Origin of the sequence: Herbaspirillum sp. RV1423, from assembly GCF_000577615.1 — a bacterium.
Taxonomy (GTDB): Bacteria; Pseudomonadota; Gammaproteobacteria; order Burkholderiales; family Burkholderiaceae_D; genus Herbaspirillum.
In genome coordinates this window covers 1-56,601 of sequence record NZ_CBXX010000019.1, presented here as the reverse complement: position 1 = coordinate 56,601, position 56,601 = coordinate 1, and the positions used below count along the sequence as shown (strand labels likewise).

Annotated in this window: 53 protein-coding genes and 1 tRNA gene (1 of these 54 only partly in view); 32 read left to right on the top strand and 22 right to left on the bottom strand. The window is 60.5% G+C overall.

Features of this window, described 5'->3' with window-relative positions; translation table 11 throughout:
- Window positions 1-700 carry the 3' portion of a hypothetical protein gene (locus tag RV1423_RS17265; RefSeq protein ID WP_034299089.1) on the top strand. 383 nt of this gene lie to the left of the window's left edge, so only the last 700 of its 1,083 coding nucleotides appear in the window; the start codon falls outside the window, past its left edge; the stop codon is at window positions 698-700.
- Window positions 701-820: 120 nt separating this feature from the next.
- Complete coding sequence (locus tag RV1423_RS17260) at window positions 821-1,501, top strand: nitroreductase (RefSeq protein WP_034299158.1); 681 nt, start codon at window positions 821-823, stop codon at window positions 1,499-1,501.
- 43 nt (window positions 1,502-1,544) lie between these two features.
- Here RV1423_RS17260 and RV1423_RS17255 read toward each other — a convergent pair whose 3' ends face one another.
- The 6 genes from RV1423_RS17255 to RV1423_RS17230 all read right to left on the bottom strand — a co-directional run bounded on the left by RV1423_RS17255 (window position 1,545) and on the right by RV1423_RS17230 (window position 7,469).
- A complete protein-coding gene (locus RV1423_RS17255) occupies window positions 1,545-2,711 on the bottom strand; it encodes an acetyl-CoA C-acyltransferase (RefSeq protein ID WP_034299086.1) in 1,167 nt (388 codons plus the stop codon).
- Window positions 2,708-4,135, bottom strand: coding sequence for an AMP-binding protein (locus RV1423_RS17250; RefSeq protein WP_155835142.1), 1,428 nt, complete (start codon window positions 4,133-4,135; stop codon window positions 2,708-2,710). The genes RV1423_RS17255 and RV1423_RS17250 overlap by 4 nt, the downstream gene beginning before the upstream one ends.
- Window positions 4,135-4,737, bottom strand: a complete 603-nt coding sequence (locus tag RV1423_RS17245) for a biotin transporter BioY (protein ID WP_034299080.1) — start codon at window positions 4,735-4,737, stop codon at window positions 4,135-4,137. The genes RV1423_RS17250 and RV1423_RS17245 overlap by 1 nt, the downstream gene beginning before the upstream one ends.
- Window positions 4,738-4,767: 30 nt before the next feature.
- Window positions 4,768-5,361 carry an energy-coupling factor transporter transmembrane protein EcfT gene (locus RV1423_RS17240; RefSeq protein WP_034299077.1) on the bottom strand — a complete coding sequence of 198 codons (594 nt, stop codon included), beginning with the start codon at window positions 5,359-5,361 and terminating at the stop codon, window positions 4,768-4,770.
- Entirely contained in the window at window positions 5,354-6,139 is a 786-nt protein-coding gene (locus tag RV1423_RS17235; protein WP_034299073.1) for an energy-coupling factor ABC transporter ATP-binding protein, read from the bottom strand. Before RV1423_RS17235 ends, RV1423_RS17240 begins: the two co-directional genes overlap by 8 nt.
- A gap of 91 nt (window positions 6,140-6,230) precedes the next feature.
- Window positions 6,231-7,469, bottom strand: coding sequence for an MFS transporter (locus RV1423_RS17230; RefSeq protein WP_034299070.1), 1,239 nt, complete (start codon window positions 7,467-7,469; stop codon window positions 6,231-6,233).
- 336 nt (window positions 7,470-7,805) lie between these two features.
- Here RV1423_RS17230 and torT point away from each other — a divergent pair, with 336 nt between their 5' ends.
- Complete coding sequence (gene torT / locus RV1423_RS17225; protein WP_081768861.1) at window positions 7,806-8,882, top strand: TMAO reductase system periplasmic protein TorT; 1,077 nt, start codon at window positions 7,806-7,808, stop codon at window positions 8,880-8,882.
- Between the two features lie 120 nt (window positions 8,883-9,002).
- Here torT and RV1423_RS17220 read toward each other — a convergent pair whose 3' ends face one another.
- From RV1423_RS17220 to RV1423_RS17200, 5 genes are all read right to left on the bottom strand, one after another.
- Complete coding sequence (locus tag RV1423_RS17220) at window positions 9,003-10,160, bottom strand: branched-chain amino acid ABC transporter substrate-binding protein (RefSeq protein ID WP_034299064.1); 1,158 nt, start codon at window positions 10,158-10,160, stop codon at window positions 9,003-9,005.
- A gap of 210 nt (window positions 10,161-10,370) precedes the next feature.
- Complete coding sequence (locus RV1423_RS17215) at window positions 10,371-11,753, bottom strand: amidase (RefSeq protein WP_034299154.1); 1,383 nt, start codon at window positions 11,751-11,753, stop codon at window positions 10,371-10,373.
- Window positions 11,754-11,781: 28 nt separating this feature from the next.
- Window positions 11,782-12,456, bottom strand: coding sequence for a DUF2848 domain-containing protein (locus tag RV1423_RS17210; protein WP_034299061.1), 675 nt, complete (start codon window positions 12,454-12,456; stop codon window positions 11,782-11,784).
- A gap of 99 nt (window positions 12,457-12,555) precedes the next feature.
- On the bottom strand, window positions 12,556-13,884 hold the full coding sequence (locus RV1423_RS17205; protein WP_034299058.1) for an MFS transporter: 1,329 nt from the start codon (window positions 13,882-13,884) through the stop codon (window positions 12,556-12,558).
- 345 nt (window positions 13,885-14,229) lie between these two features.
- Window positions 14,230-15,159 (bottom strand): LysR family transcriptional regulator, encoded by a 930-nt coding sequence (locus RV1423_RS17200; protein WP_034299055.1) that lies wholly within the window; start codon window positions 15,157-15,159, stop codon window positions 14,230-14,232.
- A 407-nt stretch (window positions 15,160-15,566) separates the two neighbouring features.
- On the opposite strand from RV1423_RS17200, the gene RV1423_RS17195 reads away from it, so the two are divergent.
- From RV1423_RS17195 to RV1423_RS17155, 9 genes are all read left to right on the top strand, one after another.
- A complete protein-coding gene (locus tag RV1423_RS17195; protein ID WP_034299052.1) occupies window positions 15,567-15,935 on the top strand; it encodes a glyoxalase in 369 nt (122 codons plus the stop codon).
- 364 nt (window positions 15,936-16,299) lie between these two features.
- The gene (locus RV1423_RS17190) at window positions 16,300-17,286 is read left to right on the top strand and encodes a MurR/RpiR family transcriptional regulator (protein WP_034299048.1); all 987 of its coding nucleotides are present in this window, start codon (window positions 16,300-16,302) and stop codon (window positions 17,284-17,286) included.
- Window positions 17,283-18,263, top strand: coding sequence for an isoaspartyl peptidase/L-asparaginase family protein (locus RV1423_RS17185; RefSeq protein ID WP_034299045.1), 981 nt, complete (start codon window positions 17,283-17,285; stop codon window positions 18,261-18,263). The genes RV1423_RS17190 and RV1423_RS17185 overlap by 4 nt, the downstream gene beginning before the upstream one ends.
- Window positions 18,264-18,278: 15 nt before the next feature.
- Window positions 18,279-20,168, top strand: coding sequence for a dipeptide ABC transporter ATP-binding protein (locus RV1423_RS17180; protein WP_081768860.1), 1,890 nt, complete (start codon window positions 18,279-18,281; stop codon window positions 20,166-20,168).
- 38 nt (window positions 20,169-20,206) lie between these two features.
- Complete coding sequence (gene gsiB / locus RV1423_RS17175; protein WP_034299042.1) at window positions 20,207-21,775, top strand: glutathione ABC transporter substrate-binding protein GsiB; 1,569 nt, start codon at window positions 20,207-20,209, stop codon at window positions 21,773-21,775.
- Window positions 21,776-22,132: 357 nt separating this feature from the next.
- Complete coding sequence (gsiC, locus tag RV1423_RS17170; RefSeq protein ID WP_034299039.1) at window positions 22,133-23,053, top strand: glutathione ABC transporter permease GsiC; 921 nt, start codon at window positions 22,133-22,135, stop codon at window positions 23,051-23,053.
- Window positions 23,054-23,061: 8 nt separating this feature from the next.
- The gene (gene gsiD, locus RV1423_RS17165) at window positions 23,062-23,967 is read left to right on the top strand and encodes a glutathione ABC transporter permease GsiD (RefSeq protein WP_034299036.1); all 906 of its coding nucleotides are present in this window, start codon (window positions 23,062-23,064) and stop codon (window positions 23,965-23,967) included.
- 5 nt (window positions 23,968-23,972) lie between these two features.
- Window positions 23,973-25,055 carry a P1 family peptidase gene (locus RV1423_RS17160; RefSeq protein ID WP_373419972.1) on the top strand — a complete coding sequence of 361 codons (1,083 nt, stop codon included), beginning with the start codon at window positions 23,973-23,975 and terminating at the stop codon, window positions 25,053-25,055.
- Window positions 25,052-25,876 (top strand): M55 family metallopeptidase, encoded by an 825-nt coding sequence (locus RV1423_RS17155; protein WP_034299030.1) that lies wholly within the window; start codon window positions 25,052-25,054, stop codon window positions 25,874-25,876. Before RV1423_RS17160 ends, RV1423_RS17155 begins: the two co-directional genes overlap by 4 nt.
- Window positions 25,877-25,952: 76 nt before the next feature.
- Here the strand turns inward: RV1423_RS17155 and RV1423_RS17150 are convergent, their stop codons facing one another.
- From RV1423_RS17150 to RV1423_RS17135, 4 genes are all read right to left on the bottom strand, one after another.
- Window positions 25,953-26,615 carry a DUF799 domain-containing protein gene (locus RV1423_RS17150; RefSeq protein WP_051516734.1) on the bottom strand — a complete coding sequence of 221 codons (663 nt, stop codon included), beginning with the start codon at window positions 26,613-26,615 and terminating at the stop codon, window positions 25,953-25,955.
- 11 nt (window positions 26,616-26,626) lie between these two features.
- On the bottom strand, window positions 26,627-26,998 hold the full coding sequence (locus RV1423_RS17145) for a DUF4810 domain-containing protein (protein WP_373419971.1): 372 nt from the start codon (window positions 26,996-26,998) through the stop codon (window positions 26,627-26,629).
- 13 nt (window positions 26,999-27,011) lie between these two features.
- Window positions 27,012-27,689 carry a CsgG/HfaB family protein gene (locus tag RV1423_RS17140; RefSeq protein WP_034299027.1) on the bottom strand — a complete coding sequence of 226 codons (678 nt, stop codon included), beginning with the start codon at window positions 27,687-27,689 and terminating at the stop codon, window positions 27,012-27,014.
- Window positions 27,690-28,107: 418 nt separating this feature from the next.
- Complete coding sequence (locus RV1423_RS17135; RefSeq protein ID WP_051516733.1) at window positions 28,108-28,521, bottom strand: hypothetical protein; 414 nt, start codon at window positions 28,519-28,521, stop codon at window positions 28,108-28,110.
- A 245-nt stretch (window positions 28,522-28,766) separates the two neighbouring features.
- Between RV1423_RS17135 and RV1423_RS17130 the strand changes: the two genes are divergently transcribed.
- The gene (locus tag RV1423_RS17130) at window positions 28,767-29,075 is read left to right on the top strand and encodes a helix-turn-helix domain-containing protein (RefSeq protein WP_034299024.1); all 309 of its coding nucleotides are present in this window, start codon (window positions 28,767-28,769) and stop codon (window positions 29,073-29,075) included.
- 377 nt (window positions 29,076-29,452) lie between these two features.
- Here the strand turns inward: RV1423_RS17130 and RV1423_RS17125 are convergent, their stop codons facing one another.
- A complete protein-coding gene (locus RV1423_RS17125) occupies window positions 29,453-29,650 on the bottom strand; it encodes a hypothetical protein (RefSeq protein WP_034299021.1) in 198 nt (65 codons plus the stop codon).
- 198 nt (window positions 29,651-29,848) lie between these two features.
- On the opposite strand from RV1423_RS17125, the gene RV1423_RS17120 reads away from it, so the two are divergent.
- Together RV1423_RS17120 and RV1423_RS17115 are read left to right on the top strand one after the other, a co-directional pair.
- The gene (locus RV1423_RS17120) at window positions 29,849-30,610 is read left to right on the top strand and encodes a hypothetical protein (RefSeq protein WP_034299018.1); all 762 of its coding nucleotides are present in this window, start codon (window positions 29,849-29,851) and stop codon (window positions 30,608-30,610) included.
- Between the two features lie 66 nt (window positions 30,611-30,676).
- A complete protein-coding gene (locus tag RV1423_RS17115; RefSeq protein ID WP_034299015.1) occupies window positions 30,677-31,189 on the top strand; it encodes a hypothetical protein in 513 nt (170 codons plus the stop codon).
- 877 nt (window positions 31,190-32,066) lie between these two features.
- Here the strand turns inward: RV1423_RS17115 and RV1423_RS17105 are convergent.
- Window positions 32,067-32,153, bottom strand: a tRNA-Leu gene (locus RV1423_RS17105).
- A gap of 139 nt (window positions 32,154-32,292) precedes the next feature.
- On the opposite strand from RV1423_RS17105, the gene RV1423_RS17100 reads away from it, so the two are divergent.
- Window positions 32,293-34,248, top strand: a complete 1,956-nt coding sequence (locus tag RV1423_RS17100) for an APC family permease (protein ID WP_034299138.1) — start codon at window positions 32,293-32,295, stop codon at window positions 34,246-34,248.
- Window positions 34,249-34,260: 12 nt separating this feature from the next.
- On the opposite strand, the gene RV1423_RS17095 is transcribed toward RV1423_RS17100, so the two are convergent.
- The 3 genes from RV1423_RS17095 to RV1423_RS17085 all read right to left on the bottom strand — a co-directional run bounded on the left by RV1423_RS17095 (window position 34,261) and on the right by RV1423_RS17085 (window position 37,179).
- Entirely contained in the window at window positions 34,261-34,659 is a 399-nt protein-coding gene (locus tag RV1423_RS17095; protein ID WP_034299009.1) for a surface-adhesin E family protein, read from the bottom strand.
- A 333-nt stretch (window positions 34,660-34,992) separates the two neighbouring features.
- The gene (locus tag RV1423_RS17090) at window positions 34,993-36,003 is read right to left on the bottom strand and encodes a DctP family TRAP transporter solute-binding subunit (protein ID WP_034299006.1); all 1,011 of its coding nucleotides are present in this window, start codon (window positions 36,001-36,003) and stop codon (window positions 34,993-34,995) included.
- 99 nt (window positions 36,004-36,102) lie between these two features.
- A complete protein-coding gene (locus RV1423_RS17085) occupies window positions 36,103-37,179 on the bottom strand; it encodes a tartrate dehydrogenase (protein WP_034299003.1) in 1,077 nt (358 codons plus the stop codon).
- Between the two features lie 96 nt (window positions 37,180-37,275).
- On the opposite strand from RV1423_RS17085, the gene RV1423_RS17080 reads away from it, so the two are divergent.
- Complete coding sequence (locus RV1423_RS17080) at window positions 37,276-38,190, top strand: LysR substrate-binding domain-containing protein (protein ID WP_034299000.1); 915 nt, start codon at window positions 37,276-37,278, stop codon at window positions 38,188-38,190.
- A gap of 15 nt (window positions 38,191-38,205) precedes the next feature.
- Here the strand turns inward: RV1423_RS17080 and RV1423_RS17075 are convergent, their stop codons facing one another.
- Entirely contained in the window at window positions 38,206-39,273 is a 1,068-nt protein-coding gene (locus tag RV1423_RS17075; RefSeq protein WP_034298997.1) for a substrate-binding domain-containing protein, read from the bottom strand.
- Window positions 39,274-39,435: 162 nt separating this feature from the next.
- On the opposite strand from RV1423_RS17075, the gene RV1423_RS17070 reads away from it, so the two are divergent.
- The 14 genes from RV1423_RS17070 (at window position 39,436) to RV1423_RS17005 (ending at window position 54,140) form a co-directional block, all read left to right on the top strand.
- A complete protein-coding gene (locus RV1423_RS17070) occupies window positions 39,436-41,079 on the top strand; it encodes an OFA family MFS transporter (protein WP_034298994.1) in 1,644 nt (547 codons plus the stop codon).
- 118 nt (window positions 41,080-41,197) lie between these two features.
- Window positions 41,198-41,458 (top strand): hypothetical protein, encoded by a 261-nt coding sequence (locus RV1423_RS29905; RefSeq protein ID WP_155835141.1) that lies wholly within the window; start codon window positions 41,198-41,200, stop codon window positions 41,456-41,458.
- Between the two features lie 14 nt (window positions 41,459-41,472).
- Window positions 41,473-41,952 (top strand): formate dehydrogenase subunit gamma, encoded by a 480-nt coding sequence (locus RV1423_RS17060; RefSeq protein WP_034298990.1) that lies wholly within the window; start codon window positions 41,473-41,475, stop codon window positions 41,950-41,952.
- Window positions 41,949-43,508 carry an NADH-quinone oxidoreductase subunit NuoF gene (locus tag RV1423_RS17055; protein ID WP_034298987.1) on the top strand — a complete coding sequence of 520 codons (1,560 nt, stop codon included), beginning with the start codon at window positions 41,949-41,951 and terminating at the stop codon, window positions 43,506-43,508. Before RV1423_RS17060 ends, RV1423_RS17055 begins: the two co-directional genes overlap by 4 nt.
- 36 nt (window positions 43,509-43,544) lie before the next feature.
- Complete coding sequence (gene fdhF, locus RV1423_RS17050) at window positions 43,545-46,424, top strand: formate dehydrogenase subunit alpha (RefSeq protein ID WP_034298984.1); 2,880 nt, start codon at window positions 43,545-43,547, stop codon at window positions 46,422-46,424.
- A 159-nt stretch (window positions 46,425-46,583) separates the two neighbouring features.
- A complete protein-coding gene (fdhD, locus tag RV1423_RS17045; RefSeq protein ID WP_034298981.1) occupies window positions 46,584-47,426 on the top strand; it encodes a formate dehydrogenase accessory sulfurtransferase FdhD in 843 nt (280 codons plus the stop codon).
- A gap of 53 nt (window positions 47,427-47,479) precedes the next feature.
- The gene (locus RV1423_RS17040; protein WP_034298978.1) at window positions 47,480-47,710 is read left to right on the top strand and encodes a formate dehydrogenase subunit delta; all 231 of its coding nucleotides are present in this window, start codon (window positions 47,480-47,482) and stop codon (window positions 47,708-47,710) included.
- 332 nt (window positions 47,711-48,042) lie between these two features.
- Window positions 48,043-49,119, top strand: a complete 1,077-nt coding sequence (locus RV1423_RS17035) for a LacI family DNA-binding transcriptional regulator (RefSeq protein ID WP_034298975.1) — start codon at window positions 48,043-48,045, stop codon at window positions 49,117-49,119.
- 183 nt (window positions 49,120-49,302) lie between these two features.
- Window positions 49,303-50,109: a transporter substrate-binding domain-containing protein gene (locus RV1423_RS17030; protein WP_034298972.1), complete on the top strand. Its 807-nt coding sequence runs from the start codon at window positions 49,303-49,305 to the stop codon at window positions 50,107-50,109.
- 259 nt (window positions 50,110-50,368) lie between these two features.
- A complete protein-coding gene (locus tag RV1423_RS17025; protein ID WP_034298969.1) occupies window positions 50,369-51,067 on the top strand; it encodes an amino acid ABC transporter permease in 699 nt (232 codons plus the stop codon).
- Window positions 51,064-51,714, top strand: a complete 651-nt coding sequence (locus RV1423_RS17020; protein WP_034298966.1) for an amino acid ABC transporter permease — start codon at window positions 51,064-51,066, stop codon at window positions 51,712-51,714. The genes RV1423_RS17025 and RV1423_RS17020 overlap by 4 nt, the downstream gene beginning before the upstream one ends.
- On the top strand, window positions 51,701-52,435 hold the full coding sequence (locus RV1423_RS17015; RefSeq protein WP_034298963.1) for an amino acid ABC transporter ATP-binding protein: 735 nt from the start codon (window positions 51,701-51,703) through the stop codon (window positions 52,433-52,435). Before RV1423_RS17020 ends, RV1423_RS17015 begins: the two co-directional genes overlap by 14 nt.
- Window positions 52,432-53,178, top strand: a complete 747-nt coding sequence (locus tag RV1423_RS17010) for a sugar phosphate isomerase/epimerase (protein ID WP_034298960.1) — start codon at window positions 52,432-52,434, stop codon at window positions 53,176-53,178. The genes RV1423_RS17015 and RV1423_RS17010 overlap by 4 nt, the downstream gene beginning before the upstream one ends.
- 29 nt (window positions 53,179-53,207) lie before the next feature.
- Window positions 53,208-54,140, top strand: a complete 933-nt coding sequence (locus tag RV1423_RS17005) for a sugar kinase (RefSeq protein ID WP_034298958.1) — start codon at window positions 53,208-53,210, stop codon at window positions 54,138-54,140.
- 31 nt (window positions 54,141-54,171) lie between these two features.
- Here RV1423_RS17005 and RV1423_RS17000 read toward each other — a convergent pair whose 3' ends face one another.
- On the bottom strand, window positions 54,172-55,704 hold the full coding sequence (locus RV1423_RS17000; RefSeq protein WP_034298955.1) for a methyl-accepting chemotaxis protein: 1,533 nt from the start codon (window positions 55,702-55,704) through the stop codon (window positions 54,172-54,174).
- 309 nt (window positions 55,705-56,013) lie between these two features.
- Between RV1423_RS17000 and RV1423_RS16995 the strand changes: the two genes are divergently transcribed.
- A partial coding sequence (locus tag RV1423_RS16995; protein WP_034299135.1) for an electron transfer flavoprotein subunit beta/FixA family protein occupies window positions 56,014-56,601 on the top strand: 588 nt, incomplete at its 3' end.

The following is a 56,601-nucleotide window of genomic DNA, read 5'->3' as shown; positions in this document are numbered from 1 at the left end:
CTATAGCAATTGCTGGCTCAAGCTTTACAAGGACGGTGAGAAAAGAGCCAAGCGAGGAGCTACTCTGGACCTGGCATCAGGGACGATCATCATGCTGCGTTCCCATTTCGGCGATCTCCAGTTCCTGCATTCCATGGCGGCGGGACAAGAGGAACGCGCGGGAGAAACGCAAGGCAAGATCCTGATGTGGGCCGAGCTGACCTGGCGAGTGGCAAGAAAAGAATTCGGTCTCGGTACAAAGCTGTCCGAAACCAATATCCCACAGGTGGAGAATTACTTCAAAGGCGGGGAGACGGTCCAGACGCTATTTACCCGGGGTAATCCGACCCATCGCGAAAATATCGACATACTGGCTTTTGGCGCGCTGCTGCATACCGTGGAGGACAGCTTTTCCAGATCGCATGTGGACAGGGATGAGGCGAACGGTCAGGAATGCGGTCCCGGCATGCCGAAACGTCCAGGGGCCATCCGGCAATTCTTGAACTACGCGTTGCAGGATTCATCGTTGCATGCCGTTGAAGACGAAGAGAATGCCTTCGATCTGCAACTGGTTCAGGTTCGTCCCAATGCCGTGGATGTCGGCCAGTCATTGAAGGCCTATCTCGACCGCGGCGCGGCATGGGAGGAAGTGAAACCGTATCTCGAATGCGTTTTCGCGGTGACCGATATGGACAAGAAAACGGGGTCCGGCGGTTTTTAGAAGAAGCCTTGCCCCAGAGCCGATTGGCGGCATAGCGGCCGAATACGCTATATTGACGACCCGTCTCCGCCAATAATGTAGTCATCCGCCGCGCCGTTGCTGCGCAGCCGACGCCAGACCATGCCTGATCAAGTTTTTCCATTTTCCGAATTGCTGACGCGCCGCAACTCGACGCGCCGTTTCCTCGATCGTCCTTTACCGGAAGGCATGCTTGCCGGGCTGCTGGCGCTGGCGCGGCGCGCGCCCAGCGGCGCCAATTTGCAACCCGGCGAATTCATTTCCCTGGAAGGCGATGCGCGCACGCGGTTGTCGGCGGCGCTGGTCGATGCTTTTCGCAACGGCAGGCAGGAGCCGGAGGATTACAGCTACTTTCCCCAACCGATGCCGCAGTCGTTGCGCCGACGCCAGGTGGCGGCGGCGAAAGAGTTGTACGGCGCCTTGCAGACCGGCCGCGACGACCGCGCCGGGCGCGACCGCCAGTTCGAGCGCAATTTCAACTTTTTCGATGCCCCGGCGGCGCTGCTGGTGACCATCGACGCGCGCATGGGCAGCGGTTGCTACATGGATCTCGGCATGTGCCTGTACGGCCTGATGCTGGCGGCAGCGGCGCAGGGACTGGGAAGTTGCGCGATCGGCGCGCTGGCGTCGTATCCGGGGCTGATCCGTTCGACGCTGGGGTTGGACGGCGAAAGCCATATCGTCTGCGGCATTGCGCTGGGATATGCCGATCCCGATGCGCCGGAAAATACGGTGAGAACAGAACGCCTGAAGCCGGAAGAATTTTTCAAGACATTGCGTTAAGCCTCACCTTGCACCCGTCGTCCTGACGAAGGTTGTGTGTGATTCAGCAGCGCTGAACGATAGCCGCTGCGCCGAGGCCGCCGGCTGCCGCGATGGCGCTCAGTCCCAACGCATCTTCCGGCGCGGCGCGATGCATGTCGGCCAGCAGTCTTGCCAGGCTGATCGCGCCCGATGCGCCGATGGGGTGGCCGCGTCCCAGTCCGCCGCCGTGGCGATTGAGCTGCGCCGGCGACAGCTTCAATTGTTCGCAGAAGGCGATTGCCTGCGCCGCGAAGGCGTCGTGCAATTCCACTCCCCACATGTCGTCGATCCTGCACGCAGTGCGCGCCAGTGCAGCCTGGGCCGCATCGATGGCGGCCAGCATCGGCGTCTCCGGCTGTGCGCCGACGCTCACGCCTGTGCGCCACGCAAAATGGGGGGGCAGGTTCAGGCGGCGTGCGGCCTCGTGCGTGGCGATCACGACGAAGGCAGCGCCGTCGGCGCTGGGTGATATGGCGATGCGGCTCACGGCATGCCGTTGCCGCGTTGCTGCGTCGACGTTGCCGTCGTCGGACATGGCGGCAATCGGCATGCGCGCCAGATGGCGTTGGTCGAGCGCGCGCGGATAGCTGTCTTCGATAGCAGCGCCGATGGCGATGATTTCGTCGTGCAGATGCGCGCGTGCGGCGACGGCGCGCGCGTGGCTCTCCACTGCCCAGGCATCTTGCCGCTCGCGCGTGATGCCGGCGGCAAGCGCATAGCGTGCGGCGGCCATCAGCATGTCCGGGTCGCGCGCCGGGTCGGGTGCGAAGGCCGGGTTGTCGTAGGGAAGGGCGGGCTGGCCCGGATCGAGCGGACGATGCTGGCGGATCGGCGCGCGGCTCCAGGCTTCGACGCCGCCAGCCACGACCACATCGGCATTGCCGGCTGCCAGCATGCCGTTGGCCAGCGTGATCGCATCGAGCCCGGCGCAGCATTGGCTGTCGACCGACAAGGCCGCAATGCGGTCGGCGAATCCGGCGGCGAGCGCCAGCATGCGCGCCGGGTTGCCGCCGGCGCCCATGGCGTTGCCGGCAATGACGGCATCGACGGCGTCGGGCGCAATGGCGAAACGCCGCAGGATGCCTTGCAGCACCGGCGCGCCGATTTCATGCGCCTGCAGCCGCGACAAGGCGCCGCCGACCGGCGCGACGGCGCAGCGGCCCCAGCCGACGATGACGGCGTCGCTCATAGCGGACGCAGCGTCGGCATGCCGTGCTCCGCCAGGAGCAGCGCCAGTTGCTTGTGATCGCTTTTACCGCTGGGCGTGAGCGGCCAGCAGCCGTCGTTGCAGACGTAGAAGCGGCGCGGGATCTTGTACGGTTCCAGGCGTTCTCGGCACCATGCGCTCAGCGCCGCGGCGCCGACCGGCGCGTTCAGTTGCAGCAGCGCCGCCACCTGCACGCCGCGCACCGCGTCCGCAATGCCTTGCACCGACGCCGCAGCGACGGCCGGATGGGCGGCGAGCACGCTTTCGACTTCTTCGGGAAACAGGTTCTTGCCTTGCGCCAGCAGCATGCGTTGCTGGCGTCCCAGCAGATGCAACCGGCCGTGCTCGTCGAGATGGCCGACGTCGCGCACCGACAGCCAGTCGCCGTCGCGCAGCAACGCCGGCTGGTCCGGTTGCTGCGCCAAGGTCACGTAGTCGCTGAACACCATGGGACTGCGCACGTAGATCAGTCCCGGGGCGCCCGGCGTCGGTGCATCGATGCGTACCTCGACATTGCTGAACGGACGGCCGACGACATGGTCGGGCAGGGCGCTGTCGCTGTCGGTCCAGGCGATGAAGCTGGTCTCCGACGCGCCGTAAAACTCGATGATGCGCGCCTGCGGAAACAGCCGGCGTAATTCCGGCGTGCGCGCGCGGTTCCAGGGGGCGCCGCCGATCATGATCAAGCGCACGCCCGGCATGGGCGGCAAGGCGCGACGTTGCGCCAGGTCCAGCATCAGGATCAATTGGCTCGGCACCGCCACCATCGCGCTGGCGCCGTCGTCGCCGCCGCAAGCCAGGGACTCCAGAGCGGCCGTCGGCGAGAAGCGCGATTGCAGGCGTATCCCGGCGCCGCTCCACAGGCCCAGCAAGGCGCCGAACAGGAAGGTCGAATGCGACAACCGGCCCGGCACCAGCATGGTTGTACCGGCGCCTTCGCCGAAGGTCTCCAGGCAGATGTCGAAACTGCTCGTCCATGAACCGTGGCTGCGGCGGAAGCCCTTGGACAAACCGCTGCTGCCGGAGGTAAAACCGATGTAAAACGGTGTGGTTGCGTTTGCCGTCGCTGGCGCCGTTTCAGCGCCGATGCCGGCGGCCACGCGCGCCAGGATTTGTGCGCGCATTGCCGGCGGCCAGTCGGGATCGCCGACGGCGGCGGTGCGGTCGGCGGCGATGATGGATAAGAAACTGAGCAACTGGGGCGTCGCATCGGGCGCATCGTCGACCCAGCAGACTGCCGGGGAACGGGATTGCTTCAGTGCGGCGGCGCGTGCGGCGACTTGCTGCGCCAGCGTCGAGAAATCGTATCGCGTGACGCCGTCATCGATCGCGACGGCATGCGGCTTCGTCGCCGCCCAGTGCGCCAGCGGCGCATGGACGGTATCGAACGGCAAGCGCGCCGGCATCAATCGCGGTCCAGGCGCCACGATGGCATGCCGCGCACCACGCTTTGCACGAGCACGGCGCAGATCGCGCATTTGACCAGATCGCCGGGGATGAACGCCAGCACCGCCAGCGACGCCTGCGTGACGCTCAGGTGCGCCGCCAGCATCAGGCCGAGGATGCCGAACGCGTACATCACCACGATGCCGCCGATCACCGACGACGCGAAAGCCGCCGCGAACAAAGCCTTGCCGCTGGCGTCCGGCATGCGGCGCGCGAATAGACGCATAAACAGACGCATGCACAGGCCGCAGACCACCGCGCCGATCAGCCAGCCCGCCAGGAAGCCGGCCGACGGCGCCACGAATACGCCGAGGCCGCCGCGGCCGCCCGACAACAAGGGCAAGCCCAGCGCCACCGCGACCAGGAACAGTCCGACCGTGTAGAACGCACGCTTCGGTCCCAGCAGGCAGCCGACCAGCATGATGCCCAGCGACTGCAATGTGATCGGCACGCCGAACGGCAGGTCGATCTTGGGAATCAGGCCGAACACCGCGATCACGGCGGCGAACAAGGCGATATAGGACAGCGAACGGGTAGGGGTCATGGTTCCGGTGGTTGTCATCAATAGGTCTCTTTACAGGAAGGAAAAAGTTCAGCCGCCCAGGCGCGCGGCCAAGGCATCGGCCACACGCTCGGCGGTCTGCAAGGCGCGTATCGCCAGCGGCGCCAGCAGGCGCAGGCCGCCGCTGCGGCCGGTGCGGGCGCGATGGGCGTCGTCCAGGCGCTGCCATTGTGCGTAAAAATTCTCGGCGAAGCGCAGCGTCAGGCCGATGCCCAGCGCAATGCGTTCGACCGGCACGCCGAAGCGGCGCAACGGCGCCAGACTATATTCCAGCACCGTCAGCAAGTCGTCGAAGCGGGTCGTGATGGTCAGCATCAGCGCCAGCATCGACGCCGCCATGATGCGCAAGGCGCTGACCAGCCCGATGGCCGGATTACCCATCAGCCAGTGGAATCCGGCGATCAGCGCGCAGGCGACCAGCAGGCCGCGCAGCATGCGCCATTGCCGCCAGCCCGCAGGGCCGAGCGAGAGGAACAGCGCCAGCACGACGGCGGCGGCGATGGCCAGGCCGCGCAAATCGCCGATCAGCACCAGCGCCGTGCCGCCGATCGACAGCGCGACCAGCTTGCTCCACGCGGGCGCGGCGTGCAGCCAGGTGTGGCGCGTGGAGTACAGGCTACGCATCGGTTGCCTGGGCCGCGTGTCGCAAGACCGCAGCAGCAGCTTGCATGGCGCCGCGTTCGCGCACGTCCTGCGCATACGCGGCGCATACGTCGCGTCCCGGACCGTCGCCGCGCAGCGCGCCATTGTCCAGCCACAGCACACGCTCAAAATCGCGCACATGATCCAGCAGATGCGTGGACAGGATGATTTGCTGGCCGGTGGCGGCGATTTGATCCGACAGCCGCAACTGGCTCAGCAAGTCCAGCGCGGAATAGGGCTCGTCGAGCAGCAGCGTGGCCGGGCTGGTGATCTGCAGCGCCATCAGGCAGACCTGCTGGCGCTGCCCCTGGCTCAGTTCGCCGATGGCGCGTCCGGCCCAGTCGGCCAGGCCGCGTTCCGTCAGAAAGTCCAGCGCCTGGCGGCGCGCCTGTTGTTTGCCGGCGCCGCTGGCGGTCAGGCTGAACGCCAATTCCTCCGCCACCGTCGGGAAAATGATCTGGTCGTCGGGATTCTGGAACATCAGCCCGACGTGCTGCGGCAGCTTGCGGCGGTCGCCGGCGTTGGCGGTGTCGCAGCCGTGCACGGTGACGCGTCCGGCCTGCGGCTGGTCCAGCCCGCAGATCAGGCGGAACAGGCTGCTCTTGCCGGCGCCGTTGTCGCCGATGAGGCCGATGCGGGATTCAGTCAGGTTCAGGCTCAATGCTTCGAGCACGGTGCGGTCGCCGCGTCTGAGCGTGACCGACTCCAGTCTGATGCCATGCGCCTCTGCGCTTTCGCGGGGCAATGTTTTCAGGTTCATGAAATGAGTTCCGGTCGGCTGTATGGCCGTAGGGTCGCCATTATATGACAGCTTGCGGAACCGTCCTGAAGCCTTGCCCGGCGGCACCGTCTTATGCAGCCAGCCGCCTCGCGATACTGCGATGCAGGCGCCAGACCAGCATCAGCGCCACCAGCGAGGTGCCGACGACGACGTAGCCGACCGTGTCGAAATGCTGCAACTGGCCGTCCGCGCCGACCGTGACGATGTGGCCGGCCACCACTGACGCGATGCCGCCGGACAATTGCTGGATCGACGCGCTGATGGCGTTGAAGGAACCGCGCTGATTCGCCGCCGGCACCGAGGATATCAGCGCCTGGAACGGGATCATGCGCGAGAAAATGCCCAGGAACAGGACGACATTGACGGCGATGATGACCGGCATGGTGATGCGGCCGAGGTGGGTATAGATCAGCACCATGACGATCGACAGCGTGGTGCCGAACAGGAACACCCGGAACTTGCCGATCTTGTCGGCGGCCTTGCCGATCAGCGGTCCGAAAGCGATGGTGCACAGGCCGGTGACCAGATAGACCGTGGGCAGGTGATGCAGGTCGATCCCCAGGTTGGACACCAGGTAGGCGCTGCTGAACGGCATCAGCATGAAGCCGCCGGTCATCAGCAACGCCGTCGTCGCGAAGGCGATCAGGTAGCGCGGTTCGGTCACCGTGTGGAACAGATGCATCCAGGCGCTGTGTTCCTGAGGGATTTTCAAATGACTGGCGACCGGCTGCATTTTCCAGGTCACGACCAGGCCGCCGGCCACGCCGAGGGCCGCCATTGCCATGAACGGCACATGCCAGTTCCAGTTGTTCGACAGGTACAGGCCGACGGGAATGCCCAGCACCTGGCTCGCCGCGAACGCGGTCTGGATGTAGCCCATCACGCGACCGCGCATCTGCAGCGGGAACAGGTCGGTCGAGATGGCCAGCACAATCGAGCCGATCACGCCGCCGAACAGGCCGGTCACGATACGCGCCGCCAGCAGGCTCTCAAAGCTCTGCGCCAGGCCGCACCACAGCGTCCCGACGATGAAGCCGGTATAGAAGAACAGCAGCAGCCTCTTGCGGTCGAAACGGTCGGCCAGGCCGGCGGTCAGCAGGCCCGACGCGCCGGCGCTGAAGGCGTAGGCGGACACCACCAGGCCGAACTGCTGCGGCGTGATGTTCAGCGCCGGCATGATCACGGCGCCCAGCGGCGACATCAGCATGAAATCCAGGATGACGGCGAATTGCAGGAATGCGAGCATTCCGACGACCAGTTTCTGGTAAGGAGAAAATCGTGAAGGGACGGCTGCGGTGACGGTGGTCATGTATTTTTTCTTTCTGGGCTGGCGGGCATGGCGGGCGCCCTGTATCGGGATGGATACAGGCAAAGACGGATCAGGAGCGGAAATATTGTATCCGGCCGAAAAACAGGGGGCCATTTTACTATCAGCGGCAGCGGGCAGCCGATAGGCGCAGACGCGACAATACGCGTTGCGCGGGCGCCGATGCGCGCAGCGATGCCGTCCAGCCGCATTCGTGGCTATTGATGAACTGACCGTTAAATAATGTACAAATAGTCGACGACATGGGATACGCTTTATTTCGTGCGTTGTCGTTTGCACAATGTACAAATTGATCAACAACATTGCCGGGAGGGACTCATGCCTTATGTCTCCATCTACAGAATGCGTCGTCTGATCATGGTTGCGGTTCTTGCCTGGGGAAGCGCGAGCGCCGCCTACGCCGATGAATGGACCATTCCTGTCAATCATGTCATCGATGGCCGCAACATGCCGGCGCAGTGGTCGCCCTTGCCGACCGGCAAGATCACCAAGCGCTGGAAACTGTGCGTCCTGTTCCCCCACCTGAAAGATCCCTACTGGATGGCCGGCGACTACGGCATTGTGCAGGAAGTGTTGCGCGACAACCTCAACATGCAGTTGTTCCATGCCGAAGGATATGAGCATCTCGATCAGCAACTGGCGCAGATGAGCGACTGCATCGATCAGCGTTACGACGCAATCATCCTCGGTGCGATCCATAGCGACAAGGTCGCGCCGCTGGTGCGCAAGGCAGTGGAGAAGGGAATCCCGGTGATCGATTTCGTCAATGGCGTGAACGAACCCCAGGTTTCCGCGCACGCGCTGGTCAGTTTTTACGATCTCGCCTTCCAGACCGCGCAATACATCGTCAAACGCTTCGACAAGGACCAGCCGAAGATCGGTTTCTTCCCCGGATTGCCGGGCTCCAATTGGTCCGATGACGCCGTGCGCGGATTCAACGACGGCCTCAAAGGCAGTAACGCCAGGATCGTCGTCACCACGCGCGTCGATACCGGATTGAGCCGCCAGCTTGCCGCCATCAACGATGCGCTCAAGGCTTATCCCGACATGAACTTCATCGTCGGCGTGGACATTGCGGCCCAGGCGGCAGCGACGGCGGTGCGCACCGCGCACAAAAGCGACAGCATCAAGATATTGGCGTTCGACATGATTCCGGGCGTGCATCAGGACATCATGAACGGCGTGAGCGAAGCCTCGCCGGCCGATTTCCCGGTCATGCAGGCGCGCATGGCGGTGGATATGGCGGTACGCTTGCTGGAGAAGCAAACCTTGCCGGCCAAGAAAGCCGGACCGGTGCCGCAAATGTTCACCAAGGAAAGCGCCGCGAAATTTTCATGGAACACCATGTTTGCGCCGCGCGATTTCAAGGAAGTCTATACCGTCAAGGCCCGCTGAGCGGCGGGCGGCGCAACAGGCGGAGACCCACTCTCCACCGCACCGCGTCCTTGCCGGCAAGAACGCATCCGGTCAATCCATGGATGGAATGACAGACCCCTCGATGCCTATTGCGGTTTGTTATCGCTCCGGCTCGCCCGAACTCTTGACGGCGAGCCACTGCGCGTCCTTGTATTGATAGACGGTGTAGAGGGCGTGCTGCAGTTTTCCCTTGCTGTCGAAACTGATGGTCCTGCTGGAGGCGCCCAGGCGGCTGTTATACAACGCGGCGCCGACATCCGCAGGCGCAATGGAATTGGCTTTCTGCACCGCGGCCGCCAGCAGGTTGACGGCGTCATAACCGAAACGCCCGTTGGCATCCAGTGCGCCGCCATGCTTGTCCTTGTAGGCCTTTTGCAGTTTTTTCCAGGCCGTGTTCTTGTCGAGCGGAATGCCGCTCTCGATCGAGAACAACGGGACCTTCACTTTTTCCTTGAGTTGCTCGGTGTTGACGGCGCCGCCGATCAGCAATACGCGGAAGTTCATGTTCTGCCGTTCCATGGCGCGCATGATGGCCACGCTCTGGGTCGCATCGCCGGTAAACAGGACGGTGTCCGGCTTGACGCGGGTGACGGTGGCCAGCACCGCATTGAAGTCCGAGGTCCTGGTGCTGACGGATTCGCGGCTGGTGATTTGCGCGCCGCGTTGCACCAGCATATCGACAAAACGATCGGCAAAATTGGTGCCGAAAGAAGTGCGGTCGTCGATGATCGCCATTTTCTCCACCCGTAGCTGATCGACGGCAATGCCCGCATAGAATTGCGCCGCTTCCCCGGGATCGCCCGCAGGGGCGAAGACGTTGCCGATGCCGGACGGCAGCGACGGCGTGCTGGAGATGGTCGGAAAAATCATCGGGATGTGCGCGTCGCTGTACAGTTTGGCCGTCGCCAATCCGGCGTCGCTGTTCCAGGGACCGATGACGCCGACGACCTGGTTGCGGATGAAGTATTGGGCAATCGGGCGGGCAAGATTGGCATCGTTCTTATCGTTCTGAATGACAAGCTCGAATTTCAGCTTCTTGCCGTTGATATGCAAGTCACGGTCGTTGGCTTCCTCGACGGCATACGCGGCGGCAACTTTCGCGGCCTGGAAAGCTTCAGTCTCGGTGGCGGAGGTGAGTCCTATCCTTGCCGTCACCATCTCCTCTTGCGCAACCGCGGTGAAAGCCCATTGTCCCAGCGCAACAAAGGCAAGGGCGCAGAACGCCAGCCTGCGGGGGCCATCGTGGATGAAAATCATATCTTCCCTCCTTGCGCCGTCGCGCCGGCACTGGCCCGCACTCCGCTTCGTCAGATGGACCGTGCGGCGCGGCTTGTTCTGCTTATGTCATTTCCTGCGATCATAAACGGCGCGGGTAAAGTTGCAAAGCGAGGGAAGGCAAAAAACACACACTGCGAGCCTGAAGGTGGCGATGATGCCGGGCTCGCAGCATGGTGAAACGCCGTGCAATTATCTCGTCGAGGCCGGCAGCTTGTCTTGCAGCGCCGCCTCCACCGCCAGCGCAATCGACAGCAGGCGACGATCGCCGCCGCCGGGCGCAGCCAGGCTCAGCCCCACCGGCGCGCCGCCGGTTTCGTGGCAAGGCAGCGATATGGCGCAGCCGTCGAGGAAATTGATCAGGGTCGGATTGCGCAGGAGCAGGCCGTTGGCGGCGTAGTAGGCGTCGTCGCTGGCCTGCAGGTCGGCGATCTTGGGCGCCACGATGGGGACAGTCGGCATCAGCAGGGCGTCGAAGCCGGCCAGTTGGCGCTCGACGTCGGCGATCCAGCGGCGGCGGCTGTGCATGACGTCGAGCAGGTCGGCGGCGCTCATGTCCTTGCCGCGCTTGATGCGCGAGACCACGCGCTGGTCGTAGCTGTGTTCGCGTTCGGCGATCAGCTTGCGATGCCAGGCCCAGGCTTCGGCGGCGGTGAAGCCGCCCTTGGCGTTGATGGAGGCCAGTTCGCTGAAGGCGTCGATCTTGCCTTCGACGATCATCGCGCCGGCTGCCGACAGACGCGACAACACGCGCTGCATGGCGGCGCCGACATGCGCGTCGATGCCGTCCAGCACGATGTTGGTCGGCAGCAGCAGGCGCAGGCCGCGCAGGGAATGCGCAACCGGGGCAATGAATTCTTCACCGGCCAGCACCGCATCCATCATGGCGCAGCACAGCACCGTCGGCGCCATCGCACCGATGGAATCGAGGTTCTCGGACAGCGGCAGCACGCCTTGCATCGGCACGCGGCGCGCGGTCGGCTTGAAGCCGGTGATGCCGCACAAGGCCGCCGGGATGCGGATCGAACCGCCGGTGTCGGAACCGACGCCGGCCACCGCCATGCCGTCGGTCACCGAGACCGCCGCGCCCGACGACGAACCGCCCGGGATGCGGCCGCCGTCGATACCGTCGGCATCGCGTTGCCACGGATTGCGCGGCGTGCCGTAATGCGGATTGATGCCCAGGCCGGAATAGGCGAACTCGGTCATGTTGGTGCGGCCGACGATCACCGCGCCGGCGGCGACCAGGCGCCTGACGACGACGGCGCTGTCGGCGGCTGCCGGATAACCGCGCAGGGCAACCGAACCGGCCAGCGTGGTTTCGCCGGCGACGTCGAACAAGTCCTTGATCGAGACCGGCAGTCCGTCGACCGGCGAACGCGCCAGGCCGGCCGTACGCAGCGTGTCGGAGGCGCGGGCGGCAGCGCGGGCGGTGTCGTCATAGAGGCGCGTGAACACGCGCGCGCCTTCGCCGTCGGCAGCGGCGGCGCGTTCGAGGGCGCGGTCGGTCAGTTCGAGCGAGGTGCTGCGACCGGCGCGCAAGTCTTCGCTGTGTTGGTGCAGGCTGGGGATCATGTTGTGATGGCGATAAATAAAGTTGGGATCAAGCCACTTCGGCCAGGATTTCGGCTTCATAAGTATGACGCAACGCGCGCTGGCGGCGCGGGTCGAACAATTCCATCGTGAACGAAGTCGAGGAGCGGATGCCGCCGATGGCGCCGACCGTGCCGCACGTCATGCCGCAGCCCGCAGGCAGGATGTCCTTGCCGCCGGTGAAGCCGGCGATCAGGTCTTGCGGCGTGCGCAGGCTGGCCAGCGTGCCTTCTTGGTACAGCATGTCCTTGCCGTCTTCCCTGATCCACGAACGGATCACCAGTTCGTCCCAGTAAGCGGCGACGTCGGCCAGTTTCCAGGCGGAGGCGGCCACGGGTTTGACGCAGGCCTGCTTGGAGAACGCCACGCTGTGCGCTTCCAGCTTGCGGTCGGTATGGTCGGAGGCGATGCTGACATACAGCTCGCCGCCGGCGTTGAAGACAAAGGTTTCGACTTCGCCCGACGATTCGCCGCCAAGCACCTGCACCGACGCCGATTGCGTCAACTGGTTGCTCGACACGCGATAGTACAGCGGCACCGCGCTCGGACGCGGGATGCCCAGCGCCGCCAGTTCTTCGATGTGATGCTCGATGGCGGCGAGGTCGCGCCCGGCCCAGCCGGCAATGATCAGGGTGTGGATGTCGACGTTCAGCGGTGCTGCGTCAGTCTGGAAGGAGAGTTTCATAAGGCCGCTTCAGGTACGTGAAAAAGGGTGCGCCGCCGGGCAGAAATGCAGAACAGACGGCGGCGCAGGGACGAACGGGGTAACAACGGGAACGCGTGATCAGGCTTGCGTCTTCTTGACGAACACGATCACCAGGAAGCTCGCGATGAATTCCAGCGCGGCGACGAAATACAGGCCGGACGACAGCGAACCGGTGCTGGTCTTCAACGCGCCGATCATGTAAGGCGCGACGAAACCGGCCAGATTGCCGATCGAGTTGATCAGCGCGATGCCGCCTGCGGCCGCGGTGCCGGCCAGGAACGCCGCCGGGATCGACCAGAATACCGGGAACGCGGCCAGGATGCCGATGGCCGCCAGGGTCAGCGCGCACAGCGCCATGACGGCGTTGCCCAGGGTCAGGCCGGTCAGGATCAGGCCGATGCTGGCGATCAGCGTGGCGATGGCGCTATGCATGCGGCGTTCGCCGGTCTTGTCGGAGTGGATGCCGTTCCAGATCATGGCCAGCGTACCGGCGATAAACGGAATGGCGGAGATCAGGCCGATCTGCAGATTTCCCTTGACGCCGATTTCCTTGATGATCGACGGCGTCCAGAACGCGATGGTGGCGTTGCCGCTGACCACGCAGAAATAGACGGCGGCGCAGAGCCAGACACGATAGTTGCCGCAGGCGTCCTTGAACGACAGGTGTTTGCCGGCGACGATGTTTTCGGCAACCAGCGCTTGCGTCACGGCGTGCTTTTCGGCATCCGACAGCCACTTGGCATTGGCCGGTTTCTCAGGCAGGTGCAGCAGCACGAAGATGCCGGCGATCAGCGATGGAATGCCTTCCAGGATGAACAGCCATTGCCAGTTGGAGAGATGGCCGACGCCTTCCATGCCGCTCATGATGAGGCCGGCGATCGGACCGCCGACAGCGCCGGCGATCGCGAACGAAGTCATGAACAGGCCGTTGACGCGGGCGCGGCGCTCGGCCGGGAACCAGTAGGTCAGGTACAGCACGACGCCGGGAAAGAAGCCGGCCTCGAACACGCCGAGCAAAAAGCGCAGGATGTAGAACGTGGCCGGCGTGGTGACATAGGCCATCGCCATCGAGGCCAGGCCCCACAGGATGGTGATGCGCGCCAGCGTCTTGCGTGCGCCGATTTTTTCGAGCAGCAGGTTGCTCGGCACTTCGAACAGGAAGTAGCCGATGAAAAAGATGCCGGCGCCGAGGCCGTAGATCGTCTCGGAAAATTGCAGGTCCTGCAGCATCTGCAGCTTGGCGAAACCGACGTTGACGCGGTCGATCCAGGCCAGCACGAACAGGAACACCAGGAAGGGAATCAGTCGCCAGGCGATCTTTTTGTAGGCGACTTCCATGTCCACGGCGGCGCCGGGCGGTGAGATGGAGTCCAGTGCTGCGGATGTCGCTGATGTTGAATGGGTCATGCTTGCCTTCTCCTGCTTTGAGATTGATTGAGCGGCCACAGTCATTCTCACAGCGCGAGAACACTCCAGGCATCAAGGAGTGTCTTTGAGGAAATCGAAGCTGGAAAATGTCTGGCGGAAATCTGTCGTTTGTTTGCGCCGGGTTTGTCGCCGACGCTACGCACGATCTTGTCTAAATTCAGTATGCGTAGCGAGAGCGGCGCTGTCCAACAAGAAAATGTTGGCGCAAATGATTGGAAAACCTTATGAGCAAAAGTGGGCCGTCCTGTGCGCCGCGTTGGTGCTGCTGCCGTGCTGCGTTGCAAGCGCCTGCAATCCTTGCCGGCATTGACCGCGGCAGGATTCCTACTGCGCCTGAGACGGCAGCCGGGCGATCTCGTGTCCCCAATTGAGTGCGAAGTCGGCGGCGGTTTCCTGGGCGATGCTGGCCACGGTTTCCGTCAGCGGGTTCTCGTTGTCCGAACGAAAACAGGCCAGCATCACCAGCGGCGGGAACTCCACGTCGACGCGCAGCGTGTGCAGGATTTCTTCGTTGAGTTCGCGCTGGATGATGGCCGGCGGCACCACGGCGACGCCGAAGCCGTCGGTCACGAGGCGGATCATGGTGGCGACCGAGGCGACGCAATTGACATGCAGCGCGCCGCGCTCGCTGCCGGAAAAGATGCGTTCGATCGCCGCGTGCGGCCCCGAATTGCGCGCGAAGCTGATGATCGGGAAGGTCGCCAGGTCGGACAGGCTCAGCGTTTCGCTGCCGATGTTGAGCTTGGGACTGCCGACCCAGCGCATCGGAAACTCGCACAGGTTGATGTTGGCGATGTGGGTGCCGATGACCGCCTCCGCTTGCAATACGATGTCGAGGTTGCCTTTGCTGAACTGTTCGCGCAGATGGATCGTGGTGTCGCTGGCGATCTCGATCTGCAGGCGCGGAAACATCTTGTGCAGGCGGCCGATGAAATCCGGAAACCAGCTATGCACGATGGACTCGATCACGCCGATGCGGATCACGCCGGCATAGGCCTGCTTGTCCGACATGTCCTCCTTCATCTCGCGCATGAGCTTGACCATGCGTTCCGCATGCACCAGCGCCTTGCTGCCGTCGGTGGTCAGCGTCACTTCGCGCGCGCCGCGATCGAACAGGCGCACGCCGAAATCCTGCTCCAGCGTGGCGATGCGGCTGGAAACGGCGGCCTGGGTGGTGTGCAGGCGCTCGGCGGTGAGCCGGAAGTTCTTCAGCTTGGCCAGCCAGACGAAGGTTTCTAGGAAGCGGATGTTCATGGACGGGATCGGTTGTCTGTAAATGTGCAAGGGACGAAGCAGACAGAGTCGTCTTGCCCGGCGGCATGTGTGGACGATTGGCGTGCCGGCCGGTTCGCCATTGTCTCAAAGCAGGCCGTATTAAGCCAGCGAGCGTTTAGCAGGTATTTCTGCAGCCGTCGGCTGAGCCCGTTTTCCCCGGCAGTCGTCCCGGCGAACGGCGGGACCCGGTGTCGTGAAGTCGTGCAGAAGGCCGATACGGCACCGGGTCCTGACTTGCGTCAGGACGACGGTCATGGAGGGGTGGCGATGTGAGAAGGATTTTTCAGTCTGGCTGAACGATATTTTCAGTCGCCGGCGGCATTTTCCGCGAAGCGCTAGAATCGCTGCTTGATATCCGTATCAGCCCAGCCAGCGAAGAGGTATTCATGCCAGTCACTGCCATCGATCATATTCAACTCGCCATGCCCGTCGGAGGCGAAGACGCCGCCCGGCGCTTCTTCGGCGATATTCTCGGCATGCCCGAGTTGCCCAAGCCCGCCGCCCTGCAGGCGCGTGGCGGTTTGTGGTTCCAATGCGGCGCGCTGCAATTGCATCTGGGCGTCGACAAAGAGTTTCAACCGGCGCTCAACGCCCATCCCGGACTGATCGTCGACAAGCTGGCGCCGATGCTGGCCGAGCTCAAGACCGGCGGTTTCCCGGTGCAGGAAGACGCGCCGATTCCCGGCTTTATCCGCATCTACACTGCCGATCCGTTCGGCAATCTGATCGAATTGCGGGAAATCGTTCCGCGCTGAAACCGACGCCGGCATGTTGCCGGCACGTTTCGTCGCGCGCAAAAAAATTTCTCCGTCATCCCGCCTTCCGCTCTCCTGAATCTGCTTCGTTGCAGCATACGGGATGGCGGCGGGCGCCATTTCATCTTCCATTGATCGACGCCGCCGCTGTTTTCCGGAGGCGGTCGCGGTATTCCGGAATTGCTTTCCTCTTTGGTGCAGCGCAGCCAAATTCCTCGCTATCGAGGTGCATTTGCGCGTGATAAAGGTGCACGGATTTTTACTTTCATTTTTGAAAGGATATTTTCTTTACTTTTGAAAATAATGAAAATATATTTACATTTTTAACGCCGTCCGCATCCTTTTCTCCTTTTCCAGCCGCCGTATGCACAATCCAAAAAACACATCCTTGCAGGGCGGCGGCGCAGTGGCGCGCGTGCTGGGCAAGCTGTATCCGAACCTGTCGAAGGCGCATCGCAAGGCCGCCGACTATGTGCTGGCGAACACGTTCCGCGCCGCCACCATGACCATCGACGAATTATCCGAGGCGGCCGGCATTTCGCTGGCGACGGCGAACCGTTTTGCGCATGCGCTGGGATTCGACGGCTACGCGCCGTTCCGCAATGCGCTGGTGGCCGATTTCGCCTCGTCGCTGGCGCCGGTGGAAAAGATGCGCCACGAAGTGCAGAAGAGCGCGACCAGCGCGGAAATCATTTCCGCCGCGCTGGCCAACGACATCCGCAATATTGAAGCCACCCTGCAAGGTCTGGTGCCCGCGCACTGCGATCAGGCGGTCGAGATGATCCTCAAAGCCGACCGCATCTTCGTGCTCGGTTTCGGCGCCAGCGCTTTCCTGGCCGGCATCATGGTGCATGCGCTGGAACCGTTTTGCCGCACCGTATTGTCCAGCGTGCACCCGGGCGGTCCGTCGCAGACCGGCAGACAGTTTTTCAAGCTCGACGAGCGCGATGTCGTGATCGCCATGGCTTATCCGCGCTATGCCGCCGACACGGTGCGGCTGGCGCGCCGGGCGGTCGAGAAGGGCGCGAAACTGATCGCTTTCACCGATCTGCCGCATTCGCCGCTGGTGCCGCTGGCCGATGTGACGATCTATGCCCAGACCGAGCGGCAATTGTCGCCGACCTCCGACGCCGCGGCGCTGGTGCTGATCCAGGCGCTGTGCGACGCGGTGGCGCATCGCGCCAAGCGCTCGGTGCAGGCGGCCTCGGAGATGACCGAATTCGTTTTGCCGTGGCTGTACCAGGCGGAACAACATGATCCTGCGCGCAAGCCGGCTCGTCCGGCAAAGAAGGCAAGCGCCAAGACAACCAGGCCGGCCAGCCCGGCAACATCAAGGAACGCCAGATCATGAGCACCCCAGTCATTGCCATCCACGGCGGCGCCGGCACCATCACGCGCAGCGCCTTGAGCGAGGCCGACGAGGCGCGCTACCTGGCCGAACTCAAGGTCATCCTGCTGGCCGCGCAAACCGTGCTGAGCGCCGGCGGCTCGGCGCTCGACGCCGTCAGCGAAGCGGTGCGCCTGCTGGAAGACTGTCCGCTGTTCAACGCCGGCAAGGGCGCCGTCTACACCCGCGCCGGCACGCATGAGCTCGACGCCGCCATCATGGATGGTTCCAACCTGAAAGCCGGCGCGGTCGCCAACGTCACCTGCGTGCGCAATCCGGTGCTGGCGGCGCGCGCCGTGATGGAAAAGAGCGCCCACGTCCTGCTGGCCGGCTGCGGCGCCGATGCGTTCGCGCGACAGCAGGGACTCGACATCGTCGATCCCACCTATTACCAGACCGAAGCGCGCCACCAGCAATGGCTGCGCGTGCGCGAGCAGAGCGGCATGATGCTCGACCATGACGCGGCGGCGTTCACGTTTAAGGAATCCTCTCACGGCACGGCGCCCATCGACCCCGACAATAAATTTGGCACCGTTGGCGCGGTGGCGCTCGACATGCACGGCAACCTGGCGGCGGCGACCTCGACCGGCGGCATCACCAACAAGCAGGTTGGCCGCGTCGGCGATACGCCGCTGATCGGCGCCGGCTGCTATGCCGCCAATGCGACTGCGGCCGTTTCGGCGACCGGCACCGGGGAAGTGTTCATACGCACCGTCGCCGCCTATGACGTCGCAGCGCGCATGGCCTATGCCGGCGCGACGCTGCAAGAGGCGGTGGAACAGGTCGTGATGGAAGTGCTGCCCGCCCATGAAGGACGTGGCGGCCTGATCGCCGTCGATGCACAGGGCAACGTGGTGTTGTCGTTCAACACCGAAGGCATGTATCGCGGTTATGCGCGCGGCGCCGAAGCGCCGGTCACGGCAATTTACAAGCAGCAGTAAAGGACGCAACAAAATATGGCCATGCAAGATCAACAACCGCAAGATGCGACCGCCAGGCGCGTACTGACCGTCGACAATCTCGGCGTCACCTTCACCGGTTCCGAACGCACGGTGGAAGCGGTGCGCGGCCTGTCGTTCCACGTCGACAAGGGCGAGACGCTGGCCATTGTCGGCGAGTCCGGTTCCGGCAAGTCGGTGTCGTCGCTGGCCATCATGCGCCTGATCGAACACAGCGGCGGCCGCATCGTGTCGGGCAGCATGCAGTTCCGGCGCTATAACGATGCCAACGGCGCGACCCTCGATCTGGTCAAGGCCGAACAGGCGACCATGCGCAGCATTCGCGGCGCCGAGATCGCGATGATCTTCCAGGAGCCGATGACTTCGCTCAATCCGGTCTTCACCGTCGGCGAGCAGATCGCTGAATCGATCCGCCTGCATCAGAACAAGAGCCGCAGCGCCGCGCGCGCCGAGGCGCTGCGCATGCTGGACATGGTGCGCATCCCGGAAGCCCGGCGCGTGCTCGACCGCCATCCCCACCAATTGTCGGGCGGCATGCGGCAGCGCGTGATGATCGCCATGGCCTTGTCCTGCAAGCCGTCGCTGCTGATCGCCGACGAGCCGACCACGGCGCTGGACGTGACGATCCAGGCGCAGATCCTGCAACTGATTCGCTCGCTGCAGGAAGAAATGCACATGGCGGTCGTCTTCATCACCCACGACATGGGCGTGGTGGCGGAAATCGCCGACCGCGTCGTCGTCATGTGCCGCGGCGAGAAGGTCGAGGAGAACGACGTGCACAGCATTTTTGCCGCGCCGGCGCATCCTTACACGCAAAGCCTGCTGGCCGCCGTGCCGCGCCTGGGCGCCATGACCGGCACCGACACGCCGTCGCGTTTCGGTATACCGGTCAGCGTCGAAGCCAGACCGGAATCGATGGCCGACGAATTGCAGGCTGCTTCCGAAATCGCGCAGCAGCGCCAGCTTATCCTCAAAGTCAGCGACCTGACCACACGCTTCGACGTCAAGAGCGGTATTTTCGGCCGCGTCAGGCAGCGCGTGCATGCGGTCGAACGCGTCAGCTTCGATCTGTATGCCGGCGAAACGCTGGCCATCGTCGGCGAGTCCGGCTGCGGCAAGTCGACCACCGGCCGTTCCTTGCTGCGCCTGGTCGAGATCAGCGGCGGCAAGGTCGAGTTTGGCGGCCGCAATCTGGCGGAATTGCCGCGTGCGCAATTGCGCGAATTGCGCCGCGACATCCAGTTCATTTTCCAGGACCCGTTCGCCTCGCTCGATCCGCGCATGACGGTCGGCTATTCCATCATGGAGCCGATGTTGGTGCATGGGATGAAGGAAGGCGCGCAAGAACGCGTCGACGCCTTGCTCACGCGCGTCGGCCTGCTGCCCGAACATGCCCAGCGCTATCCGCACGAATTCTCCGGCGGCCAGCGCCAGCGCATCTGCATCGCCCGCGCGCTGGCCTTGAATCCCAAGATCGTCATCGCCGACGAATCGGTATCGGCGCTCGACGTCTCGATCCAGGCGCAGATCGTCAACCTGATGCTGGACCTGCAAGCCGAACTGGGCATTTCCTTCATCTTCATTTCGCATGACATGGCGGTGGTGGAACGCATCAGCCATCGCGTCGCCGTGATGTACCTCGGCCAGATCGTCGAGATCGGCCCGCGCCGCGCCATTTTTGAAAATCCGCAGCATCCCTACACGCGCAAGCTCATGGCCGCCGTGCCGGTGGCGGACCCCGAGCTGCGCCATCTCAAGAAAGGTTTGCAGAATGATGAAATCCCCAGCCCCATTCGCGCCATCGGAGACGATCCGCTGGTCGAACCACTGAAGCAAGTCGGCCCCGGCCATTTTGTTGCTACACATCGCATTTCCGCTGCTTTTTAGTCGCCCCTTCAATCACTTAAAAACTCAGGAGCCTAACCATGACTACCCAATCTTCCCGTCGCGGCACAACGGCCATCCGATGGCTGGCGCTCGGCGCCATCGGCACCACACTGCAGTTCGCCGCCGTCCATGCCTGGGCCGCCAAGAGCGTCACCCTCGCGGTTGCCTCGACGTTCACCACGATGGACCCCTACGACGCCAACGACACGTTGTCGCTGGCCGTGACCAAATCGTTCTACCAGGGGCTGTTCGCGTTCGACAAGGACATGAAACTGGTCAACGTGCTGGCCGAAGGCTACCTGGTCAGCAAGGACGGCCTGGAATACACCATCCGCCTGCGCCAGGGCGTCAAGTTCCATGACGGCACCGTGTTCAAGGCCGACGCCGTCAAGGCCGTGATGGACCGCGTCACCAATCCGGACAACAAGCTGAAGCGCTACAACCTGTTCAATCGCGTCGCCCGCACCGAAGTACTGAACGACTACACCGTCAAGATCGTGCTGAAAGAGCCGTTCTCGGCCTTCATCAACGTGCTGGCGCACCCGTCGGCCGTGATCATTTCTCCGACGGCGTTGAAGCAATACGGCAACAAGGACATCGCTTTCCATCCGGTCGGTACCGGTCCGTTCAAGTTCGTCGAGTGGAAGCAGACCGATTACATGAAGGCCGAGAAATTCGCCGGCTACTGGAAGGCTGGCTATCCGAAGGTCGACGAAGTGGTGTGGAAGCCGGTGGTCGACAACAACTCGCGCGCGGCCATGATGCAGACCGGCGAAGCGCAATTCACCTTCCCGCTGCCGTATGAGCAGGCCGAACTGTTGAAGGGCAAGGGTGCCCTGGATTTGGTCTCCGGTCCGTCCATCATCCAGCGCTACATGTCGATGAACGTCAAGCAAAAGCCGTTCGACAACCCGAAGGTGCGCCAGGCCATCAACTACGCGATCAACAAGGATGCGCTGGTCAAGGTCGCTTTCAGCGGCTATGCCGTGCCGATGGACGGCGTGCTGCCGCAGGGCGTCGACTATGCCGTCAAGACCGGTCCCTGGCCGTATGACGTGAAGAAGGCCAAGGCGCTGCTGGCCGAAGCCGGTTATCCCAACGGTTTTGAAACAGAACTTTGGTCTGCCTACACCCACACCACCGCGCTGAAGATCATCCAGTTCCTGCAACAGCAACTGGCCCAGGTCGGCATCAAGGTCAAGGTGCAGGCGCTGGAAGCCGGCCAACGCGTCGAGAAGGTCGAAAGCGCGCCGAATCCTGACACGGCGCCGGTGCGTCTGTACTACAGCGGCTGGTCGTCTTCGACCGGCGAAGCCGACTGGGGCCTGCGTCCGCTGCTGGCGTCGGAAGCCTTCCCGCCGAAGTTGTACAACACTGCGTATTACAAGAGCGACAAGGTCGACAGCGATATCGCCCAGGCGCTGACCGTCACCGACCGCGCGCAGAAAGCTGCCTTGTACAAGGACGCGCAGACCGAAATCTGGAAGGACGCGCCGTGGGCCTTCTTGGTGACGGAAAAGGTCTTGTATGCACGCAGCAAGAATCTCAAGGGCGTGTACGTGATGCCTGACGCGTCGTTCAACTTCGACGAGATCGAGTTGAAGTAAGCCGCTTTGGTATCAAGTCCGTCGTTCCGACGCAAGCCGGAGTCCGTTGTCGATGTTGGACGATACGACGCTGGGTCCCGGCTTTCGCTGGGACGACGGATTGAGTGAAGGCGGCGGATATCATCATCGCCGTCGTTCCAGCGAACGCAGGAACCCAGCGGCTTACGTCGCGATCACGTAGACGGTAAGTTGCGGATGAGCAGTGAGCGAGCAGCAAACCAGTAGTGAAAAAGCACCGCCTAAGCAACAAACCGAATAAGCCAGTGCGGCAAACGGATTTTTATCGCGGAGCGAAACAAGGCCGGAATTCGGTCAAAGCCTCGCTCCCCAAGTTGTTGAATCATTGCAGGACGCGCCATGTTTTCTTATGTTTTAAAACGCCTGATGGGACTGATCCCGACCTTGCTGCTGGTGGCGGTGATGGTGTTCCTGTTCGTCCACTTGCTGCCCGGCGATCCGGCGCGGCTGGCGGCCGGTCCCGAAGCGGATGAGCAAACGGTCGCGCTTATACGCGCCGATCTCGGCCTCGATCAGCCGATCCACAAGCAATTCGTGCGCTTCTTCGTCAACGCCGCGCAGGGCGACTTCGGCACTTCGCTGCGCAGCAAGCTGCCGGTCAGCCAGGAAATCATGGAACGCTTCTGGCCGACAATGTGGCTGACCCTGACCAGCATGGTGTGGGCGGTCATCTTCGGCTTGTTCATTGGAATATTTTCCGCGGTGTGGCGTAATGAATGGCCGGACCGCGTCGGCATGACGCTGGCGGTGTCAGGCATGTCTTTCCCGCCGTTCGCGCTGGGCATGGTGCTGATGCAGGTGTTTTCGGTGCAACTGGGCTGGCTGCCGACGGTCGGCGCCGACAGTTGGCGTCATTACATCCTGCCGTCGCTGACGCTGGGCGCCGGCGTGGCGGCGATCATGGCGCGCTTCACGCGCTCGTCGTTCATCGAAATCATGAAGGAAGACTATGTCCGCACCGCGCGCGCCAAGGGGCTGAACGAGCGCATCGTGGTGGTCAAGCATTGCTTGCGCAATGCGTTGATCCCGGTGGTGACCATGATGGGGTTGCAGTTCGGCTTCCTGCTGGGCGGCTCGATCCTGGTGGAGAAAGTCTTCAATTGGCCCGGCATGGGCCGCCTGCTGATCGACGCCGTCGAGATGCGCGACTATCCGATCATCCAGGCCGAGATTCTGCTGTTCTCGCTGGAATTCATTTTCATCAATCTGGTTGTCGACGTGCTGTATGCCGTCATCAATCCGAGCATCCGTTACAAGTGAGGCAGAGCATGTCGACTTCCACTACACCTGCCGCAAATGCAGTCGCAATCGCAGCTTCCAGGTCGATTCGTACACCCTGGAGCGAATTCTGGCGCAAGTTCAAGAAGCAACCGCTGGCGCTGGCGGCCGGCGCCTTCGTGCTGTTCCTTGTGGTGATCGCGATCGTTTCGCCCTACATCACTCCATACGACGCCGAGAATTATTTCGACTACGATGCGCTCAATGCAGGGCCGTCGTTGCAGCACTGGTTCGGCGTCGATTCGCTGGGTCACGATATCTTCAGCCGCATCCTGGTCGGCACGCAGTTGTCGCTGGCGGTGGGCTTCTCGTCAGTGGCGGTGGGTTCCATCGTCGGTACTTTCCTGGGACTGGTGGCCGGTTACTACGAAGGCTGGGCCGACCGCATCATCATGCGCATCTGCGATGTATTGTTTGCTTTTCCCGGCATCCTGCTGGCCATCGCCATCGTGGCCATCCTCGGCAACGGCATGACCAACGTCATCATCGCGGTGGCGATCTTCAGCATCCCGGCGTTCGCCCGGCTGGTGCGCGGCAATACGCTGTCGCTCAAGCAACTGACCTACATCGAAGCGGTGCGCAGCATCGGCGCCAACGACATGACGATCATTTTGCGGCATATTTTTCCCGGCACGATTTCTTCGGTGGTGGTGTATTTCACGATGCGTATCGGCACTTCCATCATTACCGCCGCCAGCCTGTCCTTCCTCGGCCTGGGCGCGCAGCCGCCGACGCCGGAGTGGGGCGCCATGCTCAATGAGGCGCGTTCCGATATGATGACCGCGCCGCATATCGCGATCTTTCCCAGCCTGGCGATCTTCCTGACGGTGCTGGCTTTCAACCTGCTCGGCGACGGCCTGCGCGATGCGCTCGATCCCAAGCTGGACCAGAAATAAAAGGCATGGGCGTAATCCGAAGCAAGACCATGAGCAAGAAATATCCTCCCCATATCGGCCGGTTGCCTGCCGGCGCCGGCGACAGCATCGCCGACGTGCCCGGCGTCACGGTCGGCCATTGCACGCTGAACTATGGCGCCATCCAGACCGGAGTCACTGTAGTGCGTCCGCACGGGCGCGACCTGTTCCGGGAGAAGGTGCCGGCAGCCGCGGTAACGTTCAACGGCTTCGGCAAGAGCATCGGCCTGATGCAGGTTGAAGAGCTGGGCGTATTGGAAACGCCGATCGCCCTGACCAACACCTTTGCCGTCGGCGCCGTCGCCACCGCGCAGACGCGCGCGGCCGTACAGGACAATCCCGGCATCGGCCGCGACCTGCCCAGCATCAATCCGCTGGTGTTCGAATGCAATGACGGTTTTCTCAACGACATGCAAGCGTTTGCGGTGGAAGAGCGGCACTACCTGCACGCCTTGCAGAACGCCTCGGACCAGGTCGCCCAGGGCGCGGTCGGGGCCGGACGCGGCATGTCCTGCTTCGAGCTCAAAGGCGGCATCGGCAGCGCTTCGCGCAAGGTCGCAATCGGCAATGCCGGCTACATCGTCGGCACCCTTGTGCTGGCCAACTTCGGCAAGATGTCCGACCTGGTCATCGATGGCGAGCCCACGGGCACGACGCTGAAATGCCTGCAAAAAGGATTGGAAGATGTACCCGAGAAGGGTTCCATCATCATGCTGATCGCCACCGATGCGCCGCTCGACGCGCGCCAGTTGCGCCGGCTGGCCGGGCGTGCGGGCGTCGGGCTCGCACGCACCGGTTCGGTCTACGGCCACGGCAGCGGCGATATCGCGCTGGCGTTTTCCACGGCGCAGACGGTGCTGCATTTGCCGGATGCCGAGTTGTCGGCGATGTCTTTTTCCTGCTTGCACGACAGCCTGCTCGATCCGCTTTTCTACGCGGTTGCCGACAGCACCGAGCAAGCGATTCTCAACGCCTTGTTCGCCGCCGAAGCGGTCAAGGGCAGGGATGGCCACCAGCGCCGCTCGCTGAGCGACTTGCTGGCCTCCCTCGCCACCATGGAGCATGCATGAACATACTGATTTCCGTCGACATCGAAGGCGTTGCCGGCGTATTCCATCCTGAGCAGACCCGTCCCGGCAACAGCGAATACGAACGCGCGCGGCGCCAGATGACCGACGAAGCCAACACCGTGATCCGCGGCGCGCTGGCCGGCGGCGCCGGCAATATCGTCGTCAACGATTCCCACGGCAGCTTCCGCAACCTGTTGCCGGACCTGCTGCATCCGGCTGCGCGCATGGTGCTGGGCAAGCCGCGCGTGCTCGGCATGATGGGCGGCGTCGCCGACAACGTCGATGCGGTGATGATGGTCGGCTATCACGCGCGCTCGCAGACGCGCGGCATCCTCGCGCACACCATTAACAGTTTCGCGTTCGCGCGCGTCTGGCTCAACGGCACGGAGTCGGGCGAGGCCGGGATTTACGGCGCGCTGGCAGGCGAATATGGTGTGCCGGTGATTTTCGGCAGCGGCGACGACGTCTTTATCGAAGAAACGCAGCCGCTGTTTCCGCAGGCGCATTTCGCCGAGATCAAAAAAGCCCACGGCGCCAACAGCGGCGATTCGCTATCGCCGCAGCAGGCCTACGCCTTGCTGGAAAAGACCGCGCAAGAAGCGGTGCAGGCGGCGCGTTCGACCCAGATGCCGAAGTACCGTATTGAAGTGCCGGTCACATGCCGGTTGCAAGTCCAGACGCCGGCGCTGACCGATCTGTTCTGTCAGTTGCCGATCGTTGAACGTGTCGACGCAGTGACGCTGAAGTTCGACGCGCCGTCGGTGGAGTTTGTGGTGCGCGTGTTGAACAGCTTGTCGGCGATGTCGTTCATGCTGCGCTAGAAGGAATGCGCTCAGGACGTAAAAAAGCCGGATAAGAATCCGGCTTCGAGTTCGTCAGTCCAACCAACGGCAATACTTAATCGCTTTGGTATTTGGGCGAACGCGGTCCGTACAGTATGCCGTTTTTATGACCCGCCATCAGCAAGCGGGCGCTGGCCAGGCCAGCCATGTTGTAGCTGGCATCGGTGCTGGTGGCGATGATCTGATTGACAATAGCGGAAACCAGAATGCCCACCAGGCCGTTGGAGTTGTTCTGGCCTTCATTGCTGGAAGCTGTGGCCGAACCTTCCCACAACACTTTGCCGGTCCTCAGGTCCAGCAATTTGGCTTCGGCGGTCACCATGGTCACGCTGTTGACCACAATATAGCTGGAACCGTATTTCTGGACGTCGACGTACAGTCCGGCATCTGCCCCGAAAATCTCCCGTAACTTTGCCGGCGCCACATTGTGGATGTCGGCTGGCGTCGTCAAACCGTTCTGCTTGAAGGTTTCATCGACCAGCGTGACAGGCAGCACATAGTAGCCGGACTCCGCCAGAGGGTACGTCACCTGCGACAACATGCCGTAAGTGGCGGCGACATCCGGAGAATTGTTCAACGGCGGCAGCACGAGAATGGTGCGCGGCTTGCTTTCCTTGAAAGCGGCATAGTCGTACGGTTTTTGCTGTGTCGCGCAACCTGTTGCCAGTACGGCCAGCAGCAGCGTGACGGCGATTCCTTTAAATTTTGACAATTGCATGTGAAGGCCTTTTATTTTTTGAATTTGCGCAGGAGGAAGTCCATGTAAGGAGCCGATTCAGGGAAGAGCGTCTTCTCTGTTTCAAACTCCTGCACGACCAGATCTTCTTTGCCCGCATTGGCATACAGCAAGCCCAAATGAGCGTGATATCCCGGCGGCAGGGTTTCGCCTTTGGCGCGACTCTTTTGAGCAGTTTCTTCCAGCGCCAGGATTTGTTCTTCGTTGCTCTTGCTGCCGTCAGCCTTGAAGTATTGGTAAACCTCTTGCTGGTAACTGCCCCAGCCATAGAGCGGCGGCTGGCGCGTCGCGCAGCCCGTGAGGACCAGCAGCGGCAGCGCAAGGATCAAGGCGGAGCGAAAAGTGGAAGCGGTTGTCATGATCATTTTTCCCTTTCTCTCACTTGACCGGACGCCATGCGCCGGAATCGATGCCTGCGACCAGATTGTTGATGGCCTCGCGAATCGCCAGATCCAGCACCTTGCCGTTCAGTGTGGAATCGTAGCTTGCGGTGCTGCCGAAGCCGATGATTTCCCGATTGGACAGGCTATATTCGCCGGCGCCCTGGGATGAGTAAACGACTTGCGAAGTCGCGACATCGACGATGTTCAGGTTCACCTTGGCATAGGCGACTTGCGATTTGCCGCGGCCGAGAATACCGAAAAGCTGGCGATCGCCGACTTCCTTGCGGCCGAATTCGGTCACATCGCCGGTGACGACAAAGCTCGCGCCCTTCAGCGTTTGCGCCTGCTTGTTGATCTTGGCTTCCTGGCCGATTTCAGCCATGTTGTCGCGATCGAGGACGTCGAATCTTCCGCTTTGCTGCAGATGGGTGATCAGGATTGTCTTGGCCTGTCCGCCGAGCCGGTCGACGCCGTCGCTGAACAAGCCGCGCATGAAGCTGGAACGATTATCGAATTTGCCGACCGCAATTGCGCTGCGGGCGCCCTGATAAGCGGTGGTGCTGGCAATGGTCTGAGTTACCGGGAGAGTGCGCGACTGCTCTTCTGTCACGCAGCCGGCGAGCGCGGCAAGCACCGCCATCGTTGTCACGGCGGACGCTGTCTTTCTGAACATGTAAAACCCCTAATTTTTCTTGTTGACGAAAATACCCGGCTTGGCCGTGGCTATTGAAATATCGGCGTCAGAGACGCTTGACGGCATTTACTTGAGGACGATGCCCAAGCAATGCTGTTTGGCTTTCGGAATTTCTCCCCCCTAAAAAAAGTAGGCACGATGGTTATCGTGCCTACCGGTTTGATCTGGTGCATGACAGTTTGATTGCATGCTTATTCACGCAATACACGACATGGTATTTTTTATTCGCGGAAAAGTGTAGCGTAATTTTGCGAACTTTAAGGATTTTCTTGACGTACTTATTGGTAGGTTTGAACGCCGCGATGATGAATTGTCCATAGGCGAGAGAGAAGGGGAAATCCGGTTTATGTTGCAGGCGTTGTCACGAAGGCAAAAAGCTTGTCCCAGATATCGACGCTCATGTTGTCACCTCGTCGTCTGTAGCGGTATCGGCGAGTTGAGCGTATTGCCTTTCACCTTCGCGCCGGGCTTCATGCCTGGCCTCAGTGCGTTCATCCTTGTGATTGAGTCCCACCTCTTCGGCTTCGCAGTTGATGCAGTCGGCGATGTCATCGGCGATCTTGCATATGGCGGTAAAGGCCGCGGCAAGTGTCTCCCTGTGCGCCGGATAGTACCCCTCTGGTGTCTCCAGGCTCAAGATTGCCAGTTTTGCAATGGCCGCTATCTGGCCGAATCCCTCCTGGGATAGTGCGTCCATGAAGTTGACGGCCTTTTCCAGCTTCATGATGCGCTGAGCGGCGTCAGGTTTTGCGTTGGCTTGCGGCGTTGCGGGAAGGGATGTGTCTTGTGTAGCCGTGGTGCAGCTAGGCATGGAGGCCTCCTACGTTTGGGATTGACGTCCGCAAACCGCCTGCTGCGGTTTCCGCTATTTGGTAGCCGTAGTCCGTCAACGGCCATTAGGCCAATGGCTATGGGAATACGCATACTTTTCTCATTTGAGAGGCTTATTAGTCGACGCTTTAGGTGTGACGATATCACAAATGCTACGAAATACGTAGTATCTGAGAGAGGTATAAATTACGATTATCGTAGCTCTCTAATTTTTTGAGAACTACAATGAGCAAGGGCAATGTGACGTGGGGACGCCGCCTGAAAGAGGCGCGGCTTGCAATAGGGTTATCTCAGAAAGAGTTGGGAATTTTGGCGGAGCTGGACGAGTTTGTGGCGAGTACCAGAATTAATCGTTACGAACTCGGCGTGCATAAAGCGGACTATCAAATTTCTCAGCGCTTGGCAGAAGTCTTGAACGTTCCTACTGGATATTTTTATACAGAAGAGGACCAGCTTGCTGAACTAGTCTTAATTTATCATCGGCTAGGGAACAGAAAGAAAAATGAATTGATTAAGTTTGCAAAGAATTTATAACTGTCGGATTAAATATTTAATTTTTAGATTTTTAATCTTCTTTACGAATAAGAATATGCTTATCTCCATCGATACGGAATTTGCGGACTCTATTGGTACGGAGTTAATCAGCAATACGATGGACATTCTGGTTCCGATTTTGATGTGATAATTTGTGTTCTTCCATCGGTTAAGCCGCTCCGTATGGCGGTCATGACATACTCAGAATCAGGTGGTGCACGTAACTGAAACGTCATCGATTCAGATTACATTTAATGGCCTGATCAATTTTGGTTGAGGGGGAGTGAGATAAATCCAGAGGGAACGGTGAGATAAATCCGGGATATAGAGGGCAAAACGGGATTTACAACGAGGGATTCTGTAAAAAGGTTACAGAGTTAGGCGGGGTCAACCTGGCCGCGATATGAATCGAAGACAATGTGGCCGAGAGTCAGATCGACGACGTGCCACCAATCGACTACGTGATCCGGCAACGCGGTGGCCACTTCATCAAGGGCATCAATGAACCCGACGAAATCATCCCAGCCACCGGCCGGATAATAGTAAGGTCCAGCGAATACCGCATAGCGCTTCATCAGGATTTGTCTTCAGATTTGCCGCGACCGCCGACAGCTTTGGGGCTGCGATTTGCAGGTGTGCAGGCGCCTCAATGTCCTGGCCTTGCTTCGGCAGGAAAGTCGGCAGTCTTTGCGTCACTGGTCGATGAAGTAAGCACCGCGTTGGCACAGGCCAAAACCGAAATTTGCGAACCAAGCTGACAACGAGGAAAATGCATGAGCAGATACGCCTTATTTCAAATGTATGGGCCGTTCCGCCAGTTGCTCATTGAGCGGCACGAATTCTACGTACGTCAGGCACGTTCACGTCTACTTTCTCAGTTCGGCGACATCGATGGAGATGCGGAGCGAGCAGGCAAAGAATGGCTAGAGCGTAGCGGTCGTCATTTTGACCCAGACCGCGACGATGAAGGGGCATTCTACGAAAGAGCACACGACGAGGCGATCTCCTTCTACACAATGCTCACGGAGATGCACGAGCAAACTCGCCTGAGTGTTGTTGCGGGGATGTACCACGAATGGGACAAGCAGTTTAGAGACTGGACTGTTCGTGAGATCCATCATTGGCACCAAGGTGACAAGGTTGCTGCCAAGATATGGGCTCAGACCAATGACAACCTCGCAGATCTGTTCGTAGGCTTGAGGTGGGATTATCGAAAAGAGCCCTACTACGAAGTGATCGATACCTGCCGCTTGGTTGTGAATGTCTACAAACATGGCAAGGGAAATTCACTTGATGAGCTAAACCAGCGCCATCCAGGTTATTTTTCGAGCCCATTTCCAAATTTTCACGATCTCACCCGGCGCCATATCGATTACCAGCAGTTGAAGGTCAGCGACGAAAACATAACGGTATTCGCCGAAGCAATTACCGCTTTTTGGAAAGCCGTCCCTGAAAATATCATGAATGACGTTGTCGGCGATCTGCCTAAATGGTTTGGGAAAGCTTGGCTTAAGGATCGTGAAAGTGCTGATTAGGCGGATCGGAAAACAGAATTATGGAAGCCACTCAATTTACGCTTTCTAGCGCAAAGGAGAATCGACATGAAAAAGCCAGCGACCAAAGACCTTCCTTACCCAGTCACAGAGCCAACGGCGCTGATGATAGAGATGCGAAAAAAGATCGAAGACATTGAGCCGCCTGTTAAGTGGAATATGGGGACATGGAATTTCTCTACCTGGGAACCAGATCATCTTCACTGGGTGGCTCCATCGACAATGACGCTGTATTCTGATGGAAGTATCGTAGGTACGGTTGGACATCTCGCTGTCATGCGTAGAACGGGATGGCCGCTCGATGAGGGTATAGCCTGGTGGCCATGCGTACAGATTGATCTACTAGACGATAGCGATTCCATGCTCTCTCAGATAACAGTCAGCTTTGGTAAGATTCCCTATAAGTTCAGTGTGGACAATGTGAGCCATACTTGGAACGCGCCAGGAATACCTCAACATCTCGCTAGAATCTCTAAGATCAAGGGCAGGAGAGTGTGGGAACCTGATGGAAACGATTCTCCTGTGATTATTCCTATTACTCCACCTATCCCGATACCATAATAGCCGAACGGATTATTACCCGAAAATCGAAAATAATAAGCTCTAGGAAAAATATGTTCACGCACTCGACGTATAAGGCCGCTAGGATAGTGAGAATTCCCGTCTCAATCGACAATGCAATGCCGGACGAGCTGGACCGGGTGGCGGCGGTACTGAGAGATGGCCCCGACGCACAGACGGCCACCGAGTTGAGGTCCGAAGAAGTCCAGCTCATACGCGAAGATGGGCATTGGTTTTTAGAGCCGGTCATCAAATAGGAAAAAAGATGGCGCATACGAACGCCCCAAAACGAGAACCCGAACGCGCTGGCTGACGAACTGGCAATGCGCCTAATGAAACTGCATCAGAATCTGGAAGAACGTAGGGCCACAGGCACAGACTGGTCGATTGCTCGCGCGCTAGAAGACCGTATTGGTGCTTACCAGCCGACCAGCGGTGACTTTGATCGAGCTGAGTCATTGCTGGCGAAGTACGGCTTCTGATCATCTGCAAAGAAAAAGCATGCGATGAAAAGCACACAGGTGGGGTTCCGTCAAATTCGGATCGGTCAAGATAAGGCCGACCATGAAGCTCGTGTCGCCAAGAAGGAGCGAGAAGATGCTAATCGAACAGCGGCGAAAGCGGCAAAGGTCATAACCTGCGGTGAAGGTCATAATTTACGGTGAACTCAATATGGTGAACTCAGAGCGGTGCTGCGGGTTGTTTTTGTACGCTAATTAATGACTGTCTTCCTAGGACATTCTTGGTACCCGCCAGGACATCGGGGGACAAAGTGGCAGAGTACAAGGCGGTATTTTCAGCCGTAACGGTCTGTACTTATTTTTGCCCAAGAAAGTAAAAATGCACCCCGAAAGGTGCATTTTTAAACGAAAGCTACTGGTGCCGGGAGCCGGAATCGAACCGGCACGGTGTCACCACCGCGGGATTTTGAGTCCCGTGCGTCTACCTATTCCGCCATCCCGGCAAACGCAAGACCGCGATTATGACCGATTTTGGCGGACCGGGCAATACCCTTCCATCAGATACTCGTCATGTCGCACTGCGGCGCAAACGGGTATCATCGCCGCTTGAGTGAAAATGTCGAAGTGCGCGGCACATATTGCATGTTGAAGATTCGAGAGATTTTGTTGGGCAAGGCGCTTGATCCGTTCCAGAGCGAGACGCGCCATTCGCTGGCTCTGGTGGCTTTTCTGGCGTGGGTGGGCTTGGGCGCGGACGGCTTGTCGTCGTCGGCTTATGGTCCCGAGGAGAGTTTTCGCGCGCTGGGCCCGCATACCCACCTGGGCTTGTACCTTGCGCTGGCGACGGCGGTGACGGTGTTCATCATTGCGCTGGCCTATAACCAGGTCATCGAATTGTTCCCGACCGGCGGCGGCGGTTACCGCGTCGCCACCAAGCTGGTCGGACCCTACCTCGGGCTGGTGTCGGGCGTGGCGCTGATTCTCGACTATGTGCTGACCATCGCGATTTCCGTTGCCTCCGGCGTGGATGCGCTGGCTTCGCTGCTGCCGCTGGGATTCCAGGACTATAAGCTGTGGGCCGAGGCTTTTTTCATCGCCGTGCTGATCATGCTCAACCTGCGCGGACTGAAGGAGGCGATCCGCTTCCTGCTGCCGGTTTTCCTCGGTTTTGTGGCCACTCATCTGGTGCTGATCGTGTATGGCATCTTCGTGCATGTCGACTATTTGCCGGCGCTGGTGCCGACGACCTTGTCGGATACCGGCAATCTGGCGCAGCAGATCGGCTGGACCGGCGTGGCGAGCATGCTGCTGCTGGCGTATTCGCAGGGCGGCGGCACCTACACCGGGCTGGAGGCGGTGTCCAACAATGTCAACATGCTGGCCGAGCCGCGCGTGCGCACCGGCAAGATGACCATGCTGTATATGGCTTTGTCGCTGGCGTTCACGGCGGGCGGGATCTTTTTGCTGTATCTGCTGTGGGATGCGCGCCATGTCGACGGCGAAACGCTCAACGCAACCACCTTCCGCATGATCATCGACAGCATGGGCAGCGGCAGCCAGTGGCTCAACGACATGTTGCTGGCGGTGGTGCTGGCGTTCGAGGCGGGATTGCTGTTCGTGGCCGCCAACACCGGGTTCCTGGGCGGGCCGGCGGTGCTGTCCAACATGGCGGCCGATTCCTGGGTGCCGCACAAGTTCCGTTACCTGTCGACGCGGCTGGTGACGCAGAACGGCATCCTGGTGATGGGCATCGCCGCGCTGGCGATCCTGTTCTGGACCCAGGGCAGCGTGACGCTGCTGATCGTGCTGTATTCGATCTCGGTGTTCCTGACGTTTGCGATTTCGCTGTTCGGCCTGTGCCGCTACTGGTGGCGTCATCGCCGCCAACTGGCGCACTGGAAGCGGCGTTTTGTGCTGTCGCTGCTGGGTTTCGCGATCTGCGCCTCGATCTTGTCGGTGCTGCTGGTCGAGAAGATGTTCGCCGGCGGCTGGGCCACGGCGTTCATCATTGCCGGGATGTCGGCGCTGTGCATTTATATCCGCAATCATTACCGCGCGACCAAGGACGCGATCCGCTCGGTCGACCAGATTTTCTCAAGCCAGCCGTTCGGCGCCAATATGGAAGCGATCCTGCCGGATCCCGCCAGGCAGACGGCGGTGTTCATCGTCGGCACATCGCGCGGCGGCGGCTTGCATGCCTTGCTGTGGGTGCAGCGGATGTTCCCGGATCACTTCAAGAATTTTATCTTCGTCAACGCGCGCACGGTCGATTCGCATGCCTATGGCGGAGAGGGCGCGGTGGAGCAGATGCGGGCCGAGGCCAATGCGACGCTGCGATTTTTCGTGGACTTTTGCCGCAGCCACGGCATGGCGTCGTCTTCCTATCTGGGTTTCGGCACGGATGCGGTGCAGGAGGTCACCAAGCTCTGCCATGACATCAGCAGGCGATATCCGAATGCGATTTTTTTCACCAGCAAGCTGATTTTCGAACAGGACAACTGGTTCATCCGGCTGCTGCACAACCAGGCCGCGCTGGCGATCCAGCGCCGGTTGCATTTCGACGGCTTGCAGATGGTGATCTTGCCGATGAAGGTGTGAGCGCCGCGGTTGTTACTTCGTATTGCAGATGGATTTGATCATTTGCGCGCCGGTCGAACCGGGCACGGTATCCTGCAGCCTGACCTCGGAAAAGGCCAGGTAAGGCGAGAACAGCGCGCCGCCCTGGGCATCCAGCTTGGGGTACATGCTGCGGCTGCCGAAGCCGATGCGCTTGTTTTCGCAGTCGAGGTAGGCGACCGATACTTCCGAGGAATAGTATTTTTCGTGGCCTTGCAGCACTTGCGGCTTGGTCCAGTTGAGCAGGATATTGGCTTGCAGGATGCTGCGGCCCCGTTCGATGCTGGATTTGTCGACAAAGAAGGTGCCGAAGTCATTGTCGCCGAGCAATGACCATTGCGCGGCCACAACCTGATTCGACACCAGCAACAGCGCTAGTACTGCAAATTTCATCTTGTCCCGTTCGGTGAGTGTGCGGCGTTCACGAAAACAAGAACGCCAGCATGGCGGCGTCGTCTTCCAGCATGATCAGCAGCGTCACCGACCACAGCAGCGCATAAGCGCTCCATGCGGCAGTGAATTGCGCGAGTCGAATCTTCATGGGTTTGCTGGAGGGCGTCCGGTCATTTTACGGCGCAAATCCTAACACGGCATGGGGCTGCTGTATTTCAGAAATTGCCGCGGAGGCAAAAAAAACCGGCGCTCCATAGGGAAACGCCGGTTGCGCAACGCTCGTATCGGCGTCAGCGATGCTTACTTGCTAATTACTTGCCACGTACTTACTGCTTACTTGCCGTCCGGGCCGCGGCCGATTTCCTTGTAGATCGACTGGATCAGGTCCTTGCCGATGCGGTCTTCCATTTCGCGATGGACCTTGTACTGGATAGTCTTCCATTCGTTCTTTTCTTCAGGCGTCATGGTCAGGATTTTCATCTTGCCGGTTTTCCGGATGTCTTCCAGCGCATCGTCGTTCTCTTTCTTGGCGTTGCTGTTGAAATAGTCGGTGGCGTCCTTGACGGCCTTGTCCATGACCGGCTTGACGTCGGCGGGCAGCGAATCCCAGAAGCGCTTGTAGGCGATGAACACATAGCCGTGATAGCCGTGCTCAGAGATCGTCATGAACTTCTGCACCTCGAACAGCTTGGCGGTGCTGACGATGGATGGCGGGTTTTCCTGGCCGTCGACCACGCCGGTCTGCAAGCCCTGGTAGATTTCCGACCACGGCATTACCTGCGGCAGTGCGCCGACCACGCGCGTGCGTGCATCGATCACCTTGGACGACTGGATGCGGATCTTCATGCCCTTGATATCGGAAGGCTTCAGGATTGGCTTGTTGGAGGTCCAGTCGAGAAAGCCGCTGTCCCACATCGCCAGGCCGGTCAGGCCTTTGGCGTCGAGCTTCTTCAGCAAGGCATGGCCGATCGGCCCTTGCGTCACCTTTTGCGCCTGCGCCATGTTGTCGAACAGATAGGGCAGGTCGAACACTTCGAACTCGCGTACGCCCATCGGACCGAACTTGCCGAAGGTCGGCGCCAGCATTTGCACCGAGCCCATTTGCAGGGCTTCGAGTTCTTCCTTGTCCTTGTAGAGCTGGCTGTTGGGATAGACCTCGACCTTGACGCGGCCGCCGGTGCGTTCCTCGACGATTTTCTTGAAGTATTCCGCGGTCTTGCCTTTGGATGTGTTGGCGGCGACGACGTGGCTGAATTTGATGACGATCGGTTGTTGCGCCGTTTGTGCGTGTGCGCCGAAGGCAAACAGGGCTGTGGTTGCGACGATGGTTTTCCAGTGTTGCATGGTGTCTCCTCCTCTTGGGAATGGCATCCGTTTGAATGATGCAGCCGCGCTTCTGGCGAGCGCTAGCTGCATCCGGACGTGGGACCGGCAATCAGCGCATCAGATTGCTGCGGCGATGGCTTTGCCGACCGTAGTGGTGTCGCCGGTGCCGCCGAGGTCCGGCGTTTTCGGTCCCTCCACCAGCACTTTCTCGATCGCCGCCAGAATGGCGTCGTGCGCCTGCTTGTATTGCTTCTGGCCATTGCCGAGGAAGTCCAGCATCATCGCGCCGGACCAGATGGTGGCGACCGGGTTGGCGATGTTCTTGCCGGCGATATCGGGCGCCGAGCCATGTACCGGTTCGAACAGCGACGGCAGTTTGCGGTCGGGATTGATGTTGGCCGACGGCGCGATGCCGATGGTGCCGGCGCAGGCCGGACCGAGGTCGGACAGGATGTCGCCGAACAGGTTGGGCGCGACCACGACGTCGAAGCGCTGCGGGTTCAGCACGAAATGTGCGGTCAGGATGTCGATGTGGTACTTGTCCCATTTGACGTCGCCGTAATTCTTGCCCATGGCTTCGACACGCTCGTCCCAGTACGGCATGGTGATGGCGATGCCGTTGGATTTGGTGGCGGAGGTCAGGTGTTTCTTCGGACGGCTTTGCGCGAGGTCGAAAGCATATTTGAGGATGCGGTCGACGCCGTGGCGCGTGAAGACGGATTCCTGGATCACCACTTCGCGGTCGGTGCCTTCATACATGCGGCCGCCGATGGACGAATATTCGCCCTCGGTGTTTTCGCGCACGACATAGAAATCGATGTCGCCGGGTTTGCGGCCGGCCAGCGGACAGGGAACGCCGGGCATCAGGCGCACCGGGCGCAGGTTGACGTAGAGGTCGAAGTCGCGGCGGAATTTCAGCAGCGAACCCCATAGCGAGACGTGGTCGGGCACGGTGGCGGGCCAGCCGACGGCGCCGAAGAAGATCGCTTCGAATCCCTTCAACTGATCGAACCAGTCGTCCGGCATCATCTTGCCGTGTTGGGCGTAGTAGCCGCAGTGCGCCCAGTCGAAATGGGTGTACTCGATCTCGATGCCGAATTTCTTTGCCGCCGCGTCGACGGCGCGCAAGCCTTCCGGAATCACTTCCTGGCCGATGCCGTCGCCGGCGATCACGGCGATCTTGTGTTTTGTCATGGTGTCTGCTCCTTTGTCTTGAAAACCAGATGCAAAGCATAACGGCGGGAAGCGTGGCTATAATTCACGAATCGGTTACTTCATAAAACACGAATTGTGAACAATCAAGCCATCACGGCCCCTTTGCTGGAAGATTTGCGCCTGTTCTGCGTGGTCGCGCGCAAGAACAGCTTCGCCGAATCGGCCAAGGAGCTCGGCGCGTCGCCGGCCTATGTCAGCAAACGCATCGCCTTGCTCGAAACCGCACTCGGGGTGCGCTTGTTTCATCGCACCACGCGTCGCGTGGTGATGACCGAGGACGGCGGTAACGTGCACGACTGGGCGCGCCGCATTCTTGACGACGTCGATCAGATGATGGAAACCGTGAGCAGCCCCAAGCAGGTGCCGCGCGGATTGCTCAAGATCAGCACCAGTTTCGCGCTGGGTCGTAAATACGTGTCGCCGCTGCTGTCGGCGTTTGCGCGTCTGCATCCGGCGTTGCGCATCCAGTTGGAGTTGTTCGATCGCCAGGTCGACATGATCAATGAAGGGTTCGATCTCGATATCCGTGTCGGTCCGGTGCACGAGCCGCACCTGTTCGCCAAGCGAATCATCAGCAGCCAGCGTGTGCTGTGCGCCAGTCCCGATTACCTGACTCGTCACGGCGCGCCGGAGATATTGTCCGACCTGACGCGCCATCAATGCCTGGTGATCCGCGAGCGCAACCAGTCGTTCGGCATCTGGCGCATGATGGGGCCCAAAGGGGCGGAAACCGTCAAGGTGGCCGGCGGATTGGCGTCGAACCATGGCGAAATCATCCACCAATGGGCAATCGACGGCCACGGCATCATTCTGCGTTCGATCTGGGACGTCGCCTCCAGCCTTGAGGACGGCAGTCTGGCGCGCGTGCTGCCGGACTATTCTCAGGAGGCGGATCTGTGCGCGGTGTATCCGCTGCAACTGAAGAATTCAGCCAAGGTGCGCGAGTGCGTGCGGTTCCTGCAGAAGCACCTGGACGTGTACGCGCGCTGACCCTTGGACTGCCGTTCAGGCAAACGCTTCCTGCACGCTTTGTATCTTGCCGGTGTCGGTGCCGTCGTAACCGGCCAACTCATTGACCACGCTGCGGAAAGCAGCCGATTGGAGGATGCCGATCACCGCTTGCACCAGCGGGTCGTTGAGCGAGGCGGTCGGCAGGGCGAAGAAATAGCGCTCGCGCACCAGCGGGATGAAGTCCAGCCCGAAGCGCTGCGACGCCGTCTGCACGCCGAAGCCGACATCGGCCATGCCGCTGGCGATGAAGGCGGCCACCGCTGAATGCGTGAACTCGGTATTTTCAAATCCGTTGATTTTTTTGTGCGACACGCCGCTGCCGGCCAACATCAGTTCCAGCAGCATGCGCGTGCCGGAACCGGCTTCGCGGTTGACGAAGCGCAGGTCGCTGCGCGTCAGGTCGGACAGGTCGCGGATGTTCTTCGGGTTGCCGGTGGCGACAAACAGCCCCTGGTTGCGGACCGCCAGATGGATCAGGCAATCGCTGCGCTTGTTGAGCCACTTGGCATAGGTGGCGATGGCTGGTTTCTCGAATTCTCCCAGCGGCACATGGAAGCCGGCCAGGTCGCACTCCTGGCGCGACAGCGCGGCCACGGCGTCGGTGCTGTGGCGATAGCGCACTTCCACCGGCAGCTTGGCCTGGTTGAACTGGTTGAGCAGGGCGGCGACGGCGAAGCCGTGGCTGGCGTTCAGGCGCACCGTCTTGGATTTGCCTTCGACGGTTTTGCCCAGTTCTGTTTCCAGTTCCGACGCCAGGCTGTCGAGCGTCGGCGACAATCGCGCGCTGACCATGCGGTCGGCCCACAACAGTTTGCTGGCGAACGGCGTCAGCGTCGTGCCGCGCCCCCGGCCGCTCTGGATCAGGCTATGGCCGAACAATTGTTCGGAGGTGCGCAACAGCCCCCAGGCGTGGCGGTAGGAGTGGCGCAATTGCTGAGCCGCCTTGGCGATCGAACCGCTCTGCTGGATCGCCGTCAACAGGCTCAGCAATTCGGTGGTGTCGAAAGGGGAGTCGTCGCCGTGGCCGATCTCCCAATGCGGCTTGATGCTGACTTTATACATATAAATATGAAAAAAATAGCATATTGAATATGCGGAATTTCAATGATACCTTCGAGAAAGTACGTGCAGGTAATAAAAACTATAGGCAAATTTCTGCATAAATAGCCGAATCTATTCGGCGTGCATATAATTGCCGGCCCACAACATCAATGAGGAGGAAAAATGGCCTTCGATTTCCTGGAAAAGGAACACACCATAGCCAAACCTGGCTTCAATCGCTGGCTGGTTCCGCCTGCCGCGCTCGCAATCCACCTGTGCATCGGCATGGCTTACGGTTTCTCCGTATTCTGGCTGCCGTTGTCCAGGGCGCTCGGCATCAAGGAATCGATTGCCTGCGCTCCGGATACAGGTTTTTTTGCGCAGGTTTTTTCGACCACATGCGACTGGAAGATTTCCATGCTGGGGTGGATGTATACGATGTTCTTCGTCCTGCTCGGCATTTCCGCCGCGATCTGGGGCGGCTGGCTTGAGCGCGCCGGTCCGCGCAAGGCCGGCGTCGTGTCTGCGCTGTGCTGGTGCGGCGGCTTGCTGATTTCCGCGTTCGGCGTGTATAGCCACCAGATCTGGCTGATGTGGCTGGGTTCCGGCGTCATCGGCGGCGTCGGTCTCGGCCTCGGTTACATCTCGCCGGTGTCGACCCTGATCAAATGGTTCCCGGACCGCCGCGGCATGGCGACCGGCATGGCGATCATGGGCTTCGGCGGCGGTGCGCTGGTCGGCAGTCCGCTGGCGGACAAGCTGATGAAGCATTTCGCTACGCCGACATCGGTTGGCGTGTGGGAAACCTTTGTCGTGATGGCGATCATCTATTTCGTCTTCATGATGGCGGGCGCCCTCGGCTACCGCGTTCCGCCGAGCGGCTGGAAGCCGGCCGGCTGGACGCCTCCGGCGACCACCACCAACACCATGATCACGCAACACCACGTGCATGTGAGCAAGGTATGGGGCATTCCCCAGTTCTGGCTGGTATGGCTGGTGCTGTGCCTGAACGTGTCGGCGGGCATCGGCGTGATCGGTATTGCGTCGCCGATGCTGCAGGAAGTCTTCGGCGGCCATCTGCTGGGCGTCAACGTCGGCTTCAACGACTTGTCGATTGAGCAAAAAGCGGGCATCGCAGCGATCGCGGCGGGCTTTACCGGCCTGATCAGCCTGTTCAACATCGGCGGTCGTTTCGTGTGGGCATCGTGTTCCGACTTCGTCGGCCGCAAGATGACTTACGTGATCTTCTTCGTGCTGGGTTTCGTGTTGTACGTCAGCCTGCCGTGGTCCGCGAAGGCGGGCAGCATCGCGCTGTTCGTCGGCGCAGTCTGCATCATCCTGTCGATGTACGGCGGCGGTTTTGCGACGGTGCCTGCTTACCTGGCTGACTTGTTCGGCACGCAAATGGTCGGCGCCATCCACGGCCGCCTGCTGACTGCATGGGCGACCGCCGGCATCCTCGGTCCGGTGGTGGTGAACTACATGCGTGAATACCAGTTGTCGCTGGGCATGCCGCGCGAGTCGGTCTACAACACCACGATGTACATCCTGGCAGGCATGCTGGTGCTGGGCCTGATCTGCAACCTGCTGGTCCGTCCGGTTGCCGCCAAGCATTTCATGACGCCGGAAGAACTGGCCCGCGAAAAGCAACTGGCGCACGAAAAATCGTCTTCGGACAACGTCGCTGCCCTGTCGGATGCGGAAATGTCGCTGGTAGGCCGCGGCGGCAATCCTGCACTGATCGGTGCGGCATGGCTGGCAGTCGGTATTCCGTTGATCTGGGGCATCTCGCTGACTTTGCAAAAGGCAGTGGTTTTGTTCAAGTGACCTATAGTGAATACAGGTAGCAAATAAGCAGCAAGGCTGCCGCCGATGAAAGGCGGCAGCCGGTTTCACCCGCAGTGTTCTGTACCAACCCGATGCAATATAGATAGGCAGGGAGAACATGAAGTCGCTCGATCGGTTTTCGATGAGGAAACACGCCGCCGCCCTTGTCGGCGCAGCGTCCGTGTCTTTGCCTGTTCTTGTCGCCGCCGCAGTCGCCGCTGCGCTCTGCAGTATTGATTTCCCCCCATCCATTCGCCTTGCCGTGCCGTTCGCACAGGCAGGGACAGCCGTATTCGCCGCTGCCGCCTTGATCGCGGCGGGGCGCCTGCAGCATGGAAATGCCAGCCGGCGCCATACGCAACATCGGACGCAAATTTAGCAGGAGACGAGTAAATGAACAGACAACAGCCATTCGATGTCGGCGCGGTCAGGAATGTGATCGCCGAGCGCATGCATATGCCGGGCGCCATGCTGCCGATTCTGCATGGCATCCAGGATGCCGTCGGCTTCGTGCCGGCCGATGCCGTGCCGATGGTCGCCGACGCCCTGAACGTGTCGCGCGCCGAAGTGCACGGGGTGATTTCCTTCTATCATCATTTCCGCCAGCAACCGGCCGGCAAGCATGTGGTGCAGGTATGCCGCGCCGAGGCTTGCCAGTCGGTCGGTTCCGAAGCACTCGCCAGGCATGCCGAGCAAGCACTCGGCTGCGGCTTCCATGAAACCACCGCCGACGGCCAGTTCACGCTGGAGTCGGTCTATTGCCTGGGCTTGTGCGCCTGCGGTCCGAACGTGGCGGTCGACGGCGAGCTGCACGCCCGCGTCGGCGTCGACAAGCTCGACCGGTTGCTGCAAGCCAAGCGAGGTGCAAAATGACGACTGCGAGCATCACCGTTTATGTGCCGCGCGATTCCGCGGCAATTGCTTTGGGCGCCAATGATGTGGCCGCCGCGATCTTCAGCGAAGCCGGGAAGCGCAGCGTCGACGTCCATATCGTGCGCAATGGTTCGCGCGGCATGTTCTGGCTGGAGCCGCTGGTGGAAGTGGCGACCGACAAAGGACGCGTGGCCTACGGTCCGGTGGATTTTGCCGACGTGCCGAGCCTGTTCGACGCCGGTTTCCTGCAAGGCGGCGAGCATGCGCTGTCCCAGGGACTGACCGAAGACATTCATTACCTCAGGTATCAGGAGCGCCTGACTTTCGCCCGCGTCGGCATCACCGACCCGGTGTCGCTGGACGATTATCTGGCGCATGAAGGCTATGCCGGCCTGAGGCGCGCCGTCGGCATGAGCGGCGAGGCCATCATTCAGGAAGTGCTCGATTCCGGCTTGCGCGGCCGCGGCGGCGCGGCGTTTCCGACCGGCATCAAATGGAAGACGGTGGCGACCGCGCAAGCGCCGCAGAAATATATCGTCTGCAATGCCGACGAAGGCGATTCGGGCACCTTCTCCGACCGCATGGTGATGGAAGACGACCCTTTCATGCTGATCGAAGGCATGACGATTGCCGGTCTGGCTGTCGGCGCGACCGAGGGCTACATTTACGTGCGCTCGGAATATCCGCACTCCATCGCCGCGCTGAATGAGGCGATCGCCGTCGCCAGCCGGCATGCTTACCTCGGCGACAATATCCTTGGCTCGGGCAAGAACTTCCGTCTGGAAGTGCGCATGGGCGCCGGCGCCTACATTTGCGGCGAAGAAACGGCGCTGCTGGAAAGCCTGGAAGGCAAGCGCGGCGTGGTGCGCGCCAAGCCGCCGCTGCCGGCGCTGGAGGGTTTGTTCGGCAAGCCGACGGTGATCAACAACGTGATTTCGCTGGCGACCGTGCCTATCGTGCTGGCGCGCGGCGCGGCGTTTTACAAGAACTACGGTGTCGGCCGTTCGCACGGGACATTGCCGTTCCAGTTGGCGGGCAACGTCAAACACGGCGGTCTGGTCGAGAAGGCCTTCGGCCTGACCTTGCGCCAGTTGCTGGAAGACTTCGGCGGCGGTACGGCCAGCGGCCGGGCGATCCGCGCGGTGCAGGTGGGCGGTCCGCTGGGCGCCTACCTGCCGCCGCAGCAGCTCGACACGCCGCTGGACTATGAGGCTTTCGCCGCCATCGGCGCGATGGTCGGCCACGGCGGCGTGGTGGTGTTCGACGACAGCGTCGACATGGCGCAGCAGGCGCGCTATGCGATGGAGTTCTGCGCCATCGAATCCTGCGGCAAGTGCACGCCGTGCCGCATCGGTTCGACGCGCGGCGTCGAAGTGATCGACAAGATCATCGCGAACGACAACCGGCCTCAGCAGGTGCATCTGCTGCGCGACCTGTGCGACACCATGCTCAACGGTTCGCTGTGCGCCATGGGCGGCCTGACGCCGCATCCGGTACTGTCGGCGCTCAACCATTTCCCCGAAGATTTCGGCTCGCCGACTGAAAAAGCCGCCTGATCCATCCGTCCACGCATTCAGCAAGGAGTTGTTGGCATGAACCAGCTCAACGAAACAGATTACGGCACGCCCGCGCGTGTCTCCGAACAGGAAGTCACCCTGGAAATCGACGGGGTCAGCGTCACGGTCGCGGCTGGCACTTCGGTCATGCGCGCAGCGGTGGAGGCGGGCATCAACGTGCCCAAGCTGTGCGCCACCGATAGCCTGGAACCGTTCGGTTCCTGCCGCCTGTGCCTGGTCGAGATCGAAGGCAAGGACGGTCGCAAGATGAAGGGCTATCCGGCTTCCTGCACCACGCCCTGCGAATCCGGCATGAAGGTGCAGACGCAGACGCCCAAGCTGGCCGATATCCGTCGCGGCGTCATGGAGCTGTATATCTCCGACCATCCGCTCGACTGCCTGACCTGCCCGACCAACGGCAATTGCGAATTGCAGGACATGGCCGGCACGGTCGGCCTGCGCGAAGTGCGCTACGGCTACGAAGGCGAAAGCCATCTGGAGATGAAGAAGGACGAGTCCAATCCTTATTTCACTTACGATCCGTCCAAATGCATCGTCTGCAACCGCTGCGTGCGCGCCTGCGAAGAAACGCAGGGCACCTTCGCGCTGACCATCAACGGCCGCGGTTTTGAGTCGCGCGTATCGGCCGGGCAGATGGAGAGTTTCATGGAGTCCGAATGCGTCTCTTGCGGCGCCTGCGTGCAGGCTTGCCCGACAGCGACGCTGACCGAGAAGACCGTGATCATGCTGGGCCAGGCTGAGCACAGCAAAATCACTACCTGCGCTTATTGCGGCGTAGGCTGCTCCTTCAAGGCCGAGATGAAGGGCAACGAAGTGGTGCGCATGGTGCCGTACAAGGACGGCAAGGCCAATCACGGCCACTCCTGCGTCAAGGGGCGTTTCGCCTGGGGCTATGCGACGCACAAGGACCGCATCACCACGCCAATGATCCGCAGCAAGATCACCGATCCGTGGCGTGAAGTGTCATGGGAAGAGGCGCTGACTTATGCCGCCAGTGAATTCCGTCGCATCCAGGCCAAGCACGGCAAGGATTCGATCGGCGGCATCACGTCTTCGCGCTGCACCAACGAAGAAACCTATCTGGTGCAAAAGCTGGTGCGCGCCGCCTTCGGCAACAACAATGTCGACACCTGCGCACGCGTCTGCCACTCGCCGACCGGCTATGGGCTGAAGCAGACCCTCGGCGAGTCGGCCGGCACCCAGACGTTCGATTCCGTGATGAAGTCCGACGTCGTCATGATCATCGGCGCCAACCCGGCCTCGGCGCATCCGGTGTTTGCGTCGCAAATGAAGCGCCGCCTGCGCCAGGGCGCGAAACTGATCGTGATCGATCCGCGCACGACCGAAATGGTCAAGTCGCCGCATATCCAGGCCGACTATCACCTCAAGCTGCGCCCGGGCACCAACGTCGCGGTCATCACCGCGCTGGCGCACGTGATCCTGTCCGAAGGCCTGCAAAGCGAGGAATACATCAGGGAACGCTGCGACGTGCAGTCCTACGAGCAGTGGAAAGAATTCGTGCTGCGCCCCGACAACTCGCCTGAAGCCCTGGCCGAAGTGTGCGGCGTGCCGGCGGAGGAACTGCGTGGCGCCGCACGCCTGTTCGCCACCGGCGGCAACGGCGCGATCTATTACGGCCTGGGCGTGACCGAGCATGCGCAAGGTTCGACCATGGTGATCGGCATCGCCAATCTGGCGATGGCGACCGGCAACGTCGGTCGCGAAGGCGTGGGCGTCAATCCGCTGCGCGGCCAGAACAACGTGCAGGGTTCCTGCGACATGGGCTCGTTCCCGCATGAACTGCCGGGTTACCGCCATATCTCCGATTCGACCGTGCGTTCGACCTTTGAACAGGCCTGGGGCGTGACGCTCGATCCGGAGCCGGGTTTGCGCATTCCCAACATGTTCGACGCCGCGCTCGACGGCAGCTTCAAGGGCTTGTATTGCGAAGGCGAGGACATCGTCCAGTCCGACCCCAACACCCAGCACGTTGCGGCCGCCTTGCAGGAGATGGAATGCATCGTGGTGCAGGACTTGTTCCTCAACGAGACCGCCAAGTACGCGCACGTGTTCCTGCCAGGTTCGTCCTTCCTCGAAAAGGACGGCACCTTCACCAACGCCGAGCGCCGCATCTCGCGCGTGCGCAAGGTGATGCCGTCGAAGTCGGGCAAGTCCGACTGGGAAGTCACCGTGGCGCTGGCCGAAGCGCTCGGTTACCCGATGCCGTACAATCATCCGTCGGAAGTCATGGATGAGATTGCGGCGCTGACGCCGACTTTCCACGGCGTGAGTTACGACAAACTGGAACGCCTCGGCAGCATCCAGTGGCCGTGCAACGAGGCCGCCCCGGAAGGCACGCCGATCATGCACATCGGCAGTTTCGTGCGCGGCAAGGGCAAGTTCCTCAATACGCAGTACTTTGCCACCGACGAGAAGGTGACGCAGCGCTATCCGCTGATCCTGACCACCGGCCGCATCCTGTCGCAATACAATGTCGGCGCGCAGACGCGGCGCACCGAGAATTCCCAGTGGCACAGCGAGGACCGTCTGGAGATCCATCCGCACGATGCGGAAGACCGCGGCATCCGCGAAGGCGACTGGGTCGGTATCGAATCGCGTGCAGGCCAGACGGTATTGCACGCGACGGTCACCGAGCGGGTGCAGCCGGGTGTGGTGTACACCACCTTCCACTTCCCCGAATCGGGCGCCAACGTGATCACCACCGACAACTCGGACTGGGCCACCAACTGCCCCGAGTACAAGGTGACGGCGGTGCAGGTCATGCCGGTATCGCAGCCGTCCGAATGGCAGCAGCATTACCAGCAATTCAATCGTGAGCAGCTCGGTTTGCTGCATGGCGAGAAGGCAGGTACGGAGCCGCTGGTAACGAAATAGGCATAAGCCGTCGTCCTGGCGAAAGTCGGGACCCGGCGTCGTCATCCGACGGTTGAGACAGCGTTGACGCCACTGGGTCCCAGCGTGGGCTGGGACGATGGAGATTGTTTTTCCGTCGTTTTTTAGTAGCAGAAAACAGGTTTGAAAGAAGATTAGTCAATGAATGCATGTCCCATGCCGTCGCCCGACGACGCTATCGCCGCTACTGAATTTGCCACGGCGGTGCGCGTCGAGGTGGAGAGATGGCGCGACGGCCAGTGTGAAATCTTCAGCGACGTGGTCGCTGAAGAAGTACCCATTGCGCTGGAATACAACGGCATTTCACATGCAGTGATGATGGCCACGCCGGCCGATCTGGAGGATTTCGCGCTCGGTTTTTCGCTGACGGAAGGCATCCTGGCCGATGCCGGCGAACTTTATGATTGCGAAATCGTGCCGGGCGCCGAAGGCATCCAGGTGCAGATGACCGTGGCGACCGAACGCTTTGCCGCGTTGAAGGAAAAGCGCCGCAACCTGACCGGCCGCACCGGCTGCGGTTTGTGCGGCGCGGAGACGCTGGAGCAGGCGGTGCGTCATCCGGCTGCGGTCAGCGTTGACGCCGTGTTTTCTGCCGACGCCATCCATGCCGCGCTGGACGCCATGCAGGTACAACAGCAATTGCAGCAGGAAACCGGCGCCACGCACGCCGCCGCCTGGATGGGCCGCGACGGCAAGATCCGGCTGGTGCGCGAAGACGTCGGCCGCCACAATGCGCTCGACAAGCTGATCGGCGCGCTGGCGCGGGACAAGGAGGATTTTTCTTCCGGCGCCGTCATCATCACCAGTCGCGCCAGTTATGAAATGGTGCAGAAGGCGGCGACGGTCGGCATCGGCTTCATCGCCGCGATTTCCGCGCCGACCGCCCTGGCGATCAGGCTGGCCAAAGAAACCGGCGTCACGCTGGTCGGCTTCGTGCGGCGTCAGAGCCATGTCGTGTACGCCGGCCCTCAGCGCCTGGGCTGAACGGCGGCCAGGGCCAGATATAACGATATTTACAAATCCAAGAGGCAAGCACCATGAATCTCCAGCACCTGATCAAGATGGCCAACCAGATCGGCGCCTTCTTTTCCACCATGCCGGACCACGAGCAGGCGGTAAAGGATCTGGCAACGCATCTCAAGCGTTTCTGGGAGCCGCGCATGCGCCGGGCTTTGCTGGAATACGTTGAGAACGAGGGCGGTCCTGAACTGAGCGACATCGTTCTTGAAGCGGTGAAGGCGCATCACGCTGACTTGCAGGTGGCGTGAACTGCGTGTTCGCATGAAGCGCCGCAGTGTTTATGCGGCGCAGCAACATCCCTGAATTTTTTTCCTGATCTTCTGTCGATAAGCGCGGCATTCTTCGCTGGAAATATCGCTCCGCACCAATTTCCTGACGCACATGTTTGTGCGTTACGACGTCTTTTCATCATCACCTCTGTTAAAAATTTTCATCTGAAATAGTTTGCAAAAGGATTTTTCGGCTGCTATCTTGGAACCGGTTCCAAAGATTCACATAAAAAAGAAACCTGGGAACCCGTAGAACAAATCAGCCGATAACAATCAACGATTTGGCAGGTAGAGTGAGACAAAAATCCAATATGCAATACACGCGCAGCGTCGGCGCAGGCCGGGTCACGATTGCCCAGGTCGCGCGCGAGGCTGGTGTGTCGAAAACCAGTATTTCGCGCTATCTCGGTGGCGAGCTGGACGCTTTGTCGGAGCATCTGCGCGAACGCATCCGCAGCACGATTGCCCGGCTCGGCTACCAGCCCAGCCAGATGGCGCGCGGCCTCAAGGGCGGCCGCACGCGCCTGATCGGGATGCTGGTGGCGGATATCCTGAATCCGTATTCGGTGGCGGTGCTGCACGGCGCCGAGGCGGCCTGTCAGGAGCACGGGTATACGCTCATGCTGTGCAATACCGGCAATGATGAAAAGCGCGAAAAGCAATCGCTGGCGGCCTTGCATTCCTATAGCGTGGAAGGTTTGCTGTTCAACACGCAAGGGCGCAACGTGGCGCCGCTCAAGGAGTTGGGACGCACGGCATTCCCGGTGGTGTTGCTGGACCGGCGTATCGAGGGTTGCGATTTCGATCTGGTGGGACTGGACAATGTGCGCGCAGCGCGCATGGCGACCGAGCATCTGCTGGCCAGCGGCTACACCGATATCGGTCTGGTGGTGCAACCGCTGCATGGCGTCAGTTCGCGCCAGGGACGGCAGGCCGGCTTCCTGGAGGCAATCTCGGGGCGGCCCGATGCCCATGGCGAAACGGTGGAAGTGCATATCGACCAGCCGGGTCATGTGGCGGCGATGCTGCAGGATTTTTTCAAGCGACGGCGCGGCCAGCGCGGCGATGCGGCCAAGTTGGCCATCCTGGCGGGCAACGGCATGGTGTCGCTGCAGATCGCGCTGGCGCTGCGCAGCATGAAATTACGGTTTCCGGAAGATATCGGTTTGTTGTGTTTCGATGAGTTGTCCTGGTCGCCGCTGGTGGGCAGCGGCATCAGCACGATCGAGCAGCCCACTTACGAGATCGGTTTTTCCGCCATAGAACGTTTGCTGGCGCGCATTCACGGCGAAAGCGCGCCGCGTCGAGAGATTTTGTTGGACGGCAGGCTTATCCAGCGTGGTTCGAGCCAGCCGGCGCAGGCTTCTGCGGGATCGAAAGATCCTTGAATATTCTGGAACCGATACCAGAAAAAATAAATGCACATGCGATGCATGACTTGTGGAGCGTCGGCGGCAGCGGCAACGTCGTCCGGAGTGCGAAGCAATCAACAAGCGGGCGCAAGCCCATTATCGAGGACGTTCGCCGGCGGCTTTTACCCGAGACCGCTTGCGACGAAAAGGAGACTATTCATGAGCATCAAAAAATTATTCAGCACCAAATTCATCGCGCTGATGCTGGCCGCAACATGCGCGGTCGGCGCGGCGGCAAGCGCCAGCGCGCAAACCGTGGCCGACCTGATCAAGAAAGGCAAGGTCACCATCGGCGTCGTCAGCGGCACGCCGCCATTCGGCAGCGTCGATGCCAAGGGCGAACCGATCGGTTATGACGTCGATGTCGCCAACCTGATCGGCAAATACCTCGGCCTGCCGGTGGAAATCGTTCCACTGGTGCCGCCTGCACGTATTCCTGCACTGGAATCCGGCAAGGTCGACTTCCTGGCCGCAACCCTGGCGCCGACGCCTGAGCGCGCCAAGTCGGTGATGTTCACGATTCCTTACAGCGGCTTTGAATTGTCCATCGTCGGTCCGGTCGGCTCCAAGTACAAGAACCTGAACGACCTGGTCAAGAAGAAGGTCGGTGTATCGCGCGGCAGCACCAACGACACCGCGTTGACCCGTCTGGCGCCTGCCGGCACCGTGCTGGTCCGTTTCGAGGACGACTCGACCGTGACGCAGGCTTTGCTGAGCGGCCAGGTGGATGCGATCTCGATCCCGAACACCATGGCCACCGAAATCGTCAAGACCCGCGGCGCCGGCAAGATCGAGATCAAGTTCCCTTACTCCGTGCAACCGAACTCGATGACCGTGCGCAAGGGCGCTTTCGATCTGCAGCAATGGCTCAACAACTTTATCTACTACGTCAAGCTGAACGGCGAATTGGACGCGATCTCCCGCAAGTGGGCAGGTTCGCCGCTGCCGAACCTGCCGGTATTTTAAGAAACGTTTAATCAATCCAATTCACGATCAGACCGGAAAATTCAATAGCACGTCGTCCCGGCGAACGCCGGGACCCAGCGTAGTAACGCGGGGTGATCAATCGCCGCGATAGAGTGAACTACGCCGCCGGGTTCCGGCGTTCGCCGGAACGACAAGTTATTGATGAGGGCTTGTGAGCGCCAGGTGTTGATTGTGGCTTGGATGTTTCTGCCGACCGTTGTCATGTATGGCGGTCCGGCGCATCGGCAAGGAGTAGAAGATGTCTTATGATTTTCAGTTTGCGTTCATCTTTCAGCACATGGACCAGTTGTTATGGGGAGCCTTGCTCACCATCCGGCTGAGCGCGCTGTCGATGATCTGCGGTCTGGCGGTGGGGATTTTCGGGGCGATCGTGAGCATTCACGGTTCGGCGCCGGCCCGCTTTGCGGTCACGTCCTATGTGGAACTGATTCGCAGCACGCCATTCCTGGTGCAGTTGTTCATTATCTTTTTCGGCTTGCCCGCTGCGGGCATACAAGTCGACGCCAATGTCGCTGCGCTGGTGGCGATGACGGTCAATCTCGGGGCGTATTCGACCGAGATCGTGCGCGCCGGCATGATGGCGGTTCATCCTTCGCAGATCGAGGCCGCGCAAGCGCTGGCGATGACGCGCTGGCAGGTGATTCGCCATGTGGTGTTGACGCCGGCTCTCGAAAAAGTCTATCCGGCATTGGCCAGTCAGTTCACGCTGATGATGCTGGCGTCGAGCGTGGTGTCGGCGATTTCCGCCGAAGAGTTGACCGCGAGCGCCAATCTGCTGGATGCGGAAACCTTCCGCAGCTTCGAGATTTACCTGATCGTGATGGTGCTCTACATTTTGCTGGCGCTGCTGTTCCGCCTCGGCTTCTGGCTCATTGGTCTGGTTGTATTCAAACGCCGCCGCCGTCTTGGCGTAGCGCGGCCGGGGGGGATGCGATGATTGCCGAATTTTCCTGGGACCAGTTCGTCTTCCTGTTGGAAGCCGCTCGCTGGACCGTGCTGCTGTCGCTGCTGGCGTTTGTGATCGGCGGCGCGGCGGGTTTCATCGTGGCGTTGATGCGGACCTCGCACCTGCGCAGCCTGCGCACCTTGTCGGCCGTGTATATCCAGATCATCCAGGGCACGCCGGTGCTGATCATTCTGTTCCTGGCGTTCTACGGACTGGCGATTTACGGCTTCAAGCTGCCGCCGATGGTGGCGGCGACGATTGCGATGACGATCTACACCAGCGCCTATCTGGGCGAAATCTGGCGCGGTTGCATCGAAGCGGTGCCGGTTCCGCAGTGGGAAGCGTCCACTGCGCTGGCGATGAACCGCTGGCAGCAGTTGCGTTACGTGATCCTGCCGCAGGCCACGCGCATTTCGCTGCCGCCGACGGTCGGCTTCCTGGTGCAGATCGTCAAGAACACGTCGATTGCTTCCATCATCGGTCTGGTGGAGTTGACGCAGGCGGGCAAGCTCGTCAGCAACGCGACTTTCCAGCCCTTCCTCGTATTCCCGATTGTCGCAGCGATCTATTTTGTCTTTTGCTACCCGCTGTCGCGCTTCAGTTCCGCTTTAGAAAGGAAATTCCATGCCCATCGTTGAGATCGACAACATCACCAAGAGCTTCGGCAGCAACCAGGTCTTGAATGGGATATCGCTGTCCGTCGAGCGCGGACAGGTCATTGCGGTCATCGGACGCAGCGGTTCGGGAAAAAGTACGATGCTGCGTTGTATCAATGGTTTGGAGACGATTGATGGTGGTAGCATCACTGTTGCGGGTCACAAGCTCACCGCCAGACATGAGCATCTGATCGCGTTGCGCAAGGACGTCGGGATGGTGTTCCAGCACTACAATCTGTTCCCGCATCTGACCGTGGAGGAGAACGTCATGCTGTCGCCGCGCATCGTCAAGAAGGTGGCGACGGAAAAAGCCCGCGAAACGGCGATCAAGGTGTTGCAGCAAGTCGGTCTTGATCACAAGCGCGACGCCTATCCGGAGCAATTGTCCGGCGGCCAGCAGCAGCGCGTGGCGATTGCGCGTTCGCTGGCGATGGAGCCGCAGGTCATGCTGTTCGATGAAGTGACTTCGGCGCTGGATCCGGAGTTGACGCAGGAAGTGCTGAAAGTCATGGAAGAACTCGCCAGAGGAGGAATGACTATGTTGCTTGTCACGCACGAAATGGAATTCGCCCGGCGCGTCGCCGATCTCACCGTGTTCATGCATCAGGGCAAGGTGTGGGAAGCGCGGCCGTCCAGGGAATTCTTCGCCGATCCGCAAACGCCGGAAGCGCGCCAGTTCATCGGCGCGGGCGCGATCAAATGAAAACCCCGGTGCTGGTCGCGGCGTCGGCCTATGGTGCGGATTTCGTGCGGCAGATGGGGCATGCGCATCTGGTTCCCATCGTTGCCGCGGCCGGCGCGGCCGGGCTGGAAATCCGCCGCGAGCTGTTCGTCGAGCTGCCCGATTTCGACGAACTGCACGATCTGCTGGCGCGGCACAAGCTGTTTTCGGTGTACTCGGCGCCGATCGAATTGTTCCGCAAAGACGGTTCGCTGGCGCGTGATGAACTGGAGCAGGTCATGGCGGAGGCGCAGCAACTGCAATCGCGTTTCGTCAAAGTTTCGCTCGGCCATTTTTCGCCGGCCAGCAACATGCTGGACTGGTCGCGTTTCGTGGCGCAGGCTCCTGTTCCTTTGTTGCTTGAGAACGACCAGACCGAACATGGCGGCCAGCTCGAAGCGATTGCGAATTTTCTCGCGGTCTGTTCCGGCACCGGCGTGCCGGTCGGCATGACCTTCGACATGGGCAACTGGCGCTGGAGCGGCGTCGACGCGGAAGTCGCGGCGCGCACGCTGGCGGGGCACGTGCAATATGTGCATTGCAAGGGCGTGTGGAACGACAAGGGCAAGCTCAGGGCGATTCCGCTCGACGAAGACGACGCCGTCTGGCGGCGCCTGTTTTCGCATTTTCCGCGCGGCGTGCAGCGTGCGATCGAATTTCCCATCGTCGGCAAGGATCTCGAAGCGGCGACGCGCAATTATGTGGCGATGCTGGCTTCAGCCTGATCTGCCTGATTCAATCTGGAAGCATACTCATGCAAATACAACTGGACGTCGTCACGTACGGCGAAGCATTGGCGTTGTTTGTCGCCGACGAAGCGGGAGATTTCGCCGATGTCGAGAAATACACGCGCCGCCTGGCCGGGGCCGAGACCAATGTCGCCATCGGTCTGGCGCGCCTGGGCCTGAAGGTGGGTTGGGTCAGCCGGGTCGGCAACGATTCTTTCGGCCGTTTCATCCGCAAGCGCGTCGCGCAGGAGGGCGTCGATGTCAGCCACGTGGCGACCGACCCGGAGTTCCGCACGGCGATTCAACTCAAGGCCAAGGCCGTGGATGGCGCCGATCCGGCCATCGAGTATTACCGCAAGGGATCGGCGGCCAGCCATCTGTCGCAGGCCGATTTCGACGAAGCCTATTTTCGCAGCGCGCGCCATTTGCATGCGACCGGCATTGCAGCGGCCCTCTCGCCGAGCACGATGGCGTTTGCGCATCATGCACTGGACTTCATGCGCGCCAACGGCAAGACGATTTCCTTCGATCCGAATCTGCGCCCGATGCTGTGGCCGTCGCAGGAGGCGATGGTGCACAAACTCAATGAACTGGCGTTCAAGGCGGACTGGGTGCTGCCCGGTGTGAGCGAGGGGAAGATTTTGACCGGCTACAGCGAACCGCGCGACATCGCCGCGTTCTATCTGGAGCGCGGCGTCAGTCAGGTAGTGATCAAACTGGGAGCGGAGGGAGCCTATTTCCGCAATGCCGGGGCGGAGGGTGTCGTGGCCGGCGTGCCGGTCGAAAAAGTGATCGATACGGTCGGCGCCGGCGACGGTTTCGCGGTCGGCGTGATCAGCGGTTTGCTGGAGGGGCTGACGATGACTGATGCGGTCGCGCGCGGCAATCGCATCGGCGCGTTCGCGATCCAAGTGGTCGGCGACATGGAAGGTCTGCCGACGCGCGCGCAGTTGGGATGAGCCGCCACGTGACGGGAAGAAGCCGAAAGAATCAGGAAGTCTTGAATACGGCAATGTCCTTTTTCTGTTGTTCGGCTTGTTGTTCCAGCGATTTGGCGACATCGGTCACTCTGGCGACCAGATCCACATTTTGCTGGGCGATCTGTTCTATCTGCAGGACTTCCTGATTGACAGTCTGGATACCTTGTTTCTGGGCCTCCGATGCGGTGGCGATTTCGGCATTGATCTCGGAAACCTGTTTGATCGATTTTTGTACGTCGAGCATGGTGTGCCCGACTTCTTCCGCCTGAGATGCGCCATTCTTGATGGTGCTGACCGAAATTTCTATCAATTCCTTGATTTCCTTTGCGGCGGCGGATGAACGTTGCGCCAGGTGCCGCACTTCGCTGGCCACCACCGTGAATCCTCGTCCCTGTTCGCCTGCCCGCGCCGCTTCGACGGCAGCATTGAGCGCAAGAATATTGGTCTGAAAGGCGATGGCCTCGATCAGATTGGTGATGTCGGCGATTTTGGTTGAACTGTTGCTGATGTCGTGCATGGTGGACAGCATGCGTTTGACGGCGGCGCTGCTCTTGTCGGCCACACTTGAAGCGTTGGTTGCCAGTAATGTCGCCTCCCGCGCGCTGTCTGCATTTTGCTTGACGGTGTCGGTCAGGGTATTCATGTTGGCGGTGGTTTCCTTGATGGAAACGGTTTGCAGCCGGGTGCGTTCGGACAGATCGGCATTGTCGAGCGCAATGTCGTTGGTGGCCTGAGAGATGGCGTCGCTCGATGCTTTGACCCCGGAAACGATGCCGACCAGATTGGCTTTCATCTTGCCCAAGGCGGCAAGCAGTTTGGCAAATTCATCGCGCGAAGTCACGGCGATGTCGCCCGTCAATTCGCCGTCTGCAATCCGGTCCATCAGGCCGATGGCTGAATTCAACGGCGTCGAGATGGCTTTGAACAGATAAATCATGGCGCAGACTATCAGCGCAATGCCCAGAGAAATTGCGCTGATGGCCCCCCATAAAAATAGCTGATAGGTGTACAGACTGTCGACGATGAATTGTTGCGACTGTTTGATGTTGTAGTCGACATCTTTTGCAAGCGCGTTATGGAAACTTTCAGCTACGGGAACCGTTTGATCCACCACGGCGGCGGCGGCATCGAAATTTCCGGTGAGCAAGGCTGCGACGGCTTTGTCGATGGCAACCTTGTAGTTCGGATAGATGGTCGAGATATTCTCGGCAATGATCCTCTCTTCAGGACTGGAAATACCCGCGGGGTAATAGGCTTTCCATTGTCGGTCCATGCTGGCTTGGGTCGCTTTCACCTCAGTGAACATTTTCTCTGTCATTTTCGCATCGCGTACGACTTGTATCCGCCTTAGCTGTCGCCGGATATCGAATTCGGAGGCCGAAAGGTCCATCAATTGCGAAATGGGAACAGTATTGCCGTAGTAGGCGATATTGATGTTGCTGTTGAGCTTCGCAATGCCTGCGATGCTGGCACCGCCGACGATCGCCATGATGAGCAGGCAGATACCGAATGCAAGAGCGATTTTGAACTTGATGGAGTGCATGACCGATCCTCCTTGAGATGTCATCGCAAAAACGATGTGTGTCCCTTAAGTGCGTATCGATGACTTTCCCAGTCTACGGATGGGTTGGCGTGTTCTTTAGGTTGAAAAGAGAGGACTATTGGAGTCTGTAAATGAATTTGCGACAGACAGGAAGGGCATGCTGAAAAGCAAAAAACAAGGGATATTTCATGTTTTGCGGGTATGTTGAATAGAACGATCGTGCTAAAATTCGGCGAAAAACAGTTTTTGCTTTTATAATCGCGTTTCAGTTTACGTTTACGTCAATTCGATTTTTCCAAGGACCAGGCGATGAAAGTATTAGTCCCCGTGAAGCGGGTAGTAGATTACAACGTGAAAGTACGGGTCAAGAGCGACGGCAGCGGCGTGGACATCGCCAACGTCAAGATGTCGATGAACCCGTTCGACGAAATTGCGGTGGAAGAAGCCACGCGGCTGAAGGAAGCGGGCAAGGTCACCGAAGTGATCGCCGTGTCCTGCGGCGTGACGCAATGCCAGGAAACCCTGCGCACCGCCATGGCCATCGGCGCCGACCGCGGCATCCTGGTGGAAACCGCCCCTGATCTGGACCTGCAACCGCTGGCCGTGGCCAAGCTGCTGAAAGCCCTGGCCGACAAGGAACAACCGCAACTGATCATCCTCGGCAAGCAAGCCATCGACGACGACAGCAACCAGACCGGCCAGATGCTGGCGGCGCTGCTGGGTTGGCCGCAAGCGACCTTCGCCTCCCGGGTGGTGGTCGAAGACGGCAAGGTCTCCGTGACGCGTGAAGTCGACGGCGGCCTGGAAACACTGGCGCTGACTTTACCTGCCATCGTGACCACCGACCTGCGCCTGAACGAGCCACGCTACGTCACCCTGCCCAACATCATGAAAGCC

Coding starts and splice junctions, on each gene's coding strand:
- RV1423_RS17260 (WP_034299158.1), top strand. CDS start 821: ATGCCTGATCAAGTTTTTCCATTTTCCGAATTGCTGACGCGCCGCAAC.
- RV1423_RS17255 (WP_034299086.1), bottom strand. CDS start 2,711: ATGAGCGACGCCGTCATCGTCGGCTGGGGCCGCTGCGCCGTCGCGCCG.
- RV1423_RS17250 (WP_155835142.1), bottom strand. CDS start 4,135: ATGCCGGCGCGCTTGCCGTTCGATACCGTCCATGCGCCGCTGGCGCAC.
- RV1423_RS17245 (WP_034299080.1), bottom strand. CDS start 4,737: ATGACAACCACCGGAACCATGACCCCTACCCGTTCGCTGTCCTATATC.
- RV1423_RS17240 (WP_034299077.1), bottom strand. CDS start 5,361: ATGCGTAGCCTGTACTCCACGCGCCACACCTGGCTGCACGCCGCGCCC.
- RV1423_RS17235 (WP_034299073.1), bottom strand. CDS start 6,139: ATGAACCTGAAAACATTGCCCCGCGAAAGCGCAGAGGCGCATGGCATC.
- RV1423_RS17230 (WP_034299070.1), bottom strand. CDS start 7,469: ATGACCACCGTCACCGCAGCCGTCCCTTCACGATTTTCTCCTTACCAG.
- torT (WP_081768861.1), top strand. CDS start 7,806: ATGCCTTATGTCTCCATCTACAGAATGCGTCGTCTGATCATGGTTGCG.
- RV1423_RS17220 (WP_034299064.1), bottom strand. CDS start 10,160: ATGATTTTCATCCACGATGGCCCCCGCAGGCTGGCGTTCTGCGCCCTT.
- RV1423_RS17215 (WP_034299154.1), bottom strand. CDS start 11,753: ATGATCCCCAGCCTGCACCAACACAGCGAAGACTTGCGCGCCGGTCGC.
- RV1423_RS17210 (WP_034299061.1), bottom strand. CDS start 12,456: ATGAAACTCTCCTTCCAGACTGACGCAGCACCGCTGAACGTCGACATC.
- RV1423_RS17205 (WP_034299058.1), bottom strand. CDS start 13,884: ATGACCCATTCAACATCAGCGACATCCGCAGCACTGGACTCCATCTCA.
- RV1423_RS17200 (WP_034299055.1), bottom strand. CDS start 15,159: ATGAACATCCGCTTCCTAGAAACCTTCGTCTGGCTGGCCAAGCTGAAG.
- RV1423_RS17195 (WP_034299052.1), top strand. CDS start 15,567: ATGCCAGTCACTGCCATCGATCATATTCAACTCGCCATGCCCGTCGGA.
- RV1423_RS17190 (WP_034299048.1), top strand. CDS start 16,300: ATGCACAATCCAAAAAACACATCCTTGCAGGGCGGCGGCGCAGTGGCG.
- RV1423_RS17185 (WP_034299045.1), top strand. CDS start 17,283: ATGAGCACCCCAGTCATTGCCATCCACGGCGGCGCCGGCACCATCACG.
- RV1423_RS17180 (WP_081768860.1), top strand. CDS start 18,279: ATGGCCATGCAAGATCAACAACCGCAAGATGCGACCGCCAGGCGCGTA.
- gsiB (WP_034299042.1), top strand. CDS start 20,207: ATGACTACCCAATCTTCCCGTCGCGGCACAACGGCCATCCGATGGCTG.
- gsiC (WP_034299039.1), top strand. CDS start 22,133: ATGTTTTCTTATGTTTTAAAACGCCTGATGGGACTGATCCCGACCTTG.
- gsiD (WP_034299036.1), top strand. CDS start 23,062: ATGTCGACTTCCACTACACCTGCCGCAAATGCAGTCGCAATCGCAGCT.
- RV1423_RS17160 (WP_373419972.1), top strand. CDS start 23,973: ATGGGCGTAATCCGAAGCAAGACCATGAGCAAGAAATATCCTCCCCAT.
- RV1423_RS17155 (WP_034299030.1), top strand. CDS start 25,052: ATGAACATACTGATTTCCGTCGACATCGAAGGCGTTGCCGGCGTATTC.
- RV1423_RS17150 (WP_051516734.1), bottom strand. CDS start 26,615: ATGCAATTGTCAAAATTTAAAGGAATCGCCGTCACGCTGCTGCTGGCC.
- RV1423_RS17145 (WP_373419971.1), bottom strand. CDS start 26,998: ATGATCATGACAACCGCTTCCACTTTTCGCTCCGCCTTGATCCTTGCG.
- RV1423_RS17140 (WP_034299027.1), bottom strand. CDS start 27,689: ATGTTCAGAAAGACAGCGTCCGCCGTGACAACGATGGCGGTGCTTGCC.
- RV1423_RS17135 (WP_051516733.1), bottom strand. CDS start 28,521: ATGCCTAGCTGCACCACGGCTACACAAGACACATCCCTTCCCGCAACG.
- RV1423_RS17130 (WP_034299024.1), top strand. CDS start 28,767: ATGAGCAAGGGCAATGTGACGTGGGGACGCCGCCTGAAAGAGGCGCGG.
- RV1423_RS17125 (WP_034299021.1), bottom strand. CDS start 29,650: ATGAAGCGCTATGCGGTATTCGCTGGACCTTACTATTATCCGGCCGGT.
- RV1423_RS17120 (WP_034299018.1), top strand. CDS start 29,849: ATGAGCAGATACGCCTTATTTCAAATGTATGGGCCGTTCCGCCAGTTG.
- RV1423_RS17115 (WP_034299015.1), top strand. CDS start 30,677: ATGAAAAAGCCAGCGACCAAAGACCTTCCTTACCCAGTCACAGAGCCA.
- RV1423_RS17100 (WP_034299138.1), top strand. CDS start 32,293: ATGTTGAAGATTCGAGAGATTTTGTTGGGCAAGGCGCTTGATCCGTTC.
- RV1423_RS17095 (WP_034299009.1), bottom strand. CDS start 34,659: ATGAAATTTGCAGTACTAGCGCTGTTGCTGGTGTCGAATCAGGTTGTG.
- RV1423_RS17090 (WP_034299006.1), bottom strand. CDS start 36,003: ATGCAACACTGGAAAACCATCGTCGCAACCACAGCCCTGTTTGCCTTC.
- RV1423_RS17085 (WP_034299003.1), bottom strand. CDS start 37,179: ATGACAAAACACAAGATCGCCGTGATCGCCGGCGACGGCATCGGCCAG.
- RV1423_RS17075 (WP_034298997.1), bottom strand. CDS start 39,273: ATGTATAAAGTCAGCATCAAGCCGCATTGGGAGATCGGCCACGGCGAC.
- RV1423_RS17070 (WP_034298994.1), top strand. CDS start 39,436: ATGGCCTTCGATTTCCTGGAAAAGGAACACACCATAGCCAAACCTGGC.
- RV1423_RS29905 (WP_155835141.1), top strand. CDS start 41,198: ATGAAGTCGCTCGATCGGTTTTCGATGAGGAAACACGCCGCCGCCCTT.
- RV1423_RS17060 (WP_034298990.1), top strand. CDS start 41,473: ATGAACAGACAACAGCCATTCGATGTCGGCGCGGTCAGGAATGTGATC.
- RV1423_RS17055 (WP_034298987.1), top strand. CDS start 41,949: ATGACGACTGCGAGCATCACCGTTTATGTGCCGCGCGATTCCGCGGCA.
- fdhF (WP_034298984.1), top strand. CDS start 43,545: ATGAACCAGCTCAACGAAACAGATTACGGCACGCCCGCGCGTGTCTCC.
- fdhD (WP_034298981.1), top strand. CDS start 46,584: ATGAATGCATGTCCCATGCCGTCGCCCGACGACGCTATCGCCGCTACT.
- RV1423_RS17040 (WP_034298978.1), top strand. CDS start 47,480: ATGAATCTCCAGCACCTGATCAAGATGGCCAACCAGATCGGCGCCTTC.
- RV1423_RS17035 (WP_034298975.1), top strand. CDS start 48,043: ATGCAATACACGCGCAGCGTCGGCGCAGGCCGGGTCACGATTGCCCAG.
- RV1423_RS17030 (WP_034298972.1), top strand. CDS start 49,303: ATGAGCATCAAAAAATTATTCAGCACCAAATTCATCGCGCTGATGCTG.
- RV1423_RS17025 (WP_034298969.1), top strand. CDS start 50,369: ATGTCTTATGATTTTCAGTTTGCGTTCATCTTTCAGCACATGGACCAG.
- RV1423_RS17020 (WP_034298966.1), top strand. CDS start 51,064: ATGATTGCCGAATTTTCCTGGGACCAGTTCGTCTTCCTGTTGGAAGCC.
- RV1423_RS17015 (WP_034298963.1), top strand. CDS start 51,701: ATGCCCATCGTTGAGATCGACAACATCACCAAGAGCTTCGGCAGCAAC.
- RV1423_RS17010 (WP_034298960.1), top strand. CDS start 52,432: ATGAAAACCCCGGTGCTGGTCGCGGCGTCGGCCTATGGTGCGGATTTC.
- RV1423_RS17005 (WP_034298958.1), top strand. CDS start 53,208: ATGCAAATACAACTGGACGTCGTCACGTACGGCGAAGCATTGGCGTTG.
- RV1423_RS17000 (WP_034298955.1), bottom strand. CDS start 55,704: ATGCACTCCATCAAGTTCAAAATCGCTCTTGCATTCGGTATCTGCCTG.